The organism is Pseudoalteromonas sp. APC 3250 (genome assembly GCF_030407915.1).
Taxonomy (GTDB): domain Bacteria; phylum Pseudomonadota; class Gammaproteobacteria; order Enterobacterales; family Alteromonadaceae; genus Pseudoalteromonas; species Pseudoalteromonas tetraodonis.
In genome coordinates, this window is record NZ_JASDCM010000008.1 from 1 (window position 1) to 57,671 (window position 57,671).

52 protein-coding genes, 3 tRNA genes, 2 rRNA genes and 2 pseudogenes are annotated in these 57,671 nt (G+C 39.2%); 35 read left to right on the forward strand and 24 right to left on the reverse strand.

What is annotated here, in order from left to right:
• Window positions 1-92 (forward strand): 23S ribosomal RNA (locus QL986_RS10185); the annotation flags it as partial.
• Between the two features lie 136 nt (window positions 93-228).
• Window positions 229-343, forward strand: a 5S ribosomal RNA gene (gene rrf / locus QL986_RS10190).
• A 156-nt stretch (window positions 344-499) separates the two neighbouring features.
• On the opposite strand, the gene QL986_RS10195 is transcribed toward rrf, so the two are convergent.
• The 4 genes from QL986_RS10195 to uvrD are packed head-to-tail and all read right to left on the reverse strand — an operon-like array spanning window position 500 to window position 6,740.
• Complete coding sequence (locus QL986_RS10195; protein ID WP_138687041.1) at window positions 500-1,357, reverse strand: chemotaxis protein; 858 nt, start codon at window positions 1,355-1,357, stop codon at window positions 500-502.
• Between the two features lie 56 nt (window positions 1,358-1,413).
• The gene (locus QL986_RS10200; protein WP_138765301.1) at window positions 1,414-2,538 is read right to left on the reverse strand and encodes an ABC transporter substrate-binding protein; all 1,125 of its coding nucleotides are present in this window, start codon (window positions 2,536-2,538) and stop codon (window positions 1,414-1,416) included.
• A complete protein-coding gene (locus tag QL986_RS10205) occupies window positions 2,507-4,597 on the reverse strand; it encodes a GNAT family N-acetyltransferase (RefSeq protein WP_138687042.1) in 2,091 nt (696 codons plus the stop codon). The genes QL986_RS10200 and QL986_RS10205 overlap by 32 nt, the downstream gene beginning before the upstream one ends.
• Window positions 4,575-6,740 (reverse strand): DNA helicase II, encoded by a 2,166-nt coding sequence (uvrD, locus tag QL986_RS10210; protein ID WP_008108265.1) that lies wholly within the window; start codon window positions 6,738-6,740, stop codon window positions 4,575-4,577. Before uvrD ends, QL986_RS10205 begins: the two co-directional genes overlap by 23 nt.
• A gap of 315 nt (window positions 6,741-7,055) precedes the next feature.
• Between uvrD and QL986_RS10215 the strand changes: the two genes are divergently transcribed.
• The 3 genes from QL986_RS10215 (at window position 7,056) to QL986_RS10225 (ending at window position 8,441) form a co-directional block, all read left to right on the forward strand.
• Window positions 7,056-7,280 carry a hypothetical protein gene (locus QL986_RS10215; RefSeq protein ID WP_024601291.1) on the forward strand — a complete coding sequence of 75 codons (225 nt, stop codon included), beginning with the start codon at window positions 7,056-7,058 and terminating at the stop codon, window positions 7,278-7,280.
• Between the two features lie 113 nt (window positions 7,281-7,393).
• Window positions 7,394-7,762, forward strand: a complete 369-nt coding sequence (locus tag QL986_RS10220) for a YacL family protein (protein ID WP_013463756.1) — start codon at window positions 7,394-7,396, stop codon at window positions 7,760-7,762.
• A gap of 52 nt (window positions 7,763-7,814) precedes the next feature.
• On the forward strand, window positions 7,815-8,441 hold the full coding sequence (locus QL986_RS10225; RefSeq protein WP_024601290.1) for a dUTP diphosphatase: 627 nt from the start codon (window positions 7,815-7,817) through the stop codon (window positions 8,439-8,441).
• A 1-nt stretch (window position 8,442) separates the two neighbouring features.
• On the opposite strand, the gene yrfG is transcribed toward QL986_RS10225, so the two are convergent.
• Window positions 8,443-9,090, reverse strand: a complete 648-nt coding sequence (gene yrfG, locus QL986_RS10230) for a GMP/IMP nucleotidase (RefSeq protein ID WP_024601289.1) — start codon at window positions 9,088-9,090, stop codon at window positions 8,443-8,445.
• Window positions 9,091-9,376: 286 nt separating this feature from the next.
• Here yrfG and nudE point away from each other — a divergent pair, with 286 nt between their 5' ends.
• The 12 genes and pseudogenes from nudE (at window position 9,377) to QL986_RS10290 (ending at window position 18,270) form a co-directional block, all read left to right on the forward strand.
• Window positions 9,377-9,949 (forward strand): ADP compounds hydrolase NudE, encoded by a 573-nt coding sequence (gene nudE / locus QL986_RS10235; protein ID WP_024601288.1) that lies wholly within the window; start codon window positions 9,377-9,379, stop codon window positions 9,947-9,949.
• Window positions 9,942-10,739 (forward strand): 3'(2'),5'-bisphosphate nucleotidase CysQ, encoded by a 798-nt coding sequence (cysQ, locus tag QL986_RS10240; protein ID WP_024601287.1) that lies wholly within the window; start codon window positions 9,942-9,944, stop codon window positions 10,737-10,739. Before nudE ends, cysQ begins: the two co-directional genes overlap by 8 nt.
• Window positions 10,740-10,880: 141 nt before the next feature.
• A tRNA-Met gene (locus QL986_RS10245) sits at window positions 10,881-10,957 on the forward strand.
• Window positions 10,958-11,039: 82 nt separating this feature from the next.
• Window positions 11,040-11,116: transfer RNA gene (locus tag QL986_RS10250), tRNA-Met, on the forward strand.
• Between the two features lie 67 nt (window positions 11,117-11,183).
• Window positions 11,184-11,260: transfer RNA gene (locus QL986_RS10255), tRNA-Met, on the forward strand.
• A gap of 191 nt (window positions 11,261-11,451) precedes the next feature.
• On the forward strand, window positions 11,452-12,066 hold the full coding sequence (locus QL986_RS10260; RefSeq protein WP_024601286.1) for a trimeric intracellular cation channel family protein: 615 nt from the start codon (window positions 11,452-11,454) through the stop codon (window positions 12,064-12,066).
• A gap of 34 nt (window positions 12,067-12,100) precedes the next feature.
• Window positions 12,101-12,964, forward strand: a pseudogene (locus tag QL986_RS10265) (magnesium chelatase domain-containing protein); the annotation flags it as partial.
• A 175-nt stretch (window positions 12,965-13,139) separates the two neighbouring features.
• Window positions 13,140-13,751: a TnsA endonuclease N-terminal domain-containing protein gene (locus QL986_RS10270; RefSeq protein ID WP_290191508.1), complete on the forward strand. Its 612-nt coding sequence runs from the start codon at window positions 13,140-13,142 to the stop codon at window positions 13,749-13,751.
• A 2-nt stretch (window positions 13,752-13,753) separates the two neighbouring features.
• A complete protein-coding gene (locus QL986_RS10275; protein ID WP_290171509.1) occupies window positions 13,754-15,646 on the forward strand; it encodes a Mu transposase C-terminal domain-containing protein in 1,893 nt (630 codons plus the stop codon).
• A complete protein-coding gene (locus QL986_RS10280; protein WP_290171510.1) occupies window positions 15,639-16,544 on the forward strand; it encodes a TniB family NTP-binding protein in 906 nt (301 codons plus the stop codon). The genes QL986_RS10275 and QL986_RS10280 overlap by 8 nt, the downstream gene beginning before the upstream one ends.
• Window positions 16,544-17,695 carry a TniQ family protein gene (locus QL986_RS10285; RefSeq protein ID WP_290191509.1) on the forward strand — a complete coding sequence of 384 codons (1,152 nt, stop codon included), beginning with the start codon at window positions 16,544-16,546 and terminating at the stop codon, window positions 17,693-17,695. The genes QL986_RS10280 and QL986_RS10285 overlap by 1 nt, the downstream gene beginning before the upstream one ends.
• Entirely contained in the window at window positions 17,692-18,270 is a 579-nt protein-coding gene (locus QL986_RS10290; protein WP_290171513.1) for a hypothetical protein, read from the forward strand. The genes QL986_RS10285 and QL986_RS10290 overlap by 4 nt, the downstream gene beginning before the upstream one ends.
• Here QL986_RS10290 and QL986_RS10295 read toward each other — a convergent pair.
• Both QL986_RS10295 and QL986_RS10300 read right to left on the reverse strand, forming a co-directional pair.
• Window positions 18,237-20,849, reverse strand: a complete 2,613-nt coding sequence (locus tag QL986_RS10295; RefSeq protein ID WP_290171514.1) for a UvrD-helicase domain-containing protein — start codon at window positions 20,847-20,849, stop codon at window positions 18,237-18,239. The genes QL986_RS10290 and QL986_RS10295 overlap by 34 nt on opposite strands.
• Window positions 20,842-22,398, reverse strand: coding sequence for a hypothetical protein (locus tag QL986_RS10300; RefSeq protein ID WP_290191510.1), 1,557 nt, complete (start codon window positions 22,396-22,398; stop codon window positions 20,842-20,844). Before QL986_RS10300 ends, QL986_RS10295 begins: the two co-directional genes overlap by 8 nt.
• A 724-nt stretch (window positions 22,399-23,122) precedes the next feature.
• On the opposite strand from QL986_RS10300, the gene QL986_RS10305 reads away from it, so the two are divergent.
• The 3 genes from QL986_RS10305 to QL986_RS10315 all read left to right on the forward strand — a co-directional run bounded on the left by QL986_RS10305 (window position 23,123) and on the right by QL986_RS10315 (window position 25,821).
• A complete protein-coding gene (locus tag QL986_RS10305) occupies window positions 23,123-23,668 on the forward strand; it encodes a TIR domain-containing protein (protein ID WP_290191526.1) in 546 nt (181 codons plus the stop codon).
• A gap of 58 nt (window positions 23,669-23,726) precedes the next feature.
• Entirely contained in the window at window positions 23,727-24,311 is a 585-nt protein-coding gene (locus tag QL986_RS10310; protein ID WP_290171519.1) for a toll/interleukin-1 receptor domain-containing protein, read from the forward strand.
• Window positions 24,312-24,378: 67 nt separating this feature from the next.
• A complete protein-coding gene (locus QL986_RS10315) occupies window positions 24,379-25,821 on the forward strand; it encodes an SIR2 family protein (protein ID WP_290191511.1) in 1,443 nt (480 codons plus the stop codon).
• Between the two features lie 14 nt (window positions 25,822-25,835).
• On the opposite strand, the gene QL986_RS10320 is transcribed toward QL986_RS10315, so the two are convergent.
• From QL986_RS10320 to QL986_RS10340, 5 genes are all read right to left on the reverse strand, one after another.
• On the reverse strand, window positions 25,836-26,291 hold the full coding sequence (locus QL986_RS10320; protein WP_290171222.1) for an antitoxin Xre/MbcA/ParS toxin-binding domain-containing protein: 456 nt from the start codon (window positions 26,289-26,291) through the stop codon (window positions 25,836-25,838).
• A gap of 183 nt (window positions 26,292-26,474) precedes the next feature.
• Complete coding sequence (locus QL986_RS10325; RefSeq protein ID WP_290191512.1) at window positions 26,475-28,745, reverse strand: S8 family peptidase; 2,271 nt, start codon at window positions 28,743-28,745, stop codon at window positions 26,475-26,477.
• On the reverse strand, window positions 28,735-29,862 hold the full coding sequence (locus tag QL986_RS10330; protein ID WP_290171226.1) for an ATP-binding protein: 1,128 nt from the start codon (window positions 29,860-29,862) through the stop codon (window positions 28,735-28,737). Before QL986_RS10330 ends, QL986_RS10325 begins: the two co-directional genes overlap by 11 nt.
• A gap of 558 nt (window positions 29,863-30,420) precedes the next feature.
• The gene (locus QL986_RS10335; RefSeq protein ID WP_290191513.1) at window positions 30,421-31,008 is read right to left on the reverse strand and encodes a hypothetical protein; all 588 of its coding nucleotides are present in this window, start codon (window positions 31,006-31,008) and stop codon (window positions 30,421-30,423) included.
• A complete protein-coding gene (locus tag QL986_RS10340) occupies window positions 31,005-31,715 on the reverse strand; it encodes an AHH domain-containing protein (protein WP_290191514.1) in 711 nt (236 codons plus the stop codon). The genes QL986_RS10335 and QL986_RS10340 overlap by 4 nt, the downstream gene beginning before the upstream one ends.
• Before the next feature lie 301 nt (window positions 31,716-32,016).
• Between QL986_RS10340 and QL986_RS10345 the strand changes: the two genes are divergently transcribed.
• Together QL986_RS10345 and QL986_RS10350 are read left to right on the forward strand one after the other, a co-directional pair.
• Window positions 32,017-32,928, forward strand: coding sequence for an endonuclease (locus tag QL986_RS10345; protein ID WP_290171232.1), 912 nt, complete (start codon window positions 32,017-32,019; stop codon window positions 32,926-32,928).
• Window positions 32,929-33,165: 237 nt separating this feature from the next.
• Window positions 33,166-33,438 (forward strand): hypothetical protein, encoded by a 273-nt coding sequence (locus QL986_RS10350; RefSeq protein WP_290171233.1) that lies wholly within the window; start codon window positions 33,166-33,168, stop codon window positions 33,436-33,438.
• A gap of 330 nt (window positions 33,439-33,768) precedes the next feature.
• On the opposite strand, the gene QL986_RS10355 is transcribed toward QL986_RS10350, so the two are convergent.
• Genes QL986_RS10355 through QL986_RS10370 form a run of 4 tightly spaced genes read right to left on the reverse strand, consistent with a single transcriptional unit; the run spans window position 33,769 to window position 36,533 of the window.
• Window positions 33,769-34,896, reverse strand: coding sequence for a hypothetical protein (locus tag QL986_RS10355; protein ID WP_290190742.1), 1,128 nt, complete (start codon window positions 34,894-34,896; stop codon window positions 33,769-33,771).
• Window positions 34,896-35,492, reverse strand: a complete 597-nt coding sequence (locus tag QL986_RS10360) for a pancortin-3 (RefSeq protein ID WP_165744475.1) — start codon at window positions 35,490-35,492, stop codon at window positions 34,896-34,898. The genes QL986_RS10355 and QL986_RS10360 overlap by 1 nt, the downstream gene beginning before the upstream one ends.
• 44 nt (window positions 35,493-35,536) lie before the next feature.
• Window positions 35,537-36,151 (reverse strand): hypothetical protein, encoded by a 615-nt coding sequence (locus tag QL986_RS10365; RefSeq protein WP_165744476.1) that lies wholly within the window; start codon window positions 36,149-36,151, stop codon window positions 35,537-35,539.
• The gene (locus tag QL986_RS10370; RefSeq protein ID WP_165744477.1) at window positions 36,135-36,533 is read right to left on the reverse strand and encodes a mCpol domain-containing protein; all 399 of its coding nucleotides are present in this window, start codon (window positions 36,531-36,533) and stop codon (window positions 36,135-36,137) included. The genes QL986_RS10365 and QL986_RS10370 overlap by 17 nt, the downstream gene beginning before the upstream one ends.
• A 619-nt stretch (window positions 36,534-37,152) precedes the next feature.
• Here QL986_RS10370 and QL986_RS10375 point away from each other — a divergent pair.
• Window positions 37,153-37,803: pseudogene (locus QL986_RS10375) on the forward strand (ATP-binding protein); the annotation flags it as partial.
• Here the strand turns inward: QL986_RS10375 and QL986_RS10380 are convergent.
• On the reverse strand, window positions 37,800-38,504 hold the full coding sequence (locus QL986_RS10380; RefSeq protein WP_013463763.1) for a response regulator transcription factor: 705 nt from the start codon (window positions 38,502-38,504) through the stop codon (window positions 37,800-37,802). The pseudogene QL986_RS10375 and the gene QL986_RS10380 sit on opposite strands and share 4 nt — an antisense overlap.
• Window positions 38,505-38,669: 165 nt before the next feature.
• Window positions 38,670-41,162, reverse strand: coding sequence for a prolyl oligopeptidase family serine peptidase (locus QL986_RS10385; RefSeq protein ID WP_290191515.1), 2,493 nt, complete (start codon window positions 41,160-41,162; stop codon window positions 38,670-38,672).
• Window positions 41,163-41,246: 84 nt separating this feature from the next.
• Here QL986_RS10385 and QL986_RS10390 point away from each other — a divergent pair, with 84 nt between their 5' ends.
• Window positions 41,247-42,314 (forward strand): hemolysin family protein, encoded by a 1,068-nt coding sequence (locus QL986_RS10390; protein ID WP_028835911.1) that lies wholly within the window; start codon window positions 41,247-41,249, stop codon window positions 42,312-42,314.
• On the opposite strand, the gene QL986_RS10395 is transcribed toward QL986_RS10390, so the two are convergent.
• A complete protein-coding gene (locus QL986_RS10395) occupies window positions 42,311-43,528 on the reverse strand; it encodes an EAL domain-containing response regulator (RefSeq protein WP_028835912.1) in 1,218 nt (405 codons plus the stop codon). The genes QL986_RS10390 and QL986_RS10395 overlap by 4 nt on opposite strands.
• Window positions 43,529-43,885: 357 nt before the next feature.
• On the opposite strand from QL986_RS10395, the gene QL986_RS10400 reads away from it, so the two are divergent.
• Window positions 43,886-44,902 carry a site-2 protease family protein gene (locus QL986_RS10400; RefSeq protein WP_028835913.1) on the forward strand — a complete coding sequence of 339 codons (1,017 nt, stop codon included), beginning with the start codon at window positions 43,886-43,888 and terminating at the stop codon, window positions 44,900-44,902.
• Between the two features lie 39 nt (window positions 44,903-44,941).
• Here QL986_RS10400 and QL986_RS10405 read toward each other — a convergent pair whose 3' ends face one another.
• The gene (locus QL986_RS10405; protein WP_290191516.1) at window positions 44,942-46,252 is read right to left on the reverse strand and encodes a TIGR00366 family protein; all 1,311 of its coding nucleotides are present in this window, start codon (window positions 46,250-46,252) and stop codon (window positions 44,942-44,944) included.
• A 170-nt stretch (window positions 46,253-46,422) separates the two neighbouring features.
• Window positions 46,423-47,370 carry a chemotaxis protein CheV gene (locus tag QL986_RS10410; RefSeq protein WP_013463773.1) on the reverse strand — a complete coding sequence of 316 codons (948 nt, stop codon included), beginning with the start codon at window positions 47,368-47,370 and terminating at the stop codon, window positions 46,423-46,425.
• A 166-nt stretch (window positions 47,371-47,536) separates the two neighbouring features.
• Here QL986_RS10410 and QL986_RS10415 point away from each other — a divergent pair, with 166 nt between their 5' ends.
• Both QL986_RS10415 and QL986_RS10420 read left to right on the forward strand, forming a co-directional pair.
• The gene (locus QL986_RS10415) at window positions 47,537-48,604 is read left to right on the forward strand and encodes a potassium channel family protein (RefSeq protein ID WP_069440206.1); all 1,068 of its coding nucleotides are present in this window, start codon (window positions 47,537-47,539) and stop codon (window positions 48,602-48,604) included.
• On the forward strand, window positions 48,604-48,795 hold the full coding sequence (locus QL986_RS10420; RefSeq protein WP_013463775.1) for a hypothetical protein: 192 nt from the start codon (window positions 48,604-48,606) through the stop codon (window positions 48,793-48,795). The genes QL986_RS10415 and QL986_RS10420 overlap by 1 nt, the downstream gene beginning before the upstream one ends.
• Before the next feature lie 21 nt (window positions 48,796-48,816).
• Here QL986_RS10420 and QL986_RS10425 read toward each other — a convergent pair whose 3' ends face one another.
• Both QL986_RS10425 and QL986_RS10430 read right to left on the reverse strand, forming a co-directional pair.
• Window positions 48,817-49,848 carry a cytosolic protein gene (locus tag QL986_RS10425; protein ID WP_290191517.1) on the reverse strand — a complete coding sequence of 344 codons (1,032 nt, stop codon included), beginning with the start codon at window positions 49,846-49,848 and terminating at the stop codon, window positions 48,817-48,819.
• A gap of 126 nt (window positions 49,849-49,974) precedes the next feature.
• Entirely contained in the window at window positions 49,975-50,430 is a 456-nt protein-coding gene (locus QL986_RS10430; RefSeq protein ID WP_290191518.1) for an EVE domain-containing protein, read from the reverse strand.
• Window positions 50,431-50,513: 83 nt separating this feature from the next.
• On the opposite strand from QL986_RS10430, the gene tesB reads away from it, so the two are divergent.
• Window positions 50,514-51,371 (forward strand): acyl-CoA thioesterase II, encoded by an 858-nt coding sequence (tesB, locus tag QL986_RS10435; RefSeq protein ID WP_290191519.1) that lies wholly within the window; start codon window positions 50,514-50,516, stop codon window positions 51,369-51,371.
• A 52-nt stretch (window positions 51,372-51,423) separates the two neighbouring features.
• Here the strand turns inward: tesB and plsB are convergent, their stop codons facing one another.
• The gene (plsB, locus tag QL986_RS10440; protein ID WP_290191520.1) at window positions 51,424-53,862 is read right to left on the reverse strand and encodes a glycerol-3-phosphate 1-O-acyltransferase PlsB; all 2,439 of its coding nucleotides are present in this window, start codon (window positions 53,860-53,862) and stop codon (window positions 51,424-51,426) included.
• Window positions 53,863-54,289: 427 nt separating this feature from the next.
• On the opposite strand from plsB, the gene rpsJ reads away from it, so the two are divergent.
• Genes rpsJ through rplV form a run of 7 tightly spaced genes read left to right on the forward strand, consistent with a single transcriptional unit; the run spans window position 54,290 to window position 57,668 of the window.
• Complete coding sequence (rpsJ, locus tag QL986_RS10445) at window positions 54,290-54,601, forward strand: 30S ribosomal protein S10 (protein WP_002957900.1); 312 nt, start codon at window positions 54,290-54,292, stop codon at window positions 54,599-54,601.
• Window positions 54,602-54,628: 27 nt separating this feature from the next.
• On the forward strand, window positions 54,629-55,264 hold the full coding sequence (gene rplC, locus QL986_RS10450) for a 50S ribosomal protein L3 (RefSeq protein WP_008108338.1): 636 nt from the start codon (window positions 54,629-54,631) through the stop codon (window positions 55,262-55,264).
• A 17-nt stretch (window positions 55,265-55,281) separates the two neighbouring features.
• Window positions 55,282-55,887, forward strand: coding sequence for a 50S ribosomal protein L4 (gene rplD, locus QL986_RS10455; protein WP_008108340.1), 606 nt, complete (start codon window positions 55,282-55,284; stop codon window positions 55,885-55,887).
• Window positions 55,884-56,186 (forward strand): 50S ribosomal protein L23, encoded by a 303-nt coding sequence (rplW, locus tag QL986_RS10460; protein ID WP_008108343.1) that lies wholly within the window; start codon window positions 55,884-55,886, stop codon window positions 56,184-56,186. Before rplD ends, rplW begins: the two co-directional genes overlap by 4 nt.
• A 17-nt stretch (window positions 56,187-56,203) precedes the next feature.
• Window positions 56,204-57,028, forward strand: coding sequence for a 50S ribosomal protein L2 (rplB, locus tag QL986_RS10465; protein WP_008108345.1), 825 nt, complete (start codon window positions 56,204-56,206; stop codon window positions 57,026-57,028).
• 15 nt (window positions 57,029-57,043) lie between these two features.
• Window positions 57,044-57,322 carry a 30S ribosomal protein S19 gene (gene rpsS, locus QL986_RS10470; protein ID WP_004588689.1) on the forward strand — a complete coding sequence of 93 codons (279 nt, stop codon included), beginning with the start codon at window positions 57,044-57,046 and terminating at the stop codon, window positions 57,320-57,322.
• A 13-nt stretch (window positions 57,323-57,335) separates the two neighbouring features.
• A complete protein-coding gene (gene rplV / locus QL986_RS10475; protein ID WP_004588690.1) occupies window positions 57,336-57,668 on the forward strand; it encodes a 50S ribosomal protein L22 in 333 nt (110 codons plus the stop codon).
• Window positions 57,669-57,671: the final 3 nt, after the last annotated feature.

Genomic DNA, 57,671 nt, shown 5'->3' on the forward strand with positions numbered 1-57,671 from the left:
GCCGTTGAAGACTACAACGTTGATAGGCAAGATGTGGAAGTGGTGTGAGCCATTAAGCTAACTTGTACTAATTACCCGTGAGGCTTAACCATACAACGCCAAACGCGTTTTATGTGATAGTTTAAGCGAAGAAGTTAATAGAACTAAAGTAGATTACTTGATTACTCTTTATTATCAGAAATTCCAAATTTTAGTAAGCTCGATTAAATCGAACTTACACCAAATTTGCTTGGTGACAATAGCGTTTTGGACCCACCTGACCCCATGCCGAACTCAGTAGTGAAACGAAACAGCGCCGATGATAGTGTAGCATTTGCTATGTGAAAGTAGGACATTACCAGGCTCCAAATAAGAGAAACCCGTTACAGCGATGTGACGGGTTTTTTGTTGTCTGCAGAAAAGTGAAAATGCAGCTGAAAGGTAAAAGTAAAAGAATAAGCGCCTAAAGCCTACTAACCGAACTTTTGTTATTAAGTGTTGTTTATAACAAATAATTAGCTTAGAACAGTCCATAGGGTTCGGTTTCTTGCTCTTGTGTGTTGTTAGAAGCTTGAAGTTCTTTGGGTTTAAATATAGCGCTTGGATCAATAAGTACGCTGTGTTTATCGGCTAGCTTAATTAATCCATGCATCATATTTCTTGTTTGTGGATCAATATCAAAGCCTATTTCAGTCAACTTATCGAGAGGTTTTATATCTTCTTGTCTATATTCAATATTATCTTCTACTTTATCAACTAATAAGCCAACATGCGGGGTCATTCCATCTTTTGTTGTAAAAACAATAATCGGTTTATAGTCTAAGGTTATTTGCTCTTTGGCTGATTCAAATAAGCGCTCTAATTGGATCAGCTCATGGCGCTTTACAATTTCAAGCTGTATGAGGACTTGTTTACTATTTTTTTGTTTATGTACTTTAATAGTGTCTTCTACTTTTTGTAAAAGTGATTTAAACGGCTCATTAAAGCGTGACATCGTACTTTTTAATTCGTCGTTATCGGTTTTAAATTCCATATAAAATTGTTCAAAGTCAGCAAGCTCACATTGACTCGTATTTAACGAATTTTGCGAACTTAGTAACGCTTGTTCTAATTGATTAAACCACGTATTGAGTTGTTTTTGCCAAGATTTAAGTTGCTTTAACGCATCTCGGTTACTGTGCTCTGTAGACACGCCATTTAAAATTATTCCTAAGTCAAATACTGGGGTTGGGATCCCCATATAATCTTTAACGCCTAGGAAGCTCTTGTTATCGTTAGGCAGCACCGTGAGGTTATTATGAAATTGTTCCGTTAATAAGATATCAAGAATCTTAAGTGAAATGGTTTTATAACCCACTTTAAAATTAATTAAGTCCATGGCTTCCTCACATACTAAGTTTGTATACTAAGGATAGAACAATATTTGCAAGGTATTTATTTATTCACATAATAAGAGCGATAAACATTACGTTTATTGTTGTTTTCAGTATTTATGAATAACTTTTGGATAAGTGTATCGGTTACTAATAAAGAATTAAGCTCATTCATCAGGCAGGATTGCTGAAGGGGGAATTGACAGTTTTTCGCTGCTTTGCTAAATGCCATAGCGTTAATATAACCCTCAAAATGAAGACGACTCGGTTTTTTGATGTTGCTCGCTTGCATATCGGCTAAAAACTCAGTACAAAAATTATCGTTACAATTTAGTGGGTTTGGAACAATCTCAGTTACCATAATATTTGATGGTGAGTTTACTTCATCAAATAAGTCAAAGCTGGGTACAAACGAAACGCTAGTATATTCAGGATTAAACCCTTGCTTTTGGGCACTATTAATAAACTCAGAGAGTGGTTCATAAGTGCCGACTAAACAGATTGCCGTTACTCCGCTTAATTTTAAGGTATTAAGTGCTGACTCCACATCTTGGCTATTGCGTTTGTAGCGAGCAACTATTACCGGTGTAAGGTTATATTTAGCGAGCGCTTCTCTTAGTCCTGATTCTACATATAAGCCAAATTCGTCAGCCTGTATAAACAGCCCTATTTTAGTATGTTTATGCTCTTCAACGAGGTATTTGATTTGTTCTTGTGCTTCGTCGTTATAGCTTGCTCTTAAGTTAAATGCTTTAACTGACGGTTTTTCACGAAGAAAGCTCGCCCCGCTAAAAGGCATTAAGAACGGAATTTTTGATTGTTCTAGTAAAGGTATAATTGCATGGCTGGTTGGGGTACCCATGGCACCAAACAGGGCATCAACTTTATTTGTGTAAATAAACTCACGAGTATTATTAACGGTTTGTTTGGGTTCATAGTGATCGTCAGCAACTAAAAGTAGCACCTTAGCGCCATTAATGCCGCCAGCGTTATTAACTTTGTCAAAATAAACGCTGCTACCTTTATGTAACTGTTGGCCAATATTTTTAGCAGGGCCAGTCAGTGCAGTAGACATGCCCAGCTTAATTACTTTGTTGTTGGTTTGCTCGGCATGCGCGAAAGTTTGCCCAAGCACTAATGCTATAAGGACAATGTTAAGGTTTGCTATTATGCGAAATGCGCTCATACCAATTATTTACAGCCTTTTTAAATAATGTATTAAATGACTTTGTGCCATTCAAACCTAACTGACTTTGGATATTTTTCGGTGTCCAATTTTGTAATACTAGCCTAATAAAAACATATTGGAAATTATCGTCATCGGTTGGCAAGCTATACGGCAATGCCCAAAAACGTCGCCAGAGCAATGGTTTTATATTAAAAAGCTGGTAGTCACTTGTTAACATAGACTTTAATCTTAATTGCTCAGTGATACTGCCAGTATGAGTATTAAAATGAGAGACAATTTTCGCGACCAGTTGATAATCAAGCTGACTATAGTGATCGAGTAGTTTCAAAGGGAAATCGGCTTCGAACTGTGCTACTAATTGCTCTACTAGTTGGTCACTTTTAGTTAAGCTTTTAACAACTAATGCGCTGTGCTCGCCCGTTGCCTTATCTTTTTGAAAACCGAGTTTAACTAAATCAAAGCCATTACTTTGCCAAAAACTGAGTAATTGCGCATTGCCACCAAAGCTGGCACCAAACCAATGACACTCGCTCTGCAATTGCTGTTCACAGTATTTAAGTAACTGTGTGCCTATTTTTTTGTTGTGATGCTGTGGATCAATGGCAATACGCACCACGCGGGCGCAGTGTTGTTTTAAAACATCAGCATTAAAACTCAATTGTGCTAACGTTTGTGCCATTAAGTGACCTTGAGGCCTGCGCTTTCCTTGTGCTATTTCATTGCTCATGGCGGCATTAAACCCACCTTCAATCGCAATTAAACAGACACCGAGAATATTATCACCTTGTTGGCAAACAAATACATGTTGTTTAGTGGCGTCTAGTAAGTGGCGTAAATCATTCACACTGGTTTGATAATGTGCCAGCGTTAGCAACCCAATCACTTGATAAAGTAGTGACTCGTTACTAGCAAGTTGATGTGCCTGTAACTGCTTAAATTGCAGAGGGGTAGAGTGTAAGGTGAGGCTGTGGTGTTCAGCATCTAAGGCTAATAACGTGCGAATGTGCAGCTCTAATGGGTCCTGCTTTGCAAAGCGAATAGGCTGCTCAAGAGTCATACTGCGCATATTTTTAAAATGCGTTTTAATGTAGCGAGTAAACTTTAGAATATAGCCGCGACCATTGCCTTCATAGCCAACCATGGTGCTTGAAAATACCACGCGAGGATAAAGGTGGAGTAGTTTTATGAGCATTGGAACAGGGATTGCTGCCGCTTCATCAATTAATAGCAAGTCACACTCAGGCTGTTCGTTAAGTAGCTGATCAGGTGCAATATATTGCATGTTTGCAATGCATTTATTGCCTGCTTGATACTCCAAATTAAGTGCGTTTGCTAAATGTTTAAAGCTGCTGTGCAATGCGCGAAATTGCATAGAGCTGATGAGGATTTTTTTATCGCTGAGCTCGCTTGCGGCAATCCCTAATGCCGCTGATTTACCCCGTCCCCGATCAGCATTAATCAATAATGGTCTATTTGCCCGTCCGTGCGCGGTTTTTTTTATTAATTCAACACATTGTTGTTGCTCGGTAAAATCTATTGTACCTGCTGATGAATCAATGTCGGCAAGAGTAACCCAGCCATCTTGTTGATTAAAATGTAATAAGGAGGCGTTGCTCAGTAAGTGCTTTAAGCGTTGATTAAAAAAGCTGTATTGATGCGCTTGTCCAAATGATTGAAATAATGGCAGCGCAGGATCGCACCAATGTTCAAGTGATTCGAGCGGTGGAAGTAATACAATTAAAAAGCCACCCGCTTGAACTACGCCCGCTAAGGCTGCTAGTTTATCTGGCACCAGTCCACTGTAGCCATCATAAACAGCATGGGCGCACTCTTGCCCTAAAATTTGATGGGTATGCTCTGGCCAATGTGCATTAACTAAATTTGTGTTTTTAGAAAGAACAAAAGAGGGTTGCTGTAATTGAGCAAGCAGCTGAGTGCATTGCTCATAACACCAATTTTTATCGCCTGTAAGCAACAGTAACTGACGATGTTTAGCATTCGTTAGCTGCTGTTGCAGATGCTCTATAACGCGGTTAAACGGCTTGTAGTCTTGCATAAGCTGTTACTAACCACTTACTACCTAAGTCGTCAAAGTTAACTTGTACTCGCGATTGTGCGCCACTGCCTTCGTAATTAAGCACCGTACCAATGCCAAATTTTGCATGTAGCACCCGTTGACCTAAATTAAACCCGCTTTCTTCAAAGGCGGCATGGCTAACCGATGCACTAAAGCGACCAGCTGCTGGCGGGCGAGAAACCTGGGTTTTAATGCGAATTTCTTCTACGCAGTCTTCGGGTATTTCACGTAAAAAACGCGATGGGCTGTGGTATTTTTCTTGACCATATAAACGGCGGCTTTCTGCGTGGCTTATATACAGTTTATCCATAGCACGGGTCATACCTACATAACAAAGGCGGCGTTCTTCTTCTAAACGGCCCGTTTCTTCATTACTTTGTTGTGATGGGAACATGCCCTCTTCAACACCGACCATAAATACCAGCGGAAACTCTAAGCCTTTAGCTGAGTGAAGCGTCATCATTTGTACCGCATCTTCATGTTCATCAGCTTGCCCTTCACCTGATTCAAGCGAGGTGTAGGCTAAAAAGCCTTGTAGTGGTGAACTGAATTCTTCCTCTTCAGGGAGTTCATATTGATCGCAGGCGCTAATTAATTCTTCTAAGTTTTCAACCCGAGCACGGCCTTTTTCACCTTTTTCAGCCTGATACATTGCCATTAACCCTGAGGTTTGAATGGCATATTTAGCCTGCTCGTGCAGCGTTAAGTCACTAATCTTATCTTCAATATGTTCAATTAACTCAACAAACTTGGCAACAGCTCCAGAAGCGCGACCCGATAAATGCTGTTGCTCTACAATGGCTTTAGCAGCATACCAAAGCGGCAAGGATTCAGCGCGAGCGCAGTCACGTATATGGCTTAATGTTTTATCGCCAATGCCGCGGGCGGGCGTATTAATAACACGCTCAAATGCCGCATCATCTTGGCGGTTACCCACTAAGCGTAAGTATGAAAGAGCATCTTTAATTTCTTGGCGTTCGAAGAATCGCATACCGCCATAAATTCGGTATTTTAAACCTTCTTGTAGCATTGCTTCTTCAAGTACCCGCGATTGCGCATTACTACGATATAAAATAGCCGCATCTTGAAGTGCATTACCCGCATTAAGCCAGCTACGTAATTTGCTACTCACAAAGCGCGCTTCATCTAGCTCATTAAAAGCAGCATAAATAGAAATAGGTTCACCGTCGTTACCATCGGTCCATAAACTTTTACCCATTCGCTCGGAGTTATTTTGAATTAACGCGTTTGAGGCTTTAAGAATAGTGGCAGTCGAGCGATAGTTTTGCTCAAGGCGAATCGTCTCTGCATCAAAATCGGTTAAAAAGCGTTTAATGTTTTCTATTTTTGCGCCGCGCCAACCATAAATACTTTGGTCATCATCACCTACAATCATGATGCTGCTGGTATCGCCCGCAAGTAATTTTAACCATGCATACTGAATAGTATTGGTATCTTGAAACTCGTCTACGAGCATGTGCGCAAAGCGCTGCTGATAATGACGCAGCAAGGTTGGGTTATTTTTAAGAACCTCATAGCTACGTAGTAATATTTCAGCAAAATCAACTAGGCCCGCTCTATCACAAGCTTCTTGATAGGCGGCATAAACGCGCAGCATCATTTGCTCGTTAATATCGTATGCCTGAATATCTTTAGGGCGCAGAGCTTCATCTTTTTTAGCGCTTATGTACCAACCAAACTGCTTTGCCGGCCATTTTTTATCATCAATATTCATCGATTTTAATAAGCGCTTGATCATACGAAGCTGATCGTCAGAGTCTAAAATTTGAAAGGCTTCTGGTAAGTTTGCTTCACGGTGATGTGCACGCAAAATTCGGTGCGATAAACCATGGAAAGTACCAATCCACATGCCCCCTACAGGGGCTTTTAATGTTTCTTCAACCCGTGAGCGCATTTCTTTAGCGGCTTTATTAGTAAAGGTTACCGCAAAAATACTATAGGCAGAGGCTTGCTCTACTTGCATTAACCAGGCAATACGATGAACCAATACTCGAGTTTTACCTGAACCTGCTCCTGCTAATACCAGCATGTTTTGTAATGGCGCTGCAACGGCATCGCGTTGTTTATCATTTAAGCCATCGAGTAATTCTGAAACGTCCATCGTTACGCCTTTTTAATCAATAATGAGAGCAGTATAACAGGTGTTTTTGTTAGGCTAAATAAAATACTGTTTTTATAAACAGCTATTTATAAAATACGTATTTAAGTTGTTGAATAGTTAACAGTATAAACTGAGCAAGTAACTAAAATAGCTATTTAAAATTGCTAATTTGACTTATTTTTGGCAAAAAATACTAAAATGATAAATTCGTAATAATTTAACTGTATGATTTGTAAGCCTTAATAAATTGGCATAAAGTGTGTAAGTATAAATAATAAGTACAAATACAAAATTAATTAAACTACAGAGGTTAGTATGTCTCAACAAGGTTCTGGCGGTAACGTAATCGCAGCATTATGTAATATTTTTTTCCCCGGTTTAGGGCAGTTGGTGCAGGGCCGCATTTTAGCGGCACTTGTTTTTGCAATTCTGGTTTTTGGCGGTTATGCGTTATGGTTTTTAGTTGTTCCAGCCATTATTGGAGCCGTATTCCATTTATGGGCAATTATTGATGCTGCCCGCTATCGCTCAGGCGGTTAGCTATAGTGAGCATACTTTAATAGCGCCTTATGGCGCTATTTTTGTATCTGGCTTTCATTATTCATAGCTGATTAGGTTATAATCTGTTGTATTAGCAGTACTGGAATAAAGTTATGGAATACCAATTCATTCGCGATCCTATTAGTGGGTTAAGAATTAAAATTAGCAGCGAGCACGCGATTATAGGCCGCTGGTTAAATGAAGAAATAGGCAAAGATAAAGTGGCGATGGTGCAGGCACTTATTAGCTCGGTGAGTTCAAGCTTTGAGCCGGTAACACTTAAAGGCCAAGAAATTGATCTGATCCTTTCTAAAGATGAAGCATTATTCGAAGCACATGCGCTGCATCAAGATAACGAAGATATATTAGCCTACCAAGATGACGAACTCATGCTGGAAGAGAATGATTTAAGCAGTGGTTGTGGTTTTGAAGACTTTGTTGACCTGATCAACTCGTGGCATGAGTTTTCGGCTGGTCGTTAAGTTATATTATCTGTATTATTACCCTAATTATAAATCCAACAGTGGAACCAATATGTCTGCGAATTTAAACAAACTAGTTGTTATGCTAGAAATGCAAAATGCCATGAATACCAAAGTACATGAGCAATGGTTTAGTCAAGGCTTTGAATGGTATAGAGCTATTTGGGTTGAATGTGCAGAAATGCTGGATCATTACGGTTGGAAATGGTGGAAAAAACAAACGCCAGATACTGAACAAGTAATTTTAGAGCTGGTTGATATTTTTCATTTTGGTTTATCGCTACGTATCGACGGTGAGACCAGCTACGAGCAAATAGCAACACAGCTACAAACTCAAATGAGCGCCCCACAGCAAGGTGATGATTTTAAACAAACGCTTGAATTATTAGCAGCCAGTGCGGTTGCCAATAAAACCTTTAACGCGGCTGCTTTTGCCGGTTGTATGGCACAAATCGGTATGGATATTGATGATTTATATCGTGGCTATGTGGGTAAAAATACGCTGAACTTCTTCCGTCAGGATCATGGTTACAAAGAGGGTAGCTACATTAAAGTGTGGCATGGCAAAGAAGATAACGAACACTTAGTTGAAGTAGTTAAAAGCCTTGATACTGAGCATGTAGATTTTGCAAAACAGGTATATCAAGGCTTAGTAGCGCGTTACCCTCAGGGCGAATAAGCTAAATAAGCTTACGGTAATCGGTGACACTTAAGTAATCGGTTATATCGTTATGTGGTTGCTGGCTATTCGGGTTAGCAACCGCAAGTAAATGCTCAATGCCGTATTCTCGTGCGGCATTTAATACCGGTAAGCTGTCATCTACAAATAATGTGCGGCGTTTATCAAACCCTAAATCCCCTTGAACCTTGTGCCATAAACTTTGTTGCTCTTTACTTACCCCATATTCATGCGTTGACACCACCCCGTCTAAGTAGTTATCAATGGCGGTATGTTCAAATTTAAGCATTACGCATTCTGGATGAGCATTGGTAAGTAAAATGAGTTCTTTACCTGCACGTCGAAGTTCAGTTAAAAAATGCGGAACGTCTTCACGAATTTTGATTAAGTGAGCAGACTGGCGCTTTAGTTCGAGAATAGGTAAGTTTAGCTGTGCTTCCCAATAGTCAGAGCAGTACCACTGAATTTTGCCACTCACAGCCTGATAGCGTTTTAAGATATCTGCGCGGGCTGCCTCAAAACTGATATTTTGAGCCAGAGCATGTTGTTGTGGAACAACATTGAGCCAAAAGTCAGTGTCGTAATGTAAATCAAGTAAAGTCCCGTCCATGTCGAGTAATACAGTATCGATTTTTGACCAATTGAGCATGATATATCCTTGTGGAAATTGAGGCGTTAAATGACTACGTTGCGATGAAATGCTTGCAAGCGAAATATAATGGGCTCTGTTAATTGAACTTTAAAAACATATACCCAATGATGAAATATTAAGGGCGAATTCAATAACGCCAGATAAATATTTAACCTTAACTACGGGTAAGATATTTTATGATTAATTCTGCATTTAAATTGCTTTTAATTCAAACTGAAACTCGCATCTTATACTCATTTGGGTATATGATTAGTATAACTGCAATGATAGCAAATTGATGCCCATGACACAGAAAAAGCACCCAACACCACCACAAATTCTCAGTAATAATGTTGTCGCTAAAAGTCGCTTATTTACTGTGGAGTCTTTAGAACTAAAATTTTCAAATGACGAAGAGCGTCAGTATGAACGAATTCGCGGCGGTGGCCGTGGAGCCGTTATGATTGTACCCATCACAGCTGAAAACGAACTACTACTCGTTCGAGAGTATTGCGCCGGCACCAATGATTATCAGTTAGGTTTCCCTAAAGGATTAATTGACCCCGGTGAAACACCTGAGCAAGCGGCAAACCGAGAGCTCAAAGAAGAAATTGGCTTTGGTGCTGAATACTTTGAAGCACTTAAAACGGTCACTATGGCGCCTAGTTATTTCAATGCCACTATGCATATTCTCTTTGCTAAAGATTTATACCCTGAAACCCTATTAGGTGATGAGCCAGAGCCATTAGTGCTTGTTAAATGGCCACTTGCGCAGTGGCAGTCGCTATTAGAACAACCTGACTTTACTGAAGCACGTAGTGTTGCCGCTCTGCTATTATTAGATAAGTACTTAGCCTCAGGAGCGACTAATGGATAAATTACTTGAACCATGCATAACACTTGCCCAAAGTGCAGGTGATGCAATTATGGCTATTTATAAAAAAGATGATATTGGTCAACAAGAAAAATCAGACAATACGCCAGTTACTAAAGCAGATTTAGCCGCAAACGATGTACTTGTTGCTGGCTTAAAAGCGCTAGCTCCCGATATTCCTATTATGTCCGAAGAAACGCCGATCCCAGCATTGGAAGACAGGCAGCACTGGCAACGCTATTGGCTGCTGGACCCGATGGATGGCACCGGTGAATTTATATTAGAAAGCGGCGACTTTGCCGTTAATATTGCGCTGATAGAAAATAATCATCCTGTATTGGGAGTGATTCATTGGCCAGCAAAGGGCGTGACCTATTTTGCTACCGCTAATAATGGGGCATTTAAGCGTAAAGGCGAGCATGATAAACAAATATTTGTAGCGCCTCCCGAAAGTTTAACTTTGGCTGTAAGCCGCCGCCAAAAGGTAGAAGCCGTGAGTCAGTATTTAAATGCGCAATTTGCAACGGTGGCTTTAGGCTCATGTTCGCTTAAAGCTTGTATTGTTGCTGAAGGTAAAGCTGACTGCTTTTTAAGAATTGGTCCCACTGGTGAATGGGACACTGGCGCATCACAAGTAATAGTTGAAGAGGCGGGGGGGTGTATTACCGATGCTGAGTTTAACCCTCTGACCTATAACCAAAGGGAAAGCACAGAAAACCCAGACTTTATTGTTATGGGGCATCCCGATTGGGAGTGGCAAAAAATGATAAACCCACATCAGCGATTAGTGTAATAACCGCCTTTTGATGGGTTTTTGTTCACTTAAACGTTTTTAATTAGTAAAACCTTGCATTATAGGTTTATTCCTATATTATAGCGCTCTCTTCGAAACAGGCTTGTGAATAACACGATACTGTTACAAAGAAATTACAGGCGCGGGATGGAGCAGCCTGGTAGCTCGTCGGGCTCATAACCCGAAGGTCGTCGGTTCAAATCCGGCTCCCGCAACCAATTTCCTTTAGAGGTTTGAGGTTACTGTAAACTCTAACTTAAGAGATTAAATTAAGTAGTCGATAGACTTAAAATATACAGGCGCGGGATGGAGCAGCCTGGTAGCTCGTCGGGCTCATAACCCGAAGGTCGTCGGTTCAAATCCGGCTCCCGCAACCAATTTCCTTTAGAGGATTGGAAGCCAAGTTGTAATGTAAGCAACTATAAATAAATCTGCAATTTCAGGCGCGGGATGGAGCAGTCTGGTAGCTCGTCGGGCTCATAACCCGAAGGTCGTTGGTTCAAATCCGGCTCCCGCAACCACTGAAATAACATGTTTTATTAAATCGACACGCCTAAAGCGTGTTTTTTTATGCCTAAAATTCATATTCCCTCACGCTATTTTTAACACGTATTTCTGCTGTTCTTTTCTAATTCTACTTTTTGAAAGTGTTATTGCTGAATATTTAGTATGCTATGCGTTAAACTCTTTAAAACTTTTTGTAATCAAAATTATGACTGAACTCTATCACTGGTTTGATTTAATTGGCGTAGCGGTATTTGCTATATCGGGCACCTTGGTTGCCTATGAAAAGAAAATGGATGGCTTTGGTGTGGTTGTGCTTGCAACCGTTACGGCTATTGGTGGCGGTACTGTTCGCGATGTGATACTCGATCAACCCGTATTTTGGTTACACGATCAAAGCTACTTCTATGCTATTTTAGCCGCAGTGCTTGTTACAACACGACTGATCAATAAACAAAAATCGATTCCTTATTATGTTTTACAAACAGCCGATGCATTTGGTTTAGCCTTTTTTGCAGTAATGGGAGCACAAAAAGCGCAATTGGCCGGTATGCCTGATATGACGGTTATTATTATGGCGGTGATCACCCCCTGTTTTGGTGGATTGATTCGCGATGTGCTTGCCCGCGATATTCCTATGCTGCTCAAAGGTGAGCTCTATGCTATTACCTGTATTGCTGGTGGTATTGTGTATACGTTAGCTATAAACCTATCTTTAACGGTGGAAGTGGCGATGATCTTGAGTATGTTAATGACCTTATTGCTGCGCTTTTCGGCCATTAAATGGAAGATTATATTACATGTTTTTAAATATCCTGACTAAACTGGTTTAATACAGCAGTTAACTAGGATAAGGAATGTCGTTAGCCCGTATATTTTCTCGCGCACAAGTAGGAATTAATGCCCCCGAGGTTATGGTTGAAGTGCATTTAGGGAATGGTTTACCTGCATTTCATATTGTCGGCTTACCCGAAGCATCGGTTAAAGAGGCCAAGGATAGAGTACGCAGCGCCCTTGAAAACTCTCAATTTGGATTTCCCGATCAACGTATCACCGTTAATTTAGCACCTGCCGATTTACCAAAAGACGGCGGGCGGTTTGACCTTGCGATTGCGGTAGGCATTTTGGTCGCATCGGGGCAAATAGTCTGCCCTGATATTCATAAGTATGAGTTTTATGGTGAGCTTGCACTTAATGGTGAAATACGTGCAGTGAATGCTATTTTACCCTCAGTGCTCGGTGCTAAAGAGCAAAACCGTTGTTGCTTTCTTCCTCTTGAAAACGATAGTTTGGCCAGCCTTGTCAGCGGTGTAAAACGAAAAGCGGTAAGCTCTATACAAGAGGTGTGGGGAGACTTACTCAACCAACAACCTTTACCATTGAATATTGCCTACCCTGACTGTACCCAAGCGCCAGACTTTTTACTCGATTTAAGTGATGTAAAAGGCCAACCCGGTGCTAAACGAGTACTAGAAATTGCTGCCGCAGGTGGACATAACCTACTATTTTTAGGGCCACCAGGAACCGGCAAATCAATGCTTGCGCAACGAATGTCTACAATAATGCCAACCATGTCAGATGATGAAGCCATTGATACCGCTGCTTTGTATTCCATTATTGGCCACTCAATCGATTTAACCAACTGGCGTCAGCGACCATTTCGAAATCCTCATCACACTTGCTCTGCAGTTGCGCTGGTAGGCGGTTCGTCTAACCCTAAATGACAATTACATCACTATAAAGTAATAATTAGACATCTTACTTAAAAAGTACATAGCTTGTAGTTATCAATTACATCGATATGATGTATTGAATAGTAATCTACACCTTTAACGAGTGATGTTTAATTTTATGTCTGTACGTACAATACCAAAAAATTATAGAAATCTGACAGGATTGGCAAATTCACAAAAAGCCAATGATGCATTCTTTGAATCTTCCCTTGAACGCGACTTTTTAACAATGATTGAGTTTGATAGCTGTATAGAAAGCTACGATGTTCAACCGGTTTGTATTTCATGGGTGGATTCAAATGGCAGAAAAAGAAAATACACCCCTGATGTATTGCTTAGTTACATATCGGGTCGTTCATCGTTCTCTAATAGCAATATAGTACTTTGCGAAGTTAAATACCGTAGTGACATTAAAAAAAATTGGGAAGACCTTAAGCCAAAATTCAAGGCCGCAATTCGTTATGCAAAAGTGCAAGGTTGGCGCTTCAAGCTGTTTACTGAGAATGAGATACGCACAACTTATATGGAAAATGCTCGATTTTTACAACCATATTTACGTGATGCACTCAATGAATCTCACGAGGAATTAATATTTGGTGCACTTCATTCAATGAGAGAATGCAGTGTTGAACAATTGATTAAGTCTTTATTTAACGATAAATGGGCGCAAGCTGAGATTTTACCTTCTTTATGGTGGCTCATTGCGGCAAAAAGAGTGAATTTGGATTTAAATTTACCTATCACTATGTCTTCACGTATTTGGATAGGGAGATAAATATGCCTAGAAAAGCGAGAAAAGAATTTACCTTGCAGCAAGGAAGCTCCGTTTATCATAATGATACGCACTACATTGTACTGCAAATTACTAATTTAGATTACGTATTAGCAGAAAATTTCCATACAAAGCAAATTGAAAAGCTCAGAATATCAGAGCTGTCTTTATCGCCCCCTTCACCAGAAGATAGACGCGTAAGTGTTATTGATGCTATCGAAGATGATGACTGGAAAGTAGCTCAGCAACGATTGGAAATTATTCAACCTTTGGTACATAAGCATGACCGAACTGTTGAAGAAGTAAAAAGTGTAGCTACAGAGCACGGCTACCATATAAATACAATTTATAAGTGGCTTCGATTATACGAAGCAGATTCATCTTTGATGATACTGTCCCCGAAAACGAGGAGTGACTCCGGTAGTAAAAAACTATCAAGTGAAGTAGAGAAAGTCATTGATGCATGTATTGAAAGCGAATATTTAAATAAGCAAAGGAAGTCAGTTGCAGCGGTACATCGCTTAGTTAAGCTAGAGTGTAGGAAAGCTACATTGACTATTCCTCATGTTAATACGGTAAGAAATCGTATCAAAAGCTTATCTGAGGATTTGAAAATACGTAAGCGCTGTAGTAAAGACCAAATTCATGATGCGCTTCATATGAGTATGGGGGAGTTCCCGCATGCTGATTATCCTTATGCTGTAATTCAAATTGACCACACACCTTTAGATATAATATTGGTAGATGATGTTTATCGATTACCTCTTGAACGTCCTTGGGTAACAATGGCAATAGATGTATACAGCAGGATGGTAGCTGGTTTTTACATCTCTTTTGAAAAACCAAGTGCCTTGGCTGTTGGTATGTGTCTTTCTAATGTGATCTTGCCGAAGGATAAGTTTCTTGCTGAATATGATATAGATGCGTCTTGGCCTTGTTGGGGGGTACCAAGAACAGTCCATGCCGATAATGCAAAAGAGTTTCGTGGAAATATGCTTAAAAAAGCATGCCAAGAATATGCTTTTTCTATTGAATGGCGTCCTGTTGGCAGGCCTCATTTTGGCGGTCATATTGAGCGTCTGCTTGGTACATTTGCTAAGGAGATACACACCTTACCAGGAACAACATTTTCTAACACACAGCAAAGAAGAGGGTATGATTCAGATAAGCAATCAGCCTTAACGTTGAAAGAGTTTGAGCATTGGCTCACTGTTTTAATTACAAAATCTTATCATCACAAATTGCACTCAGGAATTAATACTACTCCATATCAAAAATTTGAAGAAGGTGTTTTAGGTACTAAAAACACGAAAGGTGTTGGTATGCCAAGAAAGATAGATGATGAAGAAACACTTAAGACCAATCTACTTCCTTATGTTGAAAGAACCGTACAAGATTACGGTATTCGTATTGATGATATTTGTTATTACAGTGATGTCCTTCGAGTTTGGATCAATGCAACCGTCGAGGGGCGAAGCAAGTTAAAACGAAAGTTTATTTGCCGTCGAGACCCTCGAGATATCAGTACAATATGGTTTTTTGACCCGCAGTTAAAGTGTTACTTCCCTATTCCATACAGAAACACAGCACATCCATCTATGACCATATGGGAGCTAAGGAAAGTACAGAAAAAATTAAAAGATGATGGGGCTGTTCATGTAAATGAAGAAATGATTTTTAGCGCATTAGAGACTATGAGGGAAATCGAGCAGGAAGCTGTTATTAAAACTAAAAAAAGTAGAAAAGCTGTTCAACGAAGAAAAAATGCTGAGAAAACCGCGATATCTTCACCTGAAGTTTATGAAAAAGCTCCTTTAACTAAAACAGAATTTATAAATGATGAAGATGACGATGATATACAGCCTTTTGATGAAATGTTAGAGGTGCGTCGTGATTGAACATACTAGCAATAATTCGTTTGATCACTTGAACGAAGATGTTCGCACTTTACTTGATAAGAGTAATGAAGAACGTATTGAATATATTTTGTCATCAAGATGGATTGGTTATTCTAAGGCGATTGATATATTGGGTAAACTTGAAGATTTACTCGTTTACCCTAAGAAGCATCGAATGCCATGTATGTTGATAGTAGGGGATAGTAACAGCGGTAAGACAATGATTGCGGAACGCTTTATTGACTTGCACCCAGCATACGAGCGTGAAGATAATGAAGGTATTGTTATACCAGCATTGTTTATTCAGTCCCCGCCTACGCCAAGCGAGTCACGACTGTATAGTAATATTTTATCTAAGCTATTTGCTCCTTTTAGGCCTTCAGACTCAGCAGAAAAAAAACACCATCAAGTAAAAACGATAATGGCTGCCTGTAATGTAAAAATGCTCATTATTGACGAAATTCATTCTTTACTTGCTGGCCCTTTAGATAAACAACGAGTCTTCTTAAGTGTTATTCGTAATTTAAGTAATGAATTAAAGATACCTATAGTTGGTCTAGGAACTAAGGATGCTTTAAGAGCTATTAAAACAGACCCTCAGCTTGATAACCGGTTTAAACCTTCATTATTACCAAGATGGGAAATGGATACCGATTTTCGTCGTTTACTGGCAAGCTTTGAACGTATGCTACCTTTAGCTAATTCGTCAAATCTAAAGAGTAAAGCTATTGCTCAGAAAGTGTATTTTATGAGTGAAGGCTTGCTTGGAGAGGTTTCAGACATACTCACTCAAGCGGCGATTTTTGCAATTAGAAGTGGGCTTGAAAGTATAACGCTAGAATTACTTGAAAAAATCGATTATGAGTCACCTAAAGAACGTAAGAAGAGTAATCGTTAATGACGTCTGCTTTTCCAGTGCATCCACAGCCTTTACCAGATGAGCTATTTTCGTCATGGGTTTATCGTGTTGCCAGAGCAAATGGGCAAAACGTATTTTCTTTTTGCTATTTGCTCATACCTGAAATGAGGAATACCTACTACAACCTCGATTATGTTGTTACAGAGCAGATTCTACAAAAGCTTTCCATGCCGTTACGTGTTACTTATTTTAGATCTAGAGAAACAACACTAGATAGCTATTCGGGTAAACTATTTGCTAGCTCAACTCCTAAAGCGAATCGAAAGGCTTGCATTCTACAAACCGGAAGTCAGAAAAATAATCACAGACGTTATTGTTTACAGTATTGCCCACTGTGCTTAGCGGAAGGTGAACCTTATTACAGGAAAGTTTGGCGAGTTTCATTTATAACGGTGTGCAGTCGTCACGCTTGTCAGTTGTATGATAGGTGCCCTAGATGTTCCAGCCCAATCAGACCACTTTTAAATGATGTAGGGCAGCCTCATAAAATGCCATTCCTAGGAGCTATTACTCAGTGTTTTCATTGTGCTTTTGATTTAAAAAATACCGTTGCATGCGTAGCAAAAGCTGATGTCGTTAAAGATACTATTTTATATGAGCGCATATTACGTGAAGGCTTTATTAAATTAGAAGTTGGATCTAATTGGATATACTCATTTTCGTTTTTTCAAGTGTTGAGACACTTAATGAGGTTAGTTCTCAGGGAGGTCGTGAGGGACCAAGAAAAGGATAATATCCAAGACCCCGATATGCTTCCTCATAACTTGCGTTATCAGTGTATGAGTCTGCTTACAGGTGTTTTTAGTAACTGGCCAAGTCAATTTATGGCTTTTTGTATCAACAACAAATTAATCTACTCAGATTTTACTAATAATACAAATAAGAGACCTCTAATTCCCTATTGGTTAGAAAAAAATATCAGACAAAATTTGTATAGCCCAAATAGTCCTCCAAGTGAGCAGTCCGTTATTGCTGCTATTGATTACTTAATTGCACACGATAAACGGTTGAACGCCTCAGCTCTCAACCGCCTACTAGGCTATGAAGACTCTGGGGTCATTAAAAAAGTTTTAAAGAGCTATCAGAGGAATAAACTATTTCATTTACCATATATGAGGAAACCAGAATGAGTGATTGTGAAGAGGTTTTTGAAAATGATGCGCTATATCTCGAAGAGCGATTAAATTGCGAGTTTGCGTTGCTCCAAGAGTCAGACAGAGCAACGCTAATTGAATATGCCGAACGGTTTATTTATTTGCAGGTAAGAATTGAGCTGTTAACAAACCGACTTTCTAGCAATGATAAATATGTTATCAACGAATATTATAATAACCCTGTTGAAACTCAGGCTAAAGATGAGCCCGAAGAGTTCATAGCTAAACTAGCTGATTTAGTAAAAGTTGCAAAACAGCACTCTGAGCTATTAAGAGCGGATAAGATATCTATGAAAAAATTAGCTCGTGATGATCCTGGCGCATATGCAAAGGCTTTGTCTTATCGACGAATGAGCGCGAAAGAAGGAAAACCATTGGGTAAGTTTACTGAAAATATCTTATCCTCCTATATTTCTGGTGATAACAGAAGATTTGATCAAGATCACACTCAGTGGTTTGTACTTTGTGAATCAGGACAACTTGATAAACAAGATGCTAGAGTCAGTATTCCACTAAGTCAACTTACAATTGATGGCCACTTTTCAAAGTAAGCTCGAGCTAATCCATTATCTTGAAGCCTGTCTATGTACCAATGAACATTATTTTTTGCTCTTGTTATTGCAACGTAGCAAAGGCAGTTAGCTTCGTGATATTGGGCATTTTCAAAAGTGGTGCCTATTTCACACCATTCATACATAGCATTTTTTATTGGATTCCAAGTGTTTGGAGCTATATCCCCTAAGATAAATACAGATCGAGCCTCTAAACCTTTACTGGTGTGTATCGTTAGATCTTTAATTTCTCCTGATTTCTTTAGGGATTGAAACAATGAATCCCACTCTTTATGCCCTGTATCTTTCGCTAAGCTATGTCTTGTAAAAAGAACATACACAGGGTCTTCAGGAGTAGCTTTAACTCGATTGACTTCTCGTTGTAGTTCTTTACACAGCAAGTCGTAATCTAAAGTTTCACTACGACCTTTCGTCGTATATGGTCTTTTTATTGATAGATTGCACTCCATTGAAGCTAAATCTTCTCTGGCTGGAACTACAGAGTCTTCAGAACCAATATTAACTAGTGGTATCTTAGCTAGTTCAATTACCGGTTTTGCGCTTCTATAGTTAGCTTTAAGCGGTAGAATTGAAAAATAATCGGGTACTGGAAAGAAAGTGTCAGGCATTTTTATATATAGATATGAGCTACCTCGCCATACATAGATGGATTGATTGCTGTCTCCAACAAACATAAGAGAGCCTGATTTAGTTTTAGTTGTATATATGGCTTTTAAGTTATTGAGGAACTTTATAATATTAGGAGAAATATCTTGAAACTCATCAATCAAAAGATGCTTACACCATGATAAGCTTTCAGCATTACAAAGTTTTAATGCTGGGTGCTCAGAGTTTTGGAATGTATGAAATATTTGCTCAAATGAAATCAAATTCTCTTTTTCTAAAAGTTTTTCAAGTGCACCGTTAAAGGTTATGCATGCTTCCAAGAATACTTTATCGTGGTTTGGAACATAGCAAAGTAACCTTTCGCTTTCAGCTGAACTAAAGTCTGAAATAGATTTTCCTAACGAATAGATAAAGTCTGATAAAGATTTGAATTGACCATAAACTGGTATAAAGTCTTTTTCATTGGGCTTTTTGGCAAACTCTCCTACACAAGCATAAGAGAACTCTGGAGGGAACTCATCGAATTGTTTTTCACGTTCCAGTAGCCTCATTAAAGCTTCTTCTGAATCAACCCATATGTACTTACTATCTGCTTTATAGTATACAAATAACTTTCTAAAAAACAGCCAGCTAGACAGACTTCTTTTACTATCACAAAAATCATCGTATTTTTTTACCTTATCATAAATATTAATATCGGGACTTAGAAAAACACGAAGTTTTTGTTTTGGTAAATATATGTGATACTTCAAATTTGTGTTTTGCTTAGAATTTCCACAAGACCAATAATCATCTATTGGTGGATAGGTTTGTGCAATAGATCGATGTTTTTCCAAATCTATATTTAACCAATCGTGAAATAACTGTTTAGATAAACTTTTCTCTATTAAAGGGGTTGCCCGATAAAACGGATTTTTCTCTGGTGATTTTTGGTTAAAACACAGTTGTTTAATTGATGCACGGAATAAGTAGTCAATCTTTTGTTTGAATTTAGTGTCTTTGGTATAAAGGTATTCGTATATTCGCTGCATCAAATCTGACATGCGCGGGATTGTCGTGTCTTTTTTATAATTTTCTTTTAGCTCCTTCTCTGATAAGGCCCCTAAGTTCTCAATGTCTACTATTTCACCATCTTTATTTTCAAAAATTGGCGTCCAATTTCCTAAAATAATACGCTTCCCGTCACCAAACTCTTTATTTACTTTATATGCAAGCGCATGAAAGGTCCTTACAACATCACGAGCTTCTTTCTCGCCAAAGCTGGTTGGAACATTCGACAGCAACTGTACATTTTTAACAAGTTTTTCAATAAACTCACTCCGAGCCTCTTTAGTAAAGGTGGTCACTGTAATATTAGAAAAAGGAATATCATTTTCCAAGCGAAGAAAGGCAACCCTTGCAGCCAACATTGTGGATTTTCCAGAACCAGCACCAGCCTGAATACAAGCTGCTGGATTTTCACAAAATAGCATAGCCAATTGTTCATCGTTGGGTCTGATGCCTAAAGTTTGCAGTTTTTCTAGAAATAAAGTCTGTTTGACTTTTGAAAAGCTAAAAAAACCTTTTTGTACAATAGGCTCCCTCAGTGGGAGTTTATCAAAAGGCGAGCGTATATTGCGTTCTTTACAAAATTGAATAATAAACTTGCGATATTGATCATGTAGACCAGTCAACTCTTCCGCATGCAGTTCTTTTTCTACGGAAATAGAGCTTTTTAACTCATTGAACATAATGGTTTTATTTTTATACTCATCTTCTAGAGCGTTTTTTTCTTTTGTGAGCTGGTCTATTTCAGTGGAATTACTTTTTAGAGTGTCGAGCTGACACTTGTTGCTCTTGATTAGCTCGGATATATTGTACTTATTGGCTAACTGTTGGTTTGTGAACCAAAAAACTGTGGCTTTCTTTTTGCTTTTGAGAAATGAAGCGATTTTGTTATAAAGTTTAAGCAAAGCTAAACTCCAAATTTTTTTCTATAATTGCTATTTGTCTATCAGCATAACTACCTTCATATATTGTGTTATTTGAAGGGTGCTTTATGGATAAGCTCTGACTTTGATTGTATGCAGTTATATGCTCCCATGTTCCTCGTGATTCACTGCAACGTTCAAGCAAAGTTGATAACTGATTTTCTGTGTATGAAGGTGCGTAATACGTGGTACTTAATAATAGTGATGTTGTATCTAGCTCAACCCATCCATCATTAACTTTGAAAACTCGTCTTTGTACTTCAATGAGTGTTATTTCATGGCCGGTATAAAGGGTTATTCGTGCAATTAATGCTTGCCTAAGACGATACTTTTCTCGGCCTTCTTGCCTAAATCCTTTATAGTAATTTATATATTGCCAAGTCGACTTTCGTCCTCCCTCAGTGAAAGTAACGGGAAACTGTGAAAATATCGAGTTACAGTCAGTAACTGCTCGATTAATACTTATGTATTCAATGTTTTTGACTCTTGGAAGATTTTCTATTTCATTAACTACTTGCTGAAAAAGGGTAAGGCGGCAAATTTTATGATCAAATATAAACCTGTTCTCTGACTCACTATCCGGCAGCCGAAAATCTACTGGAGCAGAAACTCCTTGGGTATCACCCTCACCAGTGTTACCTCCCTCAAGCCCACCCACAAAAGGTTTATAGGTTGTAGGCGAACTATCGTCTAAGTGAGCTTTTTGTCTTCTCTTGTCGATATACTTATTTGTCAAGTCGTTAAATATCGTACCTGCTCTCCCCTCAACTAAGAGCTCGTCAATATTATTTTTTGGTTCACTACTTGGTCGCATATCAACATCCCCTACCTCAGGCACTTTAGGTTTTGGCCTTCCTTGCAGGTGTGTGTCTTTGTTATTTTCTCCTTGAGTAGATGGGTTTAAAGGGTTTTCATCACCTGGATTATCTCGGAAATATTCAAGAGAACTAAAGGGGTAACTTGCATCACAACTTAAAATATCATAAACAATGAACACTTTTCGACCTGAAGCCAACGGGCACCATTTTCCATAAACGTCAAGAGTGGTTTCACCTTCAAATGGGAACTTTAATTTTGGGCTAACAGGACGGTTGTTTACACACTGGAGTGATAAGTTTTCGCTAAGTCCACGAATAGCTTTTGCCGCCACTTCATCAAATGCCAATCTTGCTACTTCTGGCGCAGCAATATCATGAGTCCACTTTTTTAATAAAATATAAGCATGCCCGTCATTCGTCAAATAAGATTGTGATGGGTCGTATATAGAATCGAATTGTAATCCAAATTTGAACAGTTGCTGAAAGACGTATTGAGATTTCGAAAAATAAGCTTGTAAAAGGATATAATGAGGGAATACTAATATTTTATCTTCATCTAGCTTAACAAATTCACAGTGTACTTTGGTAGCTTTTCCATGATACGGATGATGAGTAAATGGAAGTAAATTATCATCTAGCTTTCCCTTTGCGCCAGCTATCGAGGTGTAAGCCGATTCAGGGGTAATAGTGACCGAACTGAATTTTTCTCGCATTTTTTCTGTGTATTCTAACGGTACTCTTTTTCCATTATGCCAAACATCTCCTAACCTAATAACCCGAAGGTAGCTCACAGGGACTTGAATGACATTTGTTTGTTTTAGGTCCGTAGAGTATTTATAATTCAAGCTACCAGGTGTGGGAAATTCGATGAATGGTGATAAGTATATATCAACCAGTGGCTCACTACGGCGTTTCCCCGAATCATCCTCGTAACTAAGATAGCCAAACCAATCGACTCTCCAATATTTGTCGTCGAAATTTGTTAATGAATTAATACTAAACTCAGAAATAATAATATCCTTAGCTACATAAATTTAATGCGCAAGCCACCAAAACAAAACATTATAGTGATGTAATTCTACATTAATTACTAGTTATTTTATTTTGCTAGTTAAATAGGGTTATTTTCTTGATTGTAGTCTTGGTAGCTAAGGTGAAAAAAGGCTCCATAGATTTTTTCTCGCAAGTAAGCATAACGAAGCTCAAAATTTACGTGTATGTATGGTTTGAGGAACGCCATCCATAATTATCCACGAGTTACTATAATGCGGCGTTCGCTAGCAAATATTATGATTGAAAAAGGTGCTACTTTTGCCCTTGATATATGTTTAAATAATCGCCATATATTAACTTTATATTAAGTTGCGGGTGAGTTCATAACGAATGGGACAGTGTAAAGCTTCAACAAAAAAAGGTCATAAATGCTCTAACTTGGCAATGAATGGAAGCAATTATTGTTACTCACACAAAGAATCACTAGATGCCTCTCCAATCATTAGCTCGGCCATTGGTGGGTTACTCGGTAATATTTTATTTCCTGGGGTTGGAGGCATTATTTTCGGTAGTGCAACAGGAGCATTAATAAACAAAATAGGGGAAAAGAATGTGATTATAAAGAAAAAAGTTTTTGTTAGTTTTGATTTTGATAATGACAAAGCGCTTAAAGGCTTTGTTATAGGTCAATCGAAACTGGAGCAATCACCATTTATGGTTATCGACCATAGTTTAAAAGAAGCGGCGCCAGAGGCAAATTGGAAAGACAAAGCTCGTGCAGCCATCAGAAAATCAGATATCGTTATGGTTATTGTTGGGCCTGAAACCTATAGAGCTCCAGGTGTGCTTGCCGAGATCGCAATGGCAAGACAAGAGGGAAAACCAGTAATTCAACTAATTGGTTACCGTAATGGAGAATATAGAGCTGTTGAAAATGCAGGGAGATTATATCGCTGGACATGGGAAAACTTGAGAAAGTTATTAGCTTAACGAAGTCCATACATCTAATCGGATAATAAACTTATAATAATTAAGGCACATAACATAAATGGCATATTTTACAAAACAAGAAGCAAGAAGGGCTGCTCAAGCTTCTGTAAATCGAAGCAGCAGAGCATTTAATGCTAAAGGCAGATTAACTGAATCATTTGAGTCATCAAGCTCCAACACTCGTTTTGATGTATTCCTTTCTCACTCAATAGATGATGCCGAGTTGGTTCTTGGAGTAAAAGAGTTACTTGAAGAAGAAGGGCTCACTGTTTATGTGGATTGGGATACAGATAAACATCTATCGAGAGATAAGGTAAACAAGGAAACTGCAGAACTTTTACGAGTTAGGTTGCGCCAGTCTAAGAGTCTAATCTATATAGCGACAGATAACTCTTCAAACTCAAAGTGGATGCCGTGGGAGTTAGGTTTTTTTGATGGGTATAGGCCTGATGGTGTAGCGATACTACCATTACTTGATTTTGAGACTGAAACATTTGTAGGGCAAGAGTACCTTTCACTGTACCCTACTGTTACTAAAGGACAATATACTGACGGTTCGAAGGATATTTTTGTAAAAAAATATGGGGCTTGGAAACACCTTAAAGGCTTTGGTCAGGGAAGTATGGATTGGCGAGGGTACTAGAGGGTATAACTTTATGAACACGGCTCAGTTAAAATTATGTCTCATTATAAAAGGAACTTAGAACCCAATGACGTTTAGCAATGAAGTAGAATCATTTATTAAAGATTATGTAAAAAAATTACATGAAGGGACAGCATCAGTATTCGCAGGTGCCGGCCTCTCTATTCCAGCAGGCTTTGTTAATTGGCCTGATTTATTACGAGATATAGCTCATGAGCTAGGGTTAAATATTGATATTGAAACAGATCTCGTATCAATTGCGCAGTATCACGTTAATGAAAATGGGACTCGAGATAGATTAAGTCAAAAAATTGTTGATGAGTTTGTCGAAGATACTGAGGAAACAGAAAACCATCGAATACTGGCTCGTTTACCTATTACGTCTATTTGGACTACTAATTACGACTCTATAATTGAAGATACGTTTATCAAAGAAGGGAAAGTCCCAGATATAAAGCATAGCGCTAAGCAGCTCTTAACGAGTAGAACTAAAAGAGATTTAGTCTTATACAAAATGCATGGCGATGCTTTGCAATCTACGGATGCAATTTTGACAAAGGAGCAATATGAAAAGTATCACCAAACACATGAACCATTTATTAATGCACTAACTGGAGAGCTTACAACGAGAACATTTTTATTTCTTGGTTTTAGTTTTACAGATCCAAATCTAGATTATGTGTTGAGCCGTTTAAATATTAGATTTTCACAAGACAAAAAACAGCATTATTGCATAACAAAAAAACCAACGTTAGGGGATAAAGCCAACCCTGATCAGGCTTCTTATGATTATAACTTAAGAAAACAAGCGCTCATAATAAATGATTTGAAGAGATATGGTATTAAAACCTTACTTGTATCAGACTTCTCTGAAATAACAGATATCCTTGGAGAAATTGAAAGGCGTTTTAAAAAGCGCACAGTCTTTATATCAGGAAGCGCTGAGGTTTATAGTCCTTTCGAACGTCAGGAAGCAATTGATTTTATTCATCAGCTATCAAAGGGATTGATAGAAAGTGACTTGAGAGTTGTTAATGGATTTGGATGGGGTGTTGGTAGCTCTGTCATCAATGGAGCATTAGAAGCTATATATTCTAGGCCTATGAAATATTCAGAGTCGCAACTCGTGCTACGGCCTTTTCCTCAATTTCAAACAGGTAATACAGAGCTAAAGCAATTATGGGAAGATTATAGACAAAAGATGATTTCATTATGCGGTATTTCAATATTTATTTTTGGGAATAAAAAGCAAAATGATGAAATTGTGGAAGCAAATGGAGTAATAAGAGAGTTTGAGATATCACATGAATTAGGAAATATTTGCATACCAATTGCAGCAACTGAATTTGCAGCAAAATCCATTTATGAGCGTATTATGCCTCAACTTGATGAATATTACCCGAAACCGGAGTTAGCTAAAAAATATTTGAATATATTGGCTGATGACAAAATTAAATTGTTAGATAAAGTTCCTAAAGTAATAGAGTTTATAAATAGGTTAAGTAAATAATAATACTTCTATATTTATGCTATAAACCCTTGTTCAAGTCCGCAAATTATCCGTTTAATTAGCTCACGTCCGCGTATAGTGTCAATAACAGATGTGGGCTTGTTATTATGGAACTGAATATGTGGGGTCGTTAACCAATGGTTCCATCTATTAACATCACCAAAGTAGGCAACACCAACCAATGATAGCTTTGCTAGCTCCAACATATTCTGACTTGCCGATAGATTAAAAGGCTTATTGTTCTTTTTATGGCGTTCAATTGTCTTCATGCTAACCCCAGTTGCTTTTGCAAGAAAAGTTAAGTTCCAGCAAAGGCTTTTCCTAAATAGAGTCACGTCACTAAATATTATACCTGCACTAACAACTTTAATTTCATCCAATGGGTTTGAGCTGTAGGTTATTTTCCCACCAGTGACTATTTTTATAAAATCGATATCAACATCATCCCTATTCGTATTGCATTCATTCATAAAAAACGCCCTTTAATAAAATATTGAAGATCATACTGCTTGATGGAGATTGAGTTAACAAAAAAATATTTACTTACTTATTTATTACAGACCATTTTAATATAGGATAGGGAGCTAGGCTAAAAGCCTGCACCCTACTATAAAAGCAAAGCTAATTTGGCGTTAGTGTTTAATATGTTTACACTATGCGTTAATTGTAACGGTAACTGGAACTGTTATAGTAATCGGGTTCAATATCCAGCCATTCGTTTTAAGTAGCCTGACCGTATCATTGTATAAATCCGTTCCTTCATTAATCGATTTTACTGTTACTAACAGTACAGCTTTTTGAGGTGTGATAGGGACTTTTTCCTCGGCTCTAATGGTTGACTCCATTTTTAATTTCCATGCCTGCACACTAGTGCCTTGTGGATATTTCTTTTTGTGGGCTTTAGTCGGTGACCATTTGAATGAGTTTTTTAATTGGTTTATTTCGTAAAGATCTTTCTTATTGCTAGGTAGTGGTGGTACCTTTCCTGAGAATGAAGTTTTAAGTTCGCCAGTAGCTTCATCCAGAATTGTTTTCGTTTCACCCATGGAGACACTGATGTTAACTCGGCTATACTCCGAACCAAAAGATTGATCTAATGGTGGTGAATAAACCAATGTCATTGCAACCTCACCTTTAAACTTACCTTTGTCCTGCACTGAAGAAGGTAAGGGTATAGGGCTTCTGTCAAACTCTACTAATCCATGTCGGACATCTACTTCAAACATCAAGGTAATTTGATTCTCTGAACAATATAGTAAACTATCAATATCTCTCGGCTTTCCAAAGCCTGTTGCGTATTCGTACCCGTTACAGTCTAGTACAGCAGAGTGAATAACAAGGGCTTTTACTTTTTCAGGTGTTGCTCTGATAGTTTTCTCGATCGATTGCCATGCATTTGCTGCGATTGATGAAACTATTGGAGTAGAAAAGCTTGTTCCTACTGATTCATATATTTGGTCTTCTGGGCCACAAGATAAAACGCCAATCTGAGCATAGCCGCCATTTTCTGTGCAGTTTCCGCCAAAGTGAATTACTTCAGGTTTTGGTGTAAACGCTGGCCCAGGTCCAATTCTTGAAAATGGGGAACATTGCCCTTCTTTTGATGCAGACTGAGGATTTTTTTTATGAGCTATTGAACCAACGGTTAGGGCCCTAAGAGAATCGCCTGGAGAAGACACCCTACTTTCACGAGCCTTGTCCTCGTCTGATCTATTTGTGGTAAACGTATTGTGATTTCCTGAAGCAACAACAAAGAGAATGCCGTATTTTTCACTTAAGTCATCAAGAAAGCAGCCAAAATCAGAAAAAGAGTTTAGTTTTGTAGGTTCATTGCGGCCTATCGATAAATTCCATATTTTTATATTTTGAAATTGCTCGACCGCTTCAGAAATCATTTCCATTAAATCATCTTCAGAGGCATTACCACTTGTATCAAAAACCGTAATATCAACTAACTTTGCCTGAGTGTTCGGAAAACCTTCTTCATGGTAATTCAGAGAGCTAGGTGAAGCTATCAGGCCTCCAACCATTGTTCCATGAGAAGTGTTTACTACCTCTTCTGGAACAAATGACTTTCTGCTAATGACCCATTTGTTGATTTGCTTTGATGTACGGCAGATTCCAGAGTCAACTACCGCAACTACAGGATAATCAAAGCCATGAAGAGGATCAGGAAGCATTGAACTATCAAGTGGTCCAACAGGACTTGTTGCAATCTTAAAATCTGAAGGGGAATATGTTGGCATTTCCTCTATTGATCGAACTGCGATATTTTTTGCTAAACTTTGAATAGATAGCTGATTCTGTACTTTAACAGTATGAAAGCTCGTATGTGATGAATACTCTTTGAAAGAAACATCCAAAGTCATCTGTGCTGTAGAGTTATTGAAATATTCTTTTATTCTTTCATTCTGACGCTCTTTTAGATGATCAAATAAATGAACTTTATACTTTTTGGCATTAAAATTGGACACTTCGAAGCTATTTACATGGAGCCGGTCATCACTGGAGAAGACACTAATTTCTTCTATTACGGCGATATCAGGCTGAATAGATTTAGCTGTAGACTGAATTCTCGTTTTTAATTGACTAATACCGTCTTCGTTCGCACTCACAAGTAAAACCCCAAAATCAGCAGTTCCTATTATTGGGCAGGTAGTGTCTTTAAATACTTTGTCTGGTCTGTGAGATTTGGCTAGAGCATTTTCTAGGAGCCTAATTTTTAATACTGCTGGCACATTTGGGGCGGTATTAAAGTGGTTGCGTAATTCAATTGCTGATTGCTCGATATCTGCTTTCAGTTTGTCAACCAGTTCTTTTGTTACCTCCCTAATTGGTTTTGAGTTCGGCTTTGGTGAAGGAACATCCTTAAAATCTTTTTGGGTAACTTTAACAGATTGAATTGGGTTGTTTTTATTGCTCATTTCCATTCCTATTTAGCAAATTAGATATTTTTCCTGTAGACACACCAAATATTTTTGATAGAAGTCTTACTGTAAATAACTCCGAGTTTAACTCTTTTAGAGTAAGCAGCTTTTCTGAGATATCCTTTTCTATCTCTATTACATCAGAATAACGAACCAATGCAATTCTAAATAGTAAGTCTTGTTCCGAAACCTGTTTCTCATCATTTAAAATAGCTTTTCGTTTGGCCGCAGTACAAATTTGGGAAATTAGAGCTCCTGAAAGCCCATTTGAGTGTTCAACAGCTTTTTGAAACTTCGCAGGTGCAAATTTAGATAATTCACTACGGAAAATCTTTTCTCTTGCTATGGATGTTGGGGGGTTAAGTCGAACCCGAAGCTCAAACCTTCTCCAAACAGCAGGATCTAATAATTGCTCATGATTTGTTGCAGCAATGATTAAAGTGTCTTTGGGAAGTGCATCAATATTTTGGAGTAAACTAACAACGACACGCTTCAATTCACCTAATTCATGTTGATCGTCTCTGGCTTTTGCTAATGCATCGAATTCGTCAAGAAATAAAACACAAGGTCGTTGAGAAGCAAAGTCAAATAGCGACCTTATGTTTTTTGAAGTCGAGCCTAAAAGTGAGGAGACTAAGGAGTCGCAGCGAGCAGTGAATAACGGTAGCCCAAGTTGAGCTGCTACATTATTTGCAAGTAATGTTTTTCCGCAACCAGGAGGGCCATATAGTAATAAGGATGGTGCACTACTCAATCCTGCATCAGCCAGTTTCTCAGCTTTAAGTGAAAACGAGATAAATTCTTCAATTTGTATTTTTGTTACAGAGTCAAGGATAGCGGAATCAGTATTGCCTAATTCTGGATAAGTGATGTCAGCTAGTGACATGTGACTATCTTGATCAACAGGAGAACGTAATTGATTTGAAATAGATGCTAAGTTGTAGCCTGATGCCAACAAACTACTAGAGATTGTATCACGTAATCTTTTTGCAGCTTTATGTTCACCATCAACCTCTAATTTATCAGCAAGAAACTCTGTGTAAGCTTTTACTTGATTAATTTTCCCAAGTACTCCCCCCTCAATTATTTTTGTTACCTCACGCGCATGTTTCATTATATTCGCCTTTTTATGAACGCTTCATGTTTATATTTGAACAAAATAGCATATATGCTCGTTAAATTCACTATTTTGTGAACGGCCTTGTGCTATGTGGTGAAGTGTATTAATTGATTCGGCCCGAGCTCATTTATGACTCAATTTGTTTCAGTCGAATCGCACTTTATGGCGTAACGAGTGAAGATAGTTATATAAATTATTCAGAAGTTGATATGTTTAGCGAACAAGAGCCGCCTACAGTGCAGGCTGTATTTAAAGAGGGAAGCCATAAGTTATTTATACAGGTTATAGCAGTAGCTGATGGGATTTTAGATACTACAGTGTGGTTATTATTATTTAGCATAAGCAAAGTAGTTAAGTGAAAGACCGATATTAATTTCAATGCAAAAAAGTAAAGAGGGCTTTCATATTATTGTTTTGCTTACGCTAAATAGTCTTGCTAAAGCCCACAAATAAGGTATTTAATCAGCTCACGTCTGGGCATAATGTTAATGATAGATTGCATTAGGTAACTTGACTTCAATAAAGGTAGCGGTCTCCGATTAAAGTGCTTTCTTAAAAGCAGCTCAATAAGTCTTTATTAAAGTTAATGCCACTAAGATTGTTATCTGTAATTAACTTTTTAAAATCATCAGTACAATAAATAGAAAGGCCTCCTTGCAATTTTGACTTGAAAAGCAACTTATCTTGTATTTGATTAGTATCAAATACTAACGTTTTGAGGCCATCCTCATAACCATCAAGATATGCTTTCTCTGTCAATGTTAAATCTTCAGATACAAAATTGAGTGTGTTAAATAAGAACATTTCTTCACTGTCAGTTTTTAAGGGAACGAACTCACCACAATTTATGATAGCTTCATTAAGACATTCATACGCTCGTCGATTAAGCACTAAAAAGGAGCCATATAGATTTACATCATAATTTTGTTTTTTTGCTCGTGGCTCATGCTTGCATTCAAACCCATCTGCAGATAATTCAAGTAAGGTTTTTTCCCCTCTTGGAATATCATCCATGACTACTTCAAGTATTTCATCAAACGACTGGCCAGTCTTATCAATAATTTGATTTGTCATCTCGACAATATCGAGGTCAATTACATCACATGTTTCTGTGGGTTTTCTCAGTAAGTACGTATTCATATACCTTTCCATAGTTCATCTTTTTCTTCGAAAATTTTGCTAGGTAACGTCCCTGCTTTAATCATTGTTTTCACATTGCGTAGTTTATTAACAAACAGCCCTTTGTCTTTTGTCATGCTTCCACCTAAACTTTCACCAATCCATGTTTCGTAATTATACCTATGCAACTTTCGGTGTGGAGGTGATTCTTTAGTGGCCCAGTCATTCTCTTTATGTCTCACAAAATTAATTAACCAAATGCCATTATGAGGGTCGTTAATACCAATACCAACCATGTGCAAATTTAATCTTGCTCGTAATACAGCCTGTTTGTTATCACGCCCTGTACCAGGAATAATATGGTGTGCCTCATGATATTTCGTCGGTTTTGGTTCACCAACAGCAAAAAGAAATCGGGCTAAATTATTGGTGGTATTGGTTGTATGATGAGTTTCTTCAAGTAAAGCTTTACGTGACGAATGGCTTCTAGTAGCGCGATACGACTCAAGAGCAGACTGAGCAATCGATACAGATTCAATCCTCTTTTTTTCTATTTGTAAATGGTCATAATCTAAAGCTAGCTTTTTTAATTTTTCGGCGCTTGGGTTTTTTTTGATGCTTTCATCGTGATAACTTTTAGCTTTGAGTTCAAAGTTATAAATTGCCATATCTAGTGGAGTTGGATTTGCAGGCCTATCTGGTTTTGGGTATTCCCTTAATGTTTTCATACTTAATATAATCCTTTATTAATGTGACCCCAAAATTAGTGCATACTCATGACAAATGCAAGAAATTCAGCTTTAAAACAGCTGTGACAATTATTGATTTGTATACTCTATAATACCCTCAATGATCATCACGCTAGTACACATTAGCTGCCAGCTCAAGCACACAAAGACATCAGTTAATATACTTAGCTAGATGATCCGTAGACTCAGCTCTATCGGCTAGCTTTTATAATTAACTTATACTAACTTAATGATTGAAAATGTTTTAGGAACTACATCGTTAACTTTCAGGGAAGTCATTATGGTATATAAATTCGTACTGTTTGTTTTGATCATAGCTCCTTTTTCAGCTCAACCTCATAGTGGCAGAACTAACGCCGAAGGTTGTCATACTGATAAAATGAATAATGATTACCATTGCCATAATGAAGTAGGCGAAAGCGTTCCTACTAGAACACATCTCCCTCCTTTACCTGAAAACTATGCAACTAGTTTTAGTAACGCAAAATCCAAAGCCGAAAGAGAAGTTTATTACGACTATAATGCAACTTTTTATTGTCAGTGTGACTTTGTTTTTGACGATATAGATGATGCTGACAATGATGGAAATACCCATGAAACAATGATTGATGCATTGTCGTGTGGCTACACTCCCCGCAATCCAGTTACTAGTACTGGTAAACCAAATGCTCGTGTATCAAGAGTCGAATGGGAGCATATTATGCCGGCTTACATAATTGGTGGCGAGTTAGAACAATGGCAGAACCAAGAAAACTACTCAGAATGTCAAAAGCCCAATGGTAAATACTTAACAGGCCGTGATTGCGCATATGAAACAGTGCCTACTTTTCGTCGTGCTCATGATGATTTGGTTAATTTAGCGCCAGCCGTTGGAGAATTAAATGCAGATCGTTCAAACTTTCAGTTTTCCATAATTACCGGTGAGACTCGTAATTATGGCCAATGTGACTTTGAAGTGGATTTTAATTCTGATACAGCGGAACCAGCAGAAAAGGTGCGAGGAGACATAGCTCGCGTATATTTGTATATGATTCAGATGTATGGTGTATCGTTAAATAATAACGTTATACAGATTATCCAAGAGTGGAATGAAAGTGATCCTGTCGATGAATGGGAGTGTAAGCGAAACGTGCGGATAAAAAAATCTCAAGGGTATAGTAATTCAATAGTCGAAAAACTATGCAGAAAATGAAACTCATGAATGGATGGTTAGAGCAGTTGGTAAATATGTCGTAGCTCCGAAGCAGAGAACCTTATAAGTGCCACAGTAAGTATGCTTGAAAGGATAAAATCGGAGCAGAATGTTTAGATGAAATGCTGCTATTTTTAAGCAATAAAGAAAGCACCAAAAGAAGTTGTTATTTTAGATAAGTAATAATACTTACAACTAATAAAATGTTTTTAATGTATTTTATATTGAGGAGTTTCTATGGCAGTTTTTTGTGTAACTTATGATTTAAATAAATCTGGGCAAAACTACAGTGCGCTATACGATGAGATAAAGTTGTCATCGGGCTGGTGTCATGCACTTGATTCGGTTTGGTTAATATCTACAACAGAAAATGCGAAGCAATTATCGGACAGGCTCAGAAAAAAGATAGATGATAATGATGACTTGTTAGTAATAAAAGTAACTCGTGATTACGCAGGGTGGTTAGATAAAGCTACATGGGATTGGATCAACAAGCATGTTACTAACTAAAGTTGGGTTTAATCATTGGTAATTTCTCAAAAAAGTATAAACAATGGAGTGATAAACGTCGGAGGTCATTAAAGTTTAAAACTTTTTTACTTCCGAAGTTCGTTTATATTGTGGCTACCAGAGGTCAAATATGACAATAAAAATTGAAACTTAGGCGCTATAAAAATGGCTATTCAAATAAAGTAGACAACAAAGTTCGAAACTCACTTTTGGACAAAAATGTTTTAGGTCGTCGGCTGTATTAGGTGAATTTCTATGGGCTAACGCCTGCATTTGCGGCTGGTTTGGATCGCAGCGGAAAACCAGTCCGACAACATGCGTTTGTTAGGGCTAAAATACAGACTTATTGAGGATGACATTTGCATCATATCTCTGGCTATAAGGCTTGAGCTCCTCATAAATCGCTTTAGCTAAGTCTGAAATTTCATTTGTAAGAATTTCTAAAGCTTCAGTCTTACTTTCTTCATTAAATATCTTTCGGCTACCATCAGGAACATCGAGAGTATCACGATAAGTTTTTGCAGAATTAAGAAAGGCTAAATGTGCACGAGCTTTCTCCACAAGTGCCAACTTCATGTAGCTAGGTACATCTAAATCTGTATTCATATGAAATGCGATTGCAGCCAAATCATAGCTACTCAAATTTTTCGCAGTTCTCTTCTTGTAGTCAGGCATATCAGCAATCATGTTCTTCAATAGTCGGATTACAGATTTCAGATTTCCTGAGTACAATGAATCTCTATCATTTATCATTTTGATATGGGTAAATGGATAGTTAAGATGAAATTCATGATCTGCTTTATGATATATTTTAATACCTCGGTCACTTTCTAGACCTGAACGCTGGTATCTTATTGTGTCAAACCAAATGGCTGGAACAATATCAACTTTTCGTCTCAAGCTTCCACCTTCCAAAGCAATTGACTTGTTTCCCGAACTATCAACTTCTGCCTTGGGGAAGCTAATAGGCAGAATACGTTCTGATTTTTCCCTCACATCCTTAGCAATATTAATCAAACCTCTAGTGTCTGTTGCGGGAGAGTATCCATTTGGATTTACTGTAGGAAGTTCAATATTTACAGGGTTAGTAACAATGATAAGCATATCAACATCAGAATGCCCTTTGATGTGAATATCTAAAGCCACTGAGCCTTGAAGCCGCTTGGTGACAGATTCACCACTATTTTGCAAACTCTTAATAAGACTATCAGCTACTCGATTACCCTCATCAATAGATACATTTGTAGATGCTGGTTCCACAGCGGACATTGCGCCTATCGCGTATTTGACACCAGCGACTTCATTCAGGTTTTCAAATGATTCTGATTTCCTGACATCAACCCCACGCTGTATTGCATTATTGGCAGAAAAAGACTCCATAGAATCATAAATAGCTCGTTCACGAGTTCCTTGTCTGCGCTCTTTAAGCGATTTCAACCGTTTTTCAAAGTCAATCATTATTGAATCCTTTTTAAACTCATAACACCAAATGTCTTTCTTCCTGCACTATTGAAATAGGAGGCTTTACCAACCGTTAGTTCTTTATTAAACTCAACTTCGCAGTAACCTTTATGAGAATTCAACTCATGGCTCTGCTCTATTTCTGGCTCATTTTTGTAACTGTATGAAAGAAGCCAGCCACCTGTTGGACCGAACCGCTTAGAAAGCGTCGCAGTATAACTTTCGCTTTGACTGTTTTTTGTTTTTAGGTGTACTTGGATATTTTTCCAAGTTTGCTCAATTCCAATAGAACCTTCCCAATCGAATTTAGTAGTCCCATCATCATTTAGCGTTTGCCCCTTAAGTTCCCATTCCCCATTTAAGTTTGGAACTTCAAAAAATGAAATTTTCCATACCCATTTATTGAATATCCAATGGAGTAAAAAATATACTACGCCTGTGGTAATTGTTGCTTTTGTAAATGCCTCAATACCACTTAGATTACTAGCAATAGCCAATAGCTGAGCGACTCCACCTGAGAGGGCAATAGATATAAACCCCAACCACCTTCCAATAGTAGATCTATCATGTCCAAATACAGCATAATCATGCATAGCTTTCTCCGTGATTTAACCGTAGCAGCGCCTTGTTAGGCTTTTTAGTAAAATGAAACGTCATTATTTGAATCCTTGCTAATCTGAGTTAGCCGAACCCTGCCAATTGTTTTTCGATCAGTGTAATAGTGACCAGAAAGTTCATACATTTTTCCTTTCCCCGAGTCTATAGTCCTTATATCAAATAATGTAGAGCCATTATAAGAAGGCCATCCTGGTGTTTTTGGAGTTGAACGATAGACGTAATATAGCTTCTTTTGTCCCTGCTCAATTGTTGGCGTTGTTTCCAGGGTTATTGATTTAGTCGTTTCGCCATGCATGTCAATTTGAGTTGCAAGTAACGATTGTCGAATCACAGCTTTAGCCGAAATTTTTTTACCATCTTCTAAAGTGATTTCGCCTTCCCATGTTCCATTTAGATCAGGAAACATTGATTTATCAAACCAAGCTAAAACAGCCCATATCTTCCGAGATATAAAGGAAGTCAATAGTAATAGAATTAATAAGGTACTTACTATTGAAGATATCGTAATAACCTTAAATAGCGATATATCAGGTAGCCAGTATGTTTGTACAAGGGCGTAAATACCCATACTGATGACAACGGTAGCAAGAGCAATGTACTTTAAAAGTAGGTCAAACTTAACGATCCTGAACAATTTGGCAATCCTTGCTGTAATCATCTAATGTTGAATACTCATGAAGGCAATTTTTCCCATTGCTCTTAGCTGAAATTAAAGCAATATAGGATTCACGAATACTTGACCCAGACCCTGCGGAAAAAGTAACTCCATTTGGAGATATTTTCCTTATTTCGGAGAATATAGATTTCATGTCAATATCTTGTTTCGTAGACGCCGCGACTCCATCGGCAGCGCAAAAAATGATGTCAAATCCATGTTCCTGAAGCTTAACTGATATTGCCTTTGTAGAAGCCCTAATAGAGCTGCTTAACTCCTCAAGCCCGTTGCAGTCATTACTCAAATAATATGATGTAATCTTTCTACCTACATCATCACCATCAATAGAAATATATTTCAACTAGAACCTCGGTTGTAAATAGAGTTGGAGCCTAACATTTTAGTATTTATGCGACACGCAGTATGTGCTGCATAATCGCTTGTTGGACTGAGGCGCTACCTTCTCGGTGTGTCAGAGTTGGTGTTGTTTATGCTATGGGAATTTGCTTTTTAGAGACATTAGCCAAATCATTTGGTTTGAACAGCGAATCTATTATTAATGAAGCTTTCCCTGCATTGCTCAGCGCTTATTATGTATTCATTACACCTAAATTTGCCTTAATAAGCAATTATATTTTTTACGCGCACAGAGGCCGCTAGCCTGAGCAACTAAGCAGGTTAACGAATTGATTTTAGGCAGCTCTCTTGTTCTGCTTTGGGTAACTGCCGTAGTTCGTTCAAATTCGACTCTAGAGCATTTGCGTTAAGTGGTTTTGGGGCAAAACCTTGTTAGAGAAAAGGCAAACTACGCAAAAATTAATGTCACAGCTTTAAACTTTAGTGTCATAGTTCTAATCTTTAATGTCCACCGACAATAGACTAGTTGTAGTCACAACTGTTTACCAATAACTCCATTACACTATTTCGATGTAATTACAGTAAATCCTTATGCATTACAATTTAACGATGTAATTGACACTAAACCCGGTGAAATATCGTTAGCGCACAATGGCGTATTATTTTTAGATGAGCTGCCTGAATTTGAGCGCAAAGTACTGGACTCGTTACGAGAACCAATGGAAACCGGAACCGTGACGATTTCGCGCGCGGCAAGACAAATGGAATTTCCGGCACAGTTTCAGCTTATTGCAGCACTTAATCCCAGCCCGACAGGGTGCCATCATGATAAACGGGCGACCCCTGATCAAGTGATGCGTTATTTATCGCGGGTATCGGGACCGTTTATCGATAGAATTGATTTGCAAATTGAGCTCCCTAGACTAAGCAGCGTGGAGCTACAAAGTACGACTGCAGAAGAAACCAGTGCTGAAGTGAGAGCGCGAGTAGAAGCGGCTTATGCAATACAATTAAAACGCCAAGGTAAAGTGAATGCGCGGCTAAATAACAAAGAAATGAGCTTATACTGCGAGTTACCCGCTGCGGAGCTACAGTTTTTAGCTAGAGCCAGTGAAAAACTGGCGTTATCGCCGCGCTCTTATCATAGAGTGATAAAAGTAGCGCGTACCATTAGTGATTTAAAAGGCGCGCCACAAATTAGTTTAAATGAGCTTAAAGAAGCGCTTAATTATCGGGCATTTGAGCGTTTATTATCGCAGTTAACCCAATACTAAATAGATAGCATATAGCCTTTACCACGCACGGTGACGATGCGTTTTTGATCTTTCTCATCGTTAAGCTTTTTACGTAAACGACCCACTAACACGTCTACGGTACGATCGTTGGGGCTCCAATCAGGCTGGCCAATTTCTTCTGATATTTTTTCACGTGAAGTGGCTTTACCGGCATTGCCGATTAAACAAATAAGCACTTTATGCTCTGCTTCGGTGAGCCGTGATTCAATCCCACTGGCTGTAATGAGTGTGCGGTTATCTGGATGGAGTTTAAAATCAGCGTATTCGATAAACTCTTCACTGTCATCGTCGTGTTGATTGTTTGCAATACGTTTGTATAAAGCGCGCATTCTCAACTCAAGCTCGAGTAAATCGACAGGCTTGCAAATATAGTCATCGGCACCTTGAGCAAGACCAGCAATACGATCAGCTTGTGAGTCACGGCTCGATAACAAAATAACACCAATATCGGTGAGCGTATTTAACTCTTTGGCAAGTTGTAAACCATTACGCTTTGGCAGCACAATATCAATAATTGCCAAGGAAATAGCACTGCGCTGATTTACACGGCTTTTAACCATGCTTAAAGCATCGGCACCCGTTGCGTCAACGTCAATAGAGAACTCGGTATTTATAAAATGATTTTGGATGCGCTTTACTAGCAGCTCGTCATCTTCAACCAATAAAACATTAATTGCCATAGTCTGTTATTTTTTTAATAGTAGCCTTGCATGTTAGCATTATTCGTTACATGCATAACACAGAGTTTAATTTTTTTCGGTAACTTTATATTACAAAAAAGAATAATGAAATTACCTTTGTATTGCGCACTTTATATAAATGATTTTAAGTGCGCATTTAAATGACTACTGGCCGTACATTGAATCCCACCATTGTGGTTCATTTTTTAACTTTTTATCAAAGTAAGCCAACATGGTGTTCCACCAATTAAAGCGCTTATCGCGAGCAAATATTTGATGATCGGCTCCTTTGTACTCAATCATTTCAACATCTTTATTTAGCAGTTTTAGCGCGGTGTACATAGTTAAGCTTTCACCTACTGGCACATTCGTATCGCTGTCACCATGAATAAGCAGTAATGGCGTGGTCACTTTATCGGCATGAAACACTGGGCTATGTTGGCTATAAAGTTCAGAGTTATTCCACGGGAAACTATTTTTAGAGGCTTCGCCTGAGTATAAATATCCCCACCATCCTTCACCCCAGTAAGAAGTTAAGTTTGAAATTCCCGCATGAGCAATAGACGCGCTGAACATATCGGTTTTAGTAGCAAGCAGCATCGTCATAAACCCACCGTAAGATGCCCCTAAATTACCGACTTTACTTCTGTCTACAAAATCATATTTAGCTAAAAATGCCTCTGTGCCTTGCATAATGTCATCGGCGGTATAATCGCCCCATGCATTGACATGTTGCGCTGAAAAAGTTTGTCCAAAGCCCGTTGCACCAGTTGGCTGTACCACATAAACCACATAGCCGTTTGCTGCCCATAAATTAAAAGGGTAACGCCCTGTAAATCCACGAGTCACAGGTGAGGTGCCACCATAGTAATAGACCAGAGCAGGGTGCTTTTTAGTTTTATCAATATTACTTGGCAAGTAAACACGACCAGATATTTCTACGCCACGCTTATTGGTAAAGTTAAATTCTTCAAGCTTAGGAATCGTGGTATTGGCATATGCAATCGGGTTTGAATCCCAGATTAACTCCACCTTATTTTTGCTTACGTCAAAGCGCTTGAGTTGTTGGGCGCTTGAAGCATTACTGCCAGAGAGCAGTAGCTGGGTATTGCGAGTATTTGAAAAACTAAACTGTTCTACAATATCAAACCCTGTATCTAACTTTTTAAAGCGTTGTTTACTCAGATCATATAAATACAGTGGTTGGGTGTCTTTTTCTGTCACTTTGATTAACGCATCGCCATTGCTTAGTACTTCCAATGTGCCAATCGCAGGGTCAAATTGTTTACTTAACGCCGTTACTTTTTTAGCGTTATCGGTTAGTAAATACAGCTGGCCATCATAATTATTCGCCAGCATGGTTTGCGGTAGTACTCTGCCTGCGCCATTTTTAAAATCAGGGCCTGCAACAACATAAATATTGTTTGCGGTATATTTCGCTTGATTAAAGGTTTTAAACTTACCTAACGATTTTATGCTGTTGGATTTTAATGTAAGTTCAACCAGCTCAGTCTCTGGATGGGTTGAGGCTTGCATTGCCATTACTGGACGACTTATTAATAGTTTTCCACGGTTGTTATTAGCATCTTCAAGTTGATGACTTAATACGCCTTCGGTCAGGGCTTTGGTTAAACCACTGTGGGTATCGAGTAAATATAATTGGCTAACCGTACGGGCGTAAGACCAACGGTCTTGCAAGCCTTTATGATGTTTAGTGAGGCTATTGGTTTCTTCAGGTGATTTGGACCAGCTAAAAAGAATACTATTATCGTTGTAATAGCTAAAGTTGCTTGCCCCCTCAAGGCCTGAGGCTAAGGTTTTTATAGCGAAAGTTTTACGGTTTAACTGCTTTAATTCGCCGTTGAGTAAATAGACTAAAAATTGATTATCAGGACTCCAAGTGAATTGGCTAGGCTGCGCTTCTTCAAATCGGTATACCGTTTGGTTATTAGTATTTTTAAGCTCGGTTGTGGTAATGGCGTCGTTGCCTGTTTTATCGCTGTAACGCTTTGTTGTACTTAAGTAATGCTTAGCATCAGGTGACAAAGACAAGCCGCTAATAGTTGGGGCGTCAAACAATTGCTTAGCCGATAAGCGCTTGGTCTTATTTGTCGTTAGGGTCACGGCGTCAGTTTCTGCTTTTGGCACAAACTCTAAGGTGACATCATTCCAATTAGCAACCTGTTGAGCAATGACAATAACGGTGTGTGAGCCGTTATTTAAAGCAAGCTGATAGCGTTGGTTTTCACCACTTTGTTTCTCACCGTTAATAAAAACCTGGCCTTGCTCTATTCCTTTAATGTTTAAGGAGCCTTGAGTAAATCGGTTAGTTTCAATATTAAATTTAAGTGCTTGTAAACCGCCTAAAGTAAGCGCGTTAATTTTATCAAGTGGTTGCCACTTATGCTTTTTACCAAACACAACAAAGCTTTCTTTATTTGATTCAAGTTGTGCAAGCAGATTATTGATAATCACGTCGCCATGCGGTGTTTGAAATGGCTTTGCTTGCATGTCTTCTGCAAGAGGCCCGATAAACTGAATTTTTGATTGATCGAGTGGGGCAGCTAATGCCGTTAAACTCAAACTACTTAATGTGAGTAGGGCTGCCAAGTGAGTAAAACGTTTTGCGTAACGATGCCAAGGTGCGCTTAAATTCATTACTATGCCTATTATTATTGGAGATTTGGCCAAATATAGCATGTATTGTTATGATGCTCATATATCCAATTTAGAGGAAAAAAAGTGACACTATTAATCGTTTACATGGTTACAGCGATTGTGATTTCGTTTCTATGTTCTGTCATGGAAGCGGTGCTATTGAGCATTTCACCTAGTTATGTTGCGCTGCTTCGTAAAGAGCGGCCAGTACTGGCTAAGCAACTAGAGAAGCTAAAAAGTAATATCGATCAGCCATTAGCGGCTATTTTAACACTTAATACTGTTGCACATACTGCCGGTGCTGCGGGCGTGGGCGCACAGGCTGCCGTGGTGTTTTCAGATGCGGCTGTGGGGATTGCGTCTGCGATTATGACTTTATTGGTACTGGTGTTATCTGAAATTATTCCTAAAACGCTGGGGGCTAATTATTGGCGTGCTTTAACGCCTAGTGTGACTTATGGTTTACGTATTTTGGTACTAGTCCTTAAGCCTTTTGTTTGGGCAGCACAAAAGCTTACTAATTTGATGGGTCAAAAGCATAATGAAGCCTATTATATTCGCCAAGAAATAGAAGCAATGGCCGACATTGGTAGTGAGTCTGGGGCGCTTCATGCTGATGAATCAGAAATCATTCGTAACTTGCTGCACTTTAGGCATGCAAAACTAACCGATTTAATGACACCGCGTACGGTCATTTTTAAAATCCATAAAGATCTTACCGTTAATCAATACTTGAGTGAACACGGTTCGTCGTCATTCTCTCGAGTGCTAATTTATGACAAAGACGCTGACGATATCATAGGCTTTGTACATAAAAACGATATTATGTTGGCATATCATCGGTTAGGCACAGATTACAAAATTAGTAAGTTAGTTAAACCTATCTATACGGTACCGAGCACCCAAAATGTATCGTCGCTATTACAAACATTGCTCACCCAACGTACCCACATTTGCTTAGTGATTGACGAATACGGTGATGTGCAAGGAATTGTAACGCTCGAGGATATGATAGAAGCGTTAATGGGCTTAGAAATTGTGGATGAGCGAGATCAATCAACCAATATGCGCGCCGTAGCAAAGCAGCGTTGGCACCAGCGTTTAGCTGATAGTGAGCATATCGTCAGCGCCGACGATAATGAATCTCGTTAGCTGTTTTTTGTTTTAGCAGCTGTTTTTATCCAGTGTTGGGCCCACGAGATAAATTCAGCTTTTGCTTTTGGGCAACTAAATAAAAAGCCCTGTATAGCTAAATTTGTTTGATAATGCTTGAGGTAGGCCAGCTCTTCGGGGCGCTCAACCCCTTCGGCCACTAATTCAAGCTGCTCTTGGGTTGTCATATTAATTAGTGAACTGACTACCACTTGAGAAAACTTATCGGTTTCTATGTGGCTAATAAAAGAGCGATCTATTTTTACTTCTGTAAATGGCAGCTGTTTCAGTTGGTTAATATTAGTAAAACCAGTGCCAAAGTCATCGAGTGAAATACCAAAGCCGAATATTCTTAATCTATTTAAGGTTTCGAGTTGAGTGTAGCTTGAAAGGGCATGCTGCTCGGTTATTTCAAGCACCACATCACTAGGTAAAACATCATGTTTTTGTAGAAGCTGTAATAACTTATTGGGGCTGTTTAAATCATCTAACTGACACGGCGATAAGTTAAATGACAATTTCAAATTTGTACCCAGCTGCTCTTTTAGTTGCTTGATGTCACCACAGGCTTTTTCAAATAGCGTAAACGTAATGTCATTGATTAAATCGCATTGCTCAGCCAGGCTGATAAAACGGCTTGGTAAAATAACTCGCTCGTCTTTACTTGATACAATGCGAGCCAGCACTTCAACGCTTTGTATTTGATTGGTGTTTATATTTATTTTAGGTTGATAGTAAGGTGTTATTTCATTATTTTTTAATGCTTTAATTAGTTTTTCTTTAGTGATTGGGCGCTCTTTTACAAGTGTGTGGCTGTTTAACTGAGCGATTTTGGTAAGTAACGTATTTACCTGATTGAGTTGCACAGGCTTAGATAGGTTGCCAATTAAATGCACATTGTGCTGTTTAGCGAGGTCAGCGGCTAGGCTGATTATTTTCGGGTCCATTTCAGAAATAATAACAATTGCACCGCAATAGCCTATTTCACCTAAATTACGGATCAGCTCCATGCCATCCATTTCTGGCATATTAAGATCGGTAAATATGGCATCAAAATAGTTTATATCAGCTTTTACTTTTTCAAGTGCTTTAACAGGGTTTAAACAGGTGGTTGTGGATTGCGACATTTCGAGTTCATTAAAAATAGCTTTCATGACAATCAAAATGGCTTTTGAGTCATCGACAACGAGTATGTTTGGTAATTTTGTGTGCATTGTTGTCCTTAACTTAACGGTCGTAATTTATATCCTTCTGTTTTAAAAATAGTCGCTTGAATTGTTTTTGTCAGTATTTATTGCTGTTTTAAATTTTAAATATCAGCAAAATCCAATCGACAAATTATTCTATCTTGCTCGTGTTTTTTAGGTGGGTAGGTATACTAGCGCCATAATTTATAATGGCTATAATACCAAGCCGCAATAATACTTAATCATTTTGAGGGGGCAAATCAGACGCGAGCTGCGTTAAAAAATTCTCCTTTAGAGCAACTAAATAACGAAGTTTTTGCCTTGCTATCGACAGGATTTTTCTGCCTCAAAATAGTACCCCTAATTAAGCGAACTGATATAACAATGATAAAAATCGATCTGAATCTAGCCGAACAACCGTTTACGCTTATGCTAGATAAGCAACAAATTGTAAAAATATTTCATGATCAGCAAGCGATTGCATTTGAAAACCCACGTGAAAACTATGTTGAGTTTATGCTTGATGAGCAGCTAATTGGTATTGATAGCAGTGACGTTAACCAACAGAGTATTGCGCTATTTGTAGATAATCAGTTTGCCACTCAGCTGGCTTTACCTGTGGCGGCGCAAGGCGAATCTAAAAAAGGGTTTTTGGGACTTGCGGCGCTAGGCTTTAAGTTATTTAAAAGCGCTAAGGTGGTTAAAGTGGCGCTAGCGAGCGCATCGGTGGCCGGTTATGCTTGGCTGTTTACTATTGAATTTGCGTTAATGCTGATTGCTTGCCTGGTAGTACATGAATATGGCCACGTACGAGCTATGAAGTATTTTGGGATAAAAACCAAAGGCATTTATTTAATTCCTTTTGTAGGCGGGTTAGCCGTTAGCGACGATAAAATAACTACGCGCTGGCAAGATGTGGTGATCTCACTAATGGGCCCTGCCTTTGGTTTGTTTACCTCAGTGTTAGGCGTAGTGCTTTATTACGCCACAGAAATGGAAATATTTGCAGGCGTTGCGGTACTGAGTGCACTGCTTAATTTATTCAATTTACTGCCTATTTTACCGCTTGATGGCGGGCATGTACTAAAAAGCATTAGCTTTTCAATGCGCTCATGGGTTGGTTTAAGTGTGTGCTTACTAGGTGTGCTATTTGGTTTATGGCTTAGCTATACGTTTGGCTTGATGTTGCTGGTGTTCTTTTTGTTTGTTGGCGCACTGGAAATTGTGTTTGAATGGCGAGGCCGTCATTATTCGCATTTATTGCCATTAGATAAATATGGCCAAGGCTTTTCAGCGGTCATGTATGCACTGGTGGTTGCTGGCCATGTAGCAGTGATGATGCACTTTGCGGACTCTGAAAACGCGATATTAAGTCTGCCAATGAAAATTTTATCGAGCTAAGTAAATGCGGGCTGTAATATGAGTTACAGCCCGATTATATTAGTAAAAGCTCAATACCAACGAAATAAACACCCCAGTAATAATCAGCTGTACCACGCAAAAGCCCATAATGTCTTTAGCTTTTAATCCTGCAATGGCTAATACCGGTAATGCCCAAAAGGGTTGAATTAAATTAGTCCACGCATCTCCCCACGCCACAGCCATAGCAACCCGCGCCATATCTGCACCAAGCTCTTGTGCTGCAGGTATAACAATAGGCGCTTGTACCGCCCATTGTCCGCCACCTGAGGGCACAAACATATTAACGAGTCCTGCACTAATAAAGCTGTAAAATGGCAAGCTATCGGCATCCGCTATGGCTATAAAGCCCTGTGATATTTGTTGCGCCAGTCCAGTATCTACCATGACCGCCATAATGCCAGCATAAAAAGGGAACTGAATTACAATTCCTGCGCCACTCGGAATCGCTTGTTGCAAGCTATTAAGCACATTATGGGGTGTTTGATGCAGAGTGATTGCCATAAACAAAAACAGGGCAATTACGCTATTGAGGTTTAAGCCGCCACCTGCGATAAAAAAGTAATAGCCTAAGTAGGCAAGTCCGAGTAATCCAATGCCCATACCTAGCAGTTTGCTTTGCTCTAAATGTTGAGCAGGGCGTGTTATTGTTACTTTATCAGGTGGTGTGTTTTCAAGCAGTGAAGGGTCAATATAAACACTGTCTTTTTCACTCGGTAGCATGTAGCGATTAACCAACGGCATAATAATAAATAAGCCAATCAGAATCGCAATGTTAAAGCCTGCGAATAATGTTTGCTCGGTGCCAATAATCCCCATTGTCGCTTGAGAAAAATGCCCTTCGCTGGCAATGGTGAGTGGTACGGAACCTGCCAATCCGCCGTGCCATACTACAAAACCTGAGTAAGCACTTGCTACTAATAGCCGATAATCTACTCGAGTTTGTTTGGCAATTGCTTTAGCAAATAAAGCCCCAATTACTAAGCCAAATCCCCAATTAAGCCAGCTTGCTAACAGCGAAATAAATGTCACTAAAATAATGGCTTTTGGAGCCGTATTAGCAAGCGTTGCTAATTTTGTTAATAACTTACTTATTAACGAGGTACTGGCAAGCATGTAGCCTGTTACTAATACCAACAGCATTTGCATAGCAAAGCTCAGTAAGTTCCAAAACCCGCTACCCCATGATGTTATTACCTCAAGTGTGGTTGCAGGGGTCGCTAAATTCGCAATGACTAAAGTAATAATGGTGAGCAAAATAACAAATATAAATGGGTCGGGTAAGTAGCGCTCGACGAGCTTGGTAAATGGACTGGCAACTTTATTAAGCATAATTAATAACGAGTTAGTGAAAACTTATTTGTTAATTAATCATGAAATCTTAGGATTAGCAAACACCGCTTTGAATAAACGCTCAGTAAAGCAGACTTTTTAAAGGTTGTTGATGAGGGAATGTCGCTAGCAAATACTTACCTTGGTCGGTATTTGCTAGTTATGCTCAATTATGAATCACCAAGCACTTGCTTTAAGCGATTTTGTACTTCTTGAACGAGTAAGTCGGGCTGAAATTTTGATAAAAATGCATTACAGCCTACTTTTTCCACCATGGCTTGGTTAAAGCTACCACTCAGGGACGTGTTAAGCACCACATGTAAGTTTTTTAAGCGGTTGTCGTTACGTATTTCATAGGTTAAGCGATAGCCATCCATCGAAGGCATTTCGGCATCGGTAATCACCATTAGCAGCTCTTTTTCAACATCGCGTCCTTCATCAGCCCAGCTTTTGAGCATTTGTAGGGCTTCTAGGCCGTTACTGGCAGGAATAATTTCGATGCCAAGCTGCGATAACGTATCGCTAACTTGTTTACGTGCTGTTGGCGAATCATCGGCGTGCAATATTTTGCGTCCTGCAAATTCGTTTACGATGGTTTCATCCAACACCCCATCAGTAATATTGACCTCGTACTCAACTATTTCAGCGAGTACTTTTTCTACATCAATAATTTCAACTAATTGCTCTTGGCCATCACGCTGCACTTTAGTTAGTGCCGTAATATAATGATTTTTACCCACAGAGCTGGGTGGCGGCATAATGTCAGACCAGGTCATATTCATGATTTGATCAACCTTGCCAATTAAAAAACCTTGTGTGGTACGGTTATATTCAGTTATGACCAGATTACAATCTTCACCATATTCTTTTTTAGCCATAGAAATGGCTTGGCGAAGGTCAATCACTGGGATAGATTCACCGCGTATATTGGCTACACCGGTTACCTTAGGGTGAGAGTGCGGTATTTTGCTTAAACGGGGAAGCTTTACCACTTCTTTTATTTTAAATACATTGAGTGCAAATAAATGGCGGCTATGCAAATAAAAAAGTAGCAACTCTAAACGATTTTCGCCTACAAGCTGAGTACGCTGATCAACTGACGCTAAAACACCTGACATAATAGACCCATATTTTTCCTCATAACTTTATAACTATAGTTTACTCTTATTTTTCTTCATAACGAACCGTGAATATTTCGATTACAGTAAAACGTTGCTTAAGTGTTATCATGTGCAGTATCGTGTTACTAAATGATTCAAATAATTAATCGATTAACAAAAAATTATGCATCATATTTTTAAACGTATTGTTGTGCTGTTGCGCAGCCATATTGATCAGGTAAGTTGGCAGTCTGTTGTAATAGCAACATCTTTACATATGCTGCTTACTTGGTGCTTATTATTAGTGGCAAATGAGCAGGCACTGCTTTCACCGGGTACTTTTTTTTACTACTACACGGTAACCACTTCAACGGTAGGGTATGGGGATTTAAGTCCATCAACTGACTTAGGTCGTTGGGTTGTCGCATTAATACAAATACCTTTTGGTTTGGCTTTATTTGGTGTCTTGTTGGGTAAAACAGGACAAACAGTAACTTACTTAATTAGGCGCGCTATGACTGGTGATAAAAACTTTGCTCACAGTAGCAATCATATTATTATTTTTGGTTGGCATAATGCTCGTACCAAAAAAATGATCGACTACATTTTGGCTGATACTAAGCGGACAGATCGCCGTATTTTATTAGCGGTTACTGAACAAATAGAGCATCCGTTTTTAAGTAATGAGAATGTTGATTTTGCTCGCCTAACCAGTTTCACCGATTTGGATGAATTAGAACGCGTTGCCATTCGCCACGCCGATAAAGTGATTATTGATGGCCAAGATGACGACCAAACATTTACCACTGCATTGCGTATTAGCCGTTTAGTCAAAGAAGATTGTCACATAAGTGCACACTTTTTTGATGAAACAAAAGTGGAAATGTTATTAGAACATTGCCACAACGTAGAGTGTAGCAGTACTAAATCGGCAGAGATTTTAGTGCGCTCAATGCAAGACCCAGGCTCAAGTCGTGTACAAGAGGAACTATTATCAACCTTGCATGGTGATACGCAGTTTAGTTTACAAATCCCTAGTAATGTAAAAACCATGGAGTTTGGTAAATTATTTCATCACTTTAAGTACGATCATGATGCAATATTGTTAGGTGTGGCTCATAATTTAAGTGCAAAAAATATGGATTTAAATCCGCCTTTAGATTATGCAGTAAACGCCGGGGATATTTTGCATTACATTGCGCAAGAGCGAGTATTGAGTAATGAAGTTGACTGGCCTAGCTTGGAAAAATAATGACTGAAATTGCGTTTTTAATTATCGTTTTATGTGCTTACATTTTCCCTATTATGATAATTCTTAACAGTAAGCGTAGCCAAGGCCATGAAAAAAATGGCTGGCTAGTCGGCGCTATCTTCTTTTCGTGGATAGCGCTGATTCTTTACTTTTCGATTGTGCCCAAGCAAGGGCACGCCAAGAAAAAGTAAAGAATGAGTACCTTTTGTTACTTATTCTAATTGTCTCAGCTTATGCTCAACCAGCGGGTCGTCTGGCGCTAGCTGTTGAGCCACTTCTAATAGTTTAATGGCATCATTTGGATTTTCATCTTGATGCTTAATGGCTACGTCTATTAAAGGTTGAATATCAATTTTTTCTTGGTGCTCTTGCACGTGGGCTGCTTTTTCGTCGATTAAAATAGTGTGAGCGGTACTTAATAACGCTTGACGATGCGGCGAATTAGCATTGGCTTTATTAAGTTTTTTATAATAATCCTCTTTTAAACGCAGTGTTTTTGTTTGTAGCCTAAATTGTGCAATGTCGATTTGTTGATTAGCAATAAAATCAACAGCCACTTGTTTATAAAACCCAAACTTATTTAAATAAGTGGCATGGGTGCCGTGCCCCATCCCAAATACGCGTAAGTGAGTGAGCTGCTGGTAGCGTTTAGCGTGTTGGCGGTCAATGCGGTTGGTTGGGTCGTAAATAATGTAGCCCTCTGCATCCCCTAAATCTAAATCATGGTAGTCACCTTGCCAGTCATATTGCTGGGCAATGTCGGTACTTGAGCGGTCATCCCAAGGGGCGATAAGTTTGTTTTTAGTGCTAACAGGATGGAAAAGCAGTACTTTGTCGAGTTTGAGTAATTTAGCAAATGCACCCACAGCAAAGCCGCCACGACTAAGTCCATAGCCTAGCTTGGTTTCAAAAGGAGAGAGTAGAGTTGATAGTTGCTCAATAAAAAAGATTAAATTGCGGTTACGAAACCAATTACTTTTACCCAAATGCTGAAACGCAATAATATTAACGTTTTGCTTTTGTGCTAAATGATAGCCCCAAGGTGCAAAGTCTTCGTTCAAATCACGCTCTTGTACATCAGTACCGGCAGGTGAAAAAGTAAAAAGCAGGGGTTTGTTGAGATCAACAAAGTGATATTTTACATACACATCACCGAGTAAATCCCCACCAGAGGTAGGTAGTTTTGCTTGCTTCTCATTATCGCTGAGAGTTAACCATTCATCTAACCAGTATAGTAATTTCATTTTTCCTCCAGTGCGCACAATCCGCAGATCATAGCAAATCTGAGGGCATAAGAGAAATTGAGCCAAGCTATACTGTGCTGGTGGACTGCCTGTTTAATGGCAAAATGTATGTTACCTTTGCGACTATTAAGCCATGTTCAAAATTTCATTCCAGTCATTTTCGGTCACTGGCATGATCGATAAACGTCCCCCTTTTTTAAGTGCAATGTCTGTCACTGACTCATTTGCCTTAATTGCTTGCAAGCTCACTATGCTACTGAGATGAGAATGGTAGGTTACTTCCACCACAAACCAACGGGGGGTCTCAACGGTTGCTTTGGCATCATAATAATCGCTACTTAAATCAAACTGAGTCGGATCAGGGTAAGCGGCTTTAGTGACAATTCCTATTCCCGCAACGCCAACCTGTTTACAGCTAGAATGATAAATCATCACTAAATCACCTTGTTTAACATCATCGCGGATAAAGTTACGCGCTTGGTAGTTTCGCACGCCTTCCCATAACGTGGTTTGTTCAGGTGCATACTTTAAGTCATCAATTGAAAAGGCGTCGGGTTCGGTTTTAAATAGCCAAAAAGCCATATTAGTTTTCCTCACTCAGTGTGTTGGTATTTTTCCAGTATTGTATAGTATCATTTAGAAATTAGGGGATTGAGGAAGAAATAATGAGCCAAGTATTAGATGATTTATTGTCGTTGTTATCACTTGAAGAAATTGAACAAGGTTTATACCGAGGACAAAGCCAAGACTTAGGTTTTAGAGCGGTGTTTGGCGGTCAAGTTATGGGGCAAGCGCTTTCAGCAGCCAAAGAAACACTGCCAGCGGGGCGAATTGTTCACTCATTACATTCTTACTTTTTACGCCCAGGCGATGCTGCAAAGCCGATAGTGTATGACGTTGAAACGATTCGCGATGGTAAAAGTTTTAGTACGCGTCGTGTTAGCGCGATTCAGTACGGTAAGCCTATTTTTTACATGACGGCGTCGTTTCAAGGTGATGAACAAGGGTTATCGCATCAAGCGACCATGCCAGATGTTCCTGCCCCTGAAGAGCTACGTTCTTCATTAGAGTTTTATCAAGAAAATGCACAGCATATTCCAGAAGCTATCCGTAATAAATTTATTCGTGAAATGCCGATTGAAATGCGCCCGGTGAATTTTCATAACCCCTTTAAACCAGAAGCCATTGAACCAGTAAAACATATTTGGTTTAAAGCCAATGGCGATATGCCTGACGATCAACGCATTCATAATTATTTATTGGCGTATGCGTCCGACTTTGAATTTTTACCAACCGCATTACAACCACATGGCGTATCGTTTATGCAGCCGAATATGCAAGTGGCGACGATTGACCATGCTATGTGGTTTCATCGTCCGTTTAGAATGGATGATTGGATTTTGTATACTATTGATAGCCCAAGCGCGAGCTCAGGAAGAGGGCTGGTACGTGGGCAGTTTTTTGACCGCCAAGGAAACTTGATAGCCTCTACTATTCAAGAAGGGGTAATGCGCCAGCGCTAATCCTAATACCCACTATATTGAATACCTTTAATATAGTGGGTATGGCTTTATTTTACTTGCATTGAGCGTGCACAATATCTGTTATTGACTGCCAAATACGTGCCGGTAATAGCGTTTGTAGTTGCTTGTAAGTCTCGCACAACGCTGAGCTGCCTTGTAAGCCACTGTCTGATTCACTAATCAGCTTTTGTTCGCGTAGGTTTGAAATAAAGCTACTGAGTACCTTCTTATCAAAAAACTCCGGCGTTTTAATGCCATGTAACGTACCCAAGCGCTGCGCCAGCACATAGCTTTCACGTTCAAGCTCTGCTTTTTCAATCCCTTGGCTGGTTTGAATAAAGCCAATCACAATCGCATAACGTTGCAAAGTAAAGCTCAATGCACGACCGAGCATTTCGAGTTTGGCAAAGCTATCGTTATTTTGAGTCACTTTAATGTTATCACCATCAAGCGCAATTAAGCCTTGATCACTAAAGTTAGTTAAAATACGAGTAACGTAGCTCTCATCTAACTCTTGCAAGTACCACTCTTTAGCAAACAATGGATAAAAAGATTTCACCAGCTGATGGCACTGAGTTACGGTGCTTTGATGTTGCTTAAATAAATGCAGCGCCACTAAACTAGGCACCGCAAAAATATGTAAAATGTTATTACGGTAATAGTTGAATAAGGTTTTTTCTTTATCGCTTATCGCAATTATTTCGCCAAACTCATCACTGATCACATCAAACTTATTAAGCTTTAAGGCATGTTCAAGTAGCTGCTCTGGTGTTTCATCTGGTGCGGTTATTTTACTGCTATAGCTGGCTTCACGTTGCAATCGTAAGTAAAACTCAAGCTGAGCTAACAGCTTTGGCTTACTCAATGCCTGCTTATCGTTTACCAGCAGTATCATCGCCAGTAAGTTAACTGAGTTAAGTGCGGCGGCATTGTTAATTTTAACCATAACCTGATCAGCAAGATTAGCCACCTGCGGCCCTAACCATTGTGGTTTTTGCACATCGGTTGCATGAATTGATTCACGCCAGTCAGGCTGGTTATCATTTAAATACTGATTGATAGAAATAGGGTCGCCAAAGTTTAAATAACCACGACCATAGTTTTTTAAATTTTTAATCGCTTTAAAAATACCTAATATCGATTCGCCTTTTTTATCGTTCCCAGCCAGCTCTTTTAAATAGGTATTGATTTCCATGACGTGCTCGTAACCAATATATACCGGCACAATAGATATAGGTCTGTCTATACCGCGCAACATGGCTTGCATTGTCATTGCGAGCATGCCGGTTTTAGGGGGTAGTAAACGTCCCGTTCTGCTGCGCCCACCCTCGGTATAAAACTTTACCGAGTAACCTTTGATAAATAACTGGCTTAAGTATTCTTTAAACACCGCTGAGTAAAGTTTGTTACCAGCAAACGAGCGGCGAATAAAAAACGCGCCACTGCGGCGGAATATGCCACCGGCTGGGAAAAAGTTTAAGTTAATACCCGCTGCAATATGCGGTGGAACAAGCCCTTGATGGTAAATAGAGTAGGTCAGTAGCAAGTAATCCATATGACTACGATGACACGGCATGTAGATTATTTCATGGCCTTTGTTGGTTAGGTCATGGATTTGCTCGGTGTACTTTATATCAATCCCATTATACAGCTTGTTCCAAAGCCAGGTTAATATGCGATCGGCAACGCGAATGGTGGCGTCGCTGTAATTAGCAGCAATTTCATCAAGAAGCTTTAATGCGTTTTGTCGCGCTTGGGCTTGGCTAATATTTTTTTCAGACGCTTCAGTTTGAATCGCTTTTTTTATCGTTGGGGATGCCAGTAGTGAGCTAAATAATTGATCTCGAGATGGGATTTTAGGCCCTGTGGCAGCCAGCTTCTGGCGCTTAAAGTGTACTCTAGCTACGCGAAGTAGTTTATGCGGAAGCTCATTTACATCGGCTTTTTCGTTCACCAATAGTGATAAATCGAGTGGTTGGCTAAAACGAATAAAGTTGTCTCTACCTGAAAAAAGTACCACAAATATTTTTCTAAACCAGCTGGGCGTAAGTGAATGCGAAAGTAAAGTACTCAGTCCTGGCTTCTCTTTACCCGGCGCTCTGCCCCATAAAATAGTCACAGGCACAACCTGCACATTTTTTTGGCCACTATTTAATAAGTGTTCAATGATTTGCTTGCCCTGATCTAATGCGTTGGTAGGCTTTTCTTTATTACCAAATAACGGTGGTGGGTTTTTAATGCCAATAAAACGATCTAACGCTTGGTTACCTAACACTTGCTGCTCGGTTGGGTCGGGTAAACCATTTCGTTTACATACACGCGCGAGTGCCGCTAAATCAAAGCGTGAATTTAAACGCACTATATAAAAGGTCGGGTTTTTAGGGTTTAACTCAAATTGCTCTAACGGCTTTTCAGGCAGTACTTTGCTTTTAACAAACAAACGGCTAATACCACCAGAGATAAGATTTAAACCATAATTTAAAATACGCATTGACTCACCATAAGAGAGTAGTTACCCAAACCAATATGGGTATATAACAGCAAAATTAGCGCATAGGATAACATATTATCGCAAAGATCCTCTGCAGATTAATCGACAAGCTATGACATTATAGTGACATCATCACTTCCATTACGTTCACTATTGTTAAACTTGACTGTTATTTAAACGACAATTGCAAAGCAATTATGTCTAAATAGTTGTTGCATTTATCACCAGCATCATTATAATACGCAGGCTTTCAAAATTCCCTCGGGAACAAGAAAGAATAAATTAAGCTTGGATTTCAAGCTAATAAACAGGAGTTCCGATTTGGAACTCAACGTAGATATAATCTAACAACCGGCATCTTAATTATTAAGATTGTTTCGGTCGTTTTTTTATGCTCTTTAAATGCTCTTTATATTGAGGTTTAAGAATGTCAAATCAACGCATTCGTATTCGCCTAAAAGCTTTTGACCACCGTTTGATTGACCAATCAACGGCGGAAATCGTGGAAACTGCGAAACGCACTGGCGCACAAGTACGTGGTCCAATTCCACTACCTACACGCTTTGAACGTTTTACTGTACTTACATCACCGCACGTTAATAAAGACGCGCGTGATCAGTACGAGATCCGCACCCATAAACGTCTGATCGACATCGTAGAACCAACTGACAAGACTGTAGACGCACTTATGCGTTTAGACCTTGCTGCTGGTGTTGATGTTCAAATCAGCCTGGGTTAATCGGAAGATTAGAGAGGTTTTAGGAAAATGGCATTAGGTCTAGTCGGTCGTAAAGTGGGTATGACACGTATCTTCACTGAAGATGGTGTATCTATCCCTGTGACAGTTATTGAAGCGACTCCTAACCGCATTGCTCAGATCAAATCTGACGCAACAGACGGTTATAACGCGCTTCAAGTAACCGCAGGCACTAAAAAAGCAAGCCGTGTAAACAAAGCAACAGCGGGTCACTTCGCTAAAGCTGGTGTTGAAGCGGGTCGCGGTCTGTGGGAATTCCGCCTAAATGGTGGTGAAGGCGATTTTGAAGTAGGCGCAGAGCTTACGGTTGAATTATTCAACGAAATCAACAAAGTTGACGTAACCGGTACTTCTAAAGGTAAAGGTTTCCAAGGTGGTGTTAAGCGCTGGAATTTCAGCATGCAAGACGCTACACATGGTAACTCTCTATCTCACCGTGCTCCTGGTTCAATCGGTCAAAACCAATCACCTGGTAAGGTGTTTAAAGGTAAGAAAATGGCCGGTCAAATGGGTAATGAGCAAGTAACAACTCAGAACCTTGAACTAGTTCGCGTTGACGCTGAGCGTAACCTGCTTTTAGTTAAAGGTGCAGTACCTGGCGCTATCGGCGGTGACGTTATCGTTAAACCAGCTGTTAAAGCATAAGTCCTGGAGATTTAGTGATGGAATTAGCAATTAAAGACGCTTCTGGCGCTCTTGAAGTTTCTGAAGCTACTTTTGGACGTGAGTTTAACGAAGCATTAGTACACCAAGTAGTTGTTGCATACGCAGCAGGTGCTCGTCAAGGTACTCGTGCTCAGAAGACACGTTCTGAAGTAAGCGGTGGTGGTAAAAAACCATGGGCTCAAAAAGGTACTGGCCGTGCACGTGCTGGTACAATCCGTAGTCCAATTTGGCGTTCAGGTGGCGTTAGCTTCGCAGCTAAACCACAAGACCACAGCCAAAAAGTAAACCGTAAAATGTACCGCGGTGCGATCAAAAGCATCTTATCTGAATTAGTTCGTCAAGAGCGTTTAATCGTTGTTGAAAGTTTTGGTCTTGAAGCACCAAAAACTAAAGAACTAGTTGCTAAGCTTAAAGAACTTGAGCTTAAAGATGTTCTTATCGTGACTGAAGAAGTAGATGAAAATCTTTTCTTATCGGCACGTAACCTGTACAAGGTTGACACACGTGATGTAGCTGGTATCGATCCTGTAAGCTTAATTGCTTTCGACAAGGTACTAATTACAGCTGCTGCTGTTAAGCAACTTGAGGAGGCGCTAGCATGATCCGTGAAGAACGTCTTTTAAAAGTGATCCTTGCTCCACACATCTCTGAAAAAAGCACAATCGCTGCTGAAGAAAACAACACGATTGTTTTCAAAGTAGCAAATGACGCAACTAAAGCTGAAGTTAAAGCGGCAGTTGAGAAGCTTTTTGAAGTAGAAGTAACTGGTGTTCGCACACTTAACGTTAAGGGTAAAACAAAACGTACTGGCATGCGTTTCGGTCGTCGTAGCGACTGGAAGAAAGCTTACGTTACTCTTAAAGAAGGTAGCGAGCTGGACTTTGTCGGCGGCGCCGAGTAATAAGGGGAGTTAGAATTATGGCACTTCAAAAGTGTAAGCCAACTTCTGCGGGTCGTCGTCACCTAGTTAAAGTGGTTAACCCAGATTTACATAAGGGTAAACCTTACGCACCACTTTTAGAGAAAAACTCTAAATCAGGTGGTCGTAATAACAATGGTCGTATTACGGTTCGTCATATCGGTGGTGGTCATAAGCAGCATTACCGTTTAATCGATTTTAAACGTACTAAAGATGGCATTCCAGCCACTGTTGAGCGTTTAGAATATGATCCAAATCGTAGCGCAAACATCGCTCTTGTATTATATGCAGACGGTGAGCGTCGTTACATTATCGCACCTAAAGGCTTAAAAGCTGGCGATGCAATCCAGTCTGGTGTTGATGCACCAATCAAACCTGGTAATGCATTACCTATGCGTAATATGCCTGTAGGTTCGACTGTTCACAACGTAGAATTAAAACCAGGTAAAGGTGCTCAAATTGCACGTTCTGCTGGTGCATACGTTCAAATCCTTGCTCGTGATGGTCAATATGTAACATTACGTCTTCGTTCAGGCGAAGTTCGTAAAGTTGAAGCTGACTGTCGTGCTACGCTAGGTGAAGTAGGCAATGCTGAGCATATGCTTCGTTCACTTGGTAAAGCAGGTGCAAATCGCTGGCGTGGTATTCGTCCGACAGTTCGTGGTGTTGCCATGAACCCGGTTGATCACCCACACGGTGGTGGTGAAGGTCGTACATCTGGTGGTCGTCATCCTGTGTCTCCATGGGGTAAACCGACTAAAGGTGCTAAGACGCGTAAGAACAAGCGTACGGATAAATTTATAGTACGTCGTCGTACTAAGTAATATTGAGGAATAGCCATGCCACGCTCTCTCAAGAAGGGTCCTTTTATAGACCTACACTTGCTGAAGAAGGTAGAGAAAGCTTTGGAAAGCGGTGAAAAGAAGCCAATTAAAACTTGGAGCCGTCGTTCAATGATCATACCTAACATGATCGGATTGACCATTGCTGTCCATAATGGTCGCCAGCATGTACCAGTTTTCGTTTCTGACGAAATGATCGGTCACAAACTAGGTGAATTTGCACCAACTCGCACTTACCGTGGCCATGCTGCGGATAAGAAAGCGAAGAAACGTTAAGAGGGGAAGATAAATGCAAGCATTAGCTAAACATAAATTCGCCTCTGGTTCGGCGCAAAAAGCACGTCTAGTTGCAGATCAGATCCGCGGGTTACCTGTCGATCGCGCACTAGAAATCCTGGCGTACAGCCCGAAAAAAGCGGCTGTATTAGTTAAGAAAGTACTTGAGTCTGCTATTGCTAACGCAGAGCATAACGAAGGTGCTGACATTGATGAGCTACGTGTAACAACGATTTTTGTGGACGATGGTCCAACAATGAAACGTATTATGCCACGTGCTAAAGGACGCGCAGACCGCATCCTTAAGCGTACAAGCCACATCACTGTTGTGGTTTCAGATAGCTAGGAG

Coding starts and splice junctions, on each gene's coding strand:
- QL986_RS10310 (WP_290171519.1), top strand. CDS start 23,727: ATGGCATATTTTACAAAACAAGAAGCAAGAAGGGCTGCTCAAGCTTCT.
- rplW (WP_008108343.1), top strand. CDS start 55,884: ATGATCCGTGAAGAACGTCTTTTAAAAGTGATCCTTGCTCCACACATC.
- rplC (WP_008108338.1), top strand. CDS start 54,629: ATGGCATTAGGTCTAGTCGGTCGTAAAGTGGGTATGACACGTATCTTC.
- QL986_RS10275 (WP_290171509.1), top strand. CDS start 13,754: ATGCCTAGAAAAGCGAGAAAAGAATTTACCTTGCAGCAAGGAAGCTCC.
- QL986_RS10380 (WP_013463763.1), bottom strand. CDS start 38,504: ATGGCAATTAATGTTTTATTGGTTGAAGATGACGAGCTGCTAGTAAAG.
- QL986_RS10385 (WP_290191515.1), bottom strand. CDS start 41,162: ATGAATTTAAGCGCACCTTGGCATCGTTACGCAAAACGTTTTACTCAC.
- QL986_RS10195 (WP_138687041.1), bottom strand. CDS start 1,357: ATGGACTTAATTAATTTTAAAGTGGGTTATAAAACCATTTCACTTAAG.
- rplD (WP_008108340.1), top strand. CDS start 55,282: ATGGAATTAGCAATTAAAGACGCTTCTGGCGCTCTTGAAGTTTCTGAA.
- QL986_RS10205 (WP_138687042.1), bottom strand. CDS start 4,597: ATGCAAGACTACAAGCCGTTTAACCGCGTTATAGAGCATCTGCAACAG.
- QL986_RS10340 (WP_290191514.1), bottom strand. CDS start 31,715: ATGAAAACATTAAGGGAATACCCAAAACCAGATAGGCCTGCAAATCCA.
- QL986_RS10305 (WP_290191526.1), top strand. CDS start 23,123: ATGAATGGAAGCAATTATTGTTACTCACACAAAGAATCACTAGATGCC.
- QL986_RS10355 (WP_290190742.1), bottom strand. CDS start 34,896: ATGATTGACTTTGAAAAACGGTTGAAATCGCTTAAAGAGCGCAGACAA.
- QL986_RS10315 (WP_290191511.1), top strand. CDS start 24,379: ATGACGTTTAGCAATGAAGTAGAATCATTTATTAAAGATTATGTAAAA.
- QL986_RS10225 (WP_024601290.1), top strand. CDS start 7,815: ATGTCTGCGAATTTAAACAAACTAGTTGTTATGCTAGAAATGCAAAAT.
- yrfG (WP_024601289.1), bottom strand. CDS start 9,090: ATGCTCAATTGGTCAAAAATCGATACTGTATTACTCGACATGGACGGG.
- QL986_RS10300 (WP_290191510.1), bottom strand. CDS start 22,398: ATGCGAGAAAAATTCAGTTCGGTCACTATTACCCCTGAATCGGCTTAC.
- plsB (WP_290191520.1), bottom strand. CDS start 53,862: ATGCGTATTTTAAATTATGGTTTAAATCTTATCTCTGGTGGTATTAGC.
- QL986_RS10200 (WP_138765301.1), bottom strand. CDS start 2,538: ATGAGCGCATTTCGCATAATAGCAAACCTTAACATTGTCCTTATAGCA.
- QL986_RS10330 (WP_290171226.1), bottom strand. CDS start 29,862: ATGAAACATGCGCGTGAGGTAACAAAAATAATTGAGGGGGGAGTACTT.
- uvrD (WP_008108265.1), bottom strand. CDS start 6,740: ATGGACGTTTCAGAATTACTCGATGGCTTAAATGATAAACAACGCGAT.
- QL986_RS10410 (WP_013463773.1), bottom strand. CDS start 47,370: ATGTCAGGTGTTTTAGCGTCAGTTGATCAGCGTACTCAGCTTGTAGGC.
- QL986_RS10345 (WP_290171232.1), top strand. CDS start 32,017: ATGGTATATAAATTCGTACTGTTTGTTTTGATCATAGCTCCTTTTTCA.
- QL986_RS10400 (WP_028835913.1), top strand. CDS start 43,886: ATGATAAAAATCGATCTGAATCTAGCCGAACAACCGTTTACGCTTATG.
- QL986_RS10420 (WP_013463775.1), top strand. CDS start 48,604: ATGACTGAAATTGCGTTTTTAATTATCGTTTTATGTGCTTACATTTTC.
- QL986_RS10415 (WP_069440206.1), top strand. CDS start 47,537: ATGCATCATATTTTTAAACGTATTGTTGTGCTGTTGCGCAGCCATATT.
- QL986_RS10350 (WP_290171233.1), top strand. CDS start 33,166: ATGGCAGTTTTTTGTGTAACTTATGATTTAAATAAATCTGGGCAAAAC.
- QL986_RS10335 (WP_290191513.1), bottom strand. CDS start 31,008: ATGAATACGTACTTACTGAGAAAACCCACAGAAACATGTGATGTAATT.
- QL986_RS10285 (WP_290191509.1), top strand. CDS start 16,544: ATGACGTCTGCTTTTCCAGTGCATCCACAGCCTTTACCAGATGAGCTA.
- rpsJ (WP_002957900.1), top strand. CDS start 54,290: ATGTCAAATCAACGCATTCGTATTCGCCTAAAAGCTTTTGACCACCGT.
- QL986_RS10395 (WP_028835912.1), bottom strand. CDS start 43,528: ATGCACACAAAATTACCAAACATACTCGTTGTCGATGACTCAAAAGCC.
- QL986_RS10290 (WP_290171513.1), top strand. CDS start 17,692: ATGAGTGATTGTGAAGAGGTTTTTGAAAATGATGCGCTATATCTCGAA.
- rplB (WP_008108345.1), top strand. CDS start 56,204: ATGGCACTTCAAAAGTGTAAGCCAACTTCTGCGGGTCGTCGTCACCTA.
- QL986_RS10215 (WP_024601291.1), top strand. CDS start 7,056: ATGTCTCAACAAGGTTCTGGCGGTAACGTAATCGCAGCATTATGTAAT.
- QL986_RS10360 (WP_165744475.1), bottom strand. CDS start 35,492: ATGCATGATTATGCTGTATTTGGACATGATAGATCTACTATTGGAAGG.
- QL986_RS10430 (WP_290191518.1), bottom strand. CDS start 50,430: ATGGCTTTTTGGCTATTTAAAACCGAACCCGACGCCTTTTCAATTGAT.
- nudE (WP_024601288.1), top strand. CDS start 9,377: ATGACACAGAAAAAGCACCCAACACCACCACAAATTCTCAGTAATAAT.
- rplV (WP_004588690.1), top strand. CDS start 57,336: ATGCAAGCATTAGCTAAACATAAATTCGCCTCTGGTTCGGCGCAAAAA.
- tesB (WP_290191519.1), top strand. CDS start 50,514: ATGAGCCAAGTATTAGATGATTTATTGTCGTTGTTATCACTTGAAGAA.
- QL986_RS10320 (WP_290171222.1), bottom strand. CDS start 26,291: ATGAATGAATGCAATACGAATAGGGATGATGTTGATATCGATTTTATA.
- QL986_RS10425 (WP_290191517.1), bottom strand. CDS start 49,848: ATGAAATTACTATACTGGTTAGATGAATGGTTAACTCTCAGCGATAAT.
- QL986_RS10260 (WP_024601286.1), top strand. CDS start 11,452: ATGACTGAACTCTATCACTGGTTTGATTTAATTGGCGTAGCGGTATTT.
- QL986_RS10405 (WP_290191516.1), bottom strand. CDS start 46,252: ATGCTTAATAAAGTTGCCAGTCCATTTACCAAGCTCGTCGAGCGCTAC.
- QL986_RS10325 (WP_290191512.1), bottom strand. CDS start 28,745: ATGAGCAATAAAAACAACCCAATTCAATCTGTTAAAGTTACCCAAAAA.
- cysQ (WP_024601287.1), top strand. CDS start 9,942: ATGGATAAATTACTTGAACCATGCATAACACTTGCCCAAAGTGCAGGT.
- rpsS (WP_004588689.1), top strand. CDS start 57,044: ATGCCACGCTCTCTCAAGAAGGGTCCTTTTATAGACCTACACTTGCTG.
- QL986_RS10220 (WP_013463756.1), top strand. CDS start 7,394: ATGGAATACCAATTCATTCGCGATCCTATTAGTGGGTTAAGAATTAAA.